General features: G+C 64.8%; 57 protein-coding genes, 1 tRNA gene and 1 pseudogene (1 of these 59 running past the window's edge). 32 read left to right on the top strand and 27 right to left on the bottom strand.

Features of this window, described 5'->3' with window-relative positions:
• Positions 1-23: 23 nt before the first annotated feature.
• The 3 genes and pseudogenes from JHC57_RS04585 to JHC57_RS04595 form a co-directional block, all read left to right on the top strand.
• Positions 24-720, top strand: a pseudogene (locus JHC57_RS04585) (aconitase family protein); the annotation flags it as partial.
• Between the two features lie 456 nt (positions 721-1,176).
• Positions 1,177-1,767: a hypothetical protein gene (locus tag JHC57_RS04590; RefSeq protein ID WP_294028884.1), complete on the top strand. Its 591-nt coding sequence runs from the start codon at positions 1,177-1,179 to the stop codon at positions 1,765-1,767.
• A gap of 73 nt (positions 1,768-1,840) precedes the next feature.
• On the top strand, positions 1,841-2,116 hold the full coding sequence (locus tag JHC57_RS04595; protein ID WP_294028830.1) for a hypothetical protein: 276 nt from the start codon (positions 1,841-1,843) through the stop codon (positions 2,114-2,116).
• A 250-nt stretch (positions 2,117-2,366) separates the two neighbouring features.
• Here JHC57_RS04595 and JHC57_RS04600 read toward each other — a convergent pair whose 3' ends face one another.
• The 5 genes from JHC57_RS04600 to JHC57_RS04620 form a co-directional block, all read right to left on the bottom strand.
• On the bottom strand, positions 2,367-2,864 hold the full coding sequence (locus JHC57_RS04600) for a GFA family protein (protein ID WP_294028831.1): 498 nt from the start codon (positions 2,862-2,864) through the stop codon (positions 2,367-2,369).
• 58 nt (positions 2,865-2,922) lie between these two features.
• Positions 2,923-2,998, bottom strand: a tRNA-Val gene (locus tag JHC57_RS04605).
• Positions 2,999-3,070: 72 nt separating this feature from the next.
• Entirely contained in the window at positions 3,071-4,042 is a 972-nt protein-coding gene (locus JHC57_RS04610; protein WP_294028832.1) for a magnesium and cobalt transport protein CorA, read from the bottom strand.
• 74 nt (positions 4,043-4,116) lie between these two features.
• Complete coding sequence (locus JHC57_RS04615) at positions 4,117-4,626, bottom strand: hypothetical protein (protein ID WP_294028833.1); 510 nt, start codon at positions 4,624-4,626, stop codon at positions 4,117-4,119.
• 38 nt (positions 4,627-4,664) lie between these two features.
• Entirely contained in the window at positions 4,665-5,711 is a 1,047-nt protein-coding gene (locus tag JHC57_RS04620; RefSeq protein WP_294028834.1) for a MarR family transcriptional regulator, read from the bottom strand.
• Between the two features lie 103 nt (positions 5,712-5,814).
• On the opposite strand from JHC57_RS04620, the gene JHC57_RS04625 reads away from it, so the two are divergent.
• The gene (locus JHC57_RS04625; protein ID WP_294028835.1) at positions 5,815-6,687 is read left to right on the top strand and encodes an IS1595 family transposase; all 873 of its coding nucleotides are present in this window, start codon (positions 5,815-5,817) and stop codon (positions 6,685-6,687) included.
• A 272-nt stretch (positions 6,688-6,959) separates the two neighbouring features.
• Here JHC57_RS04625 and JHC57_RS04630 read toward each other — a convergent pair whose 3' ends face one another.
• Positions 6,960-7,748 carry a hypothetical protein gene (locus JHC57_RS04630; RefSeq protein WP_294028836.1) on the bottom strand — a complete coding sequence of 263 codons (789 nt, stop codon included), beginning with the start codon at positions 7,746-7,748 and terminating at the stop codon, positions 6,960-6,962.
• Positions 7,749-8,123: 375 nt separating this feature from the next.
• Between JHC57_RS04630 and JHC57_RS04635 the strand changes: the two genes are divergently transcribed.
• Genes JHC57_RS04635 through JHC57_RS04660 form a run of 6 tightly spaced genes read left to right on the top strand, consistent with a single transcriptional unit; the run spans position 8,124 to position 11,875 of the window.
• Positions 8,124-8,705 carry a thermonuclease family protein gene (locus JHC57_RS04635; protein WP_294028837.1) on the top strand — a complete coding sequence of 194 codons (582 nt, stop codon included), beginning with the start codon at positions 8,124-8,126 and terminating at the stop codon, positions 8,703-8,705.
• Between the two features lie 51 nt (positions 8,706-8,756).
• Positions 8,757-9,137 carry a fluoride efflux transporter CrcB gene (crcB, locus tag JHC57_RS04640; protein WP_294028838.1) on the top strand — a complete coding sequence of 127 codons (381 nt, stop codon included), beginning with the start codon at positions 8,757-8,759 and terminating at the stop codon, positions 9,135-9,137.
• The gene (locus JHC57_RS04645) at positions 9,134-10,336 is read left to right on the top strand and encodes an RluA family pseudouridine synthase (protein WP_294028839.1); all 1,203 of its coding nucleotides are present in this window, start codon (positions 9,134-9,136) and stop codon (positions 10,334-10,336) included. The genes crcB and JHC57_RS04645 overlap by 4 nt, the downstream gene beginning before the upstream one ends.
• A complete protein-coding gene (locus JHC57_RS04650) occupies positions 10,336-10,956 on the top strand; it encodes an FMN-binding negative transcriptional regulator (protein ID WP_294028840.1) in 621 nt (206 codons plus the stop codon). Before JHC57_RS04645 ends, JHC57_RS04650 begins: the two co-directional genes overlap by 1 nt.
• A complete protein-coding gene (locus JHC57_RS04655) occupies positions 10,953-11,189 on the top strand; it encodes a hypothetical protein (RefSeq protein ID WP_294028841.1) in 237 nt (78 codons plus the stop codon). Before JHC57_RS04650 ends, JHC57_RS04655 begins: the two co-directional genes overlap by 4 nt.
• Positions 11,165-11,875 (top strand): ATP12 family protein, encoded by a 711-nt coding sequence (locus JHC57_RS04660; protein ID WP_366928526.1) that lies wholly within the window; start codon positions 11,165-11,167, stop codon positions 11,873-11,875. Before JHC57_RS04655 ends, JHC57_RS04660 begins: the two co-directional genes overlap by 25 nt.
• On the opposite strand, the gene JHC57_RS04665 is transcribed toward JHC57_RS04660, so the two are convergent.
• The 4 genes from JHC57_RS04665 to JHC57_RS04680 form a co-directional block, all read right to left on the bottom strand.
• A complete protein-coding gene (locus JHC57_RS04665) occupies positions 11,872-12,675 on the bottom strand; it encodes a crotonase/enoyl-CoA hydratase family protein (protein WP_294028842.1) in 804 nt (267 codons plus the stop codon). The genes JHC57_RS04660 and JHC57_RS04665 overlap by 4 nt on opposite strands.
• On the bottom strand, positions 12,672-13,289 hold the full coding sequence (locus tag JHC57_RS04670; protein ID WP_294028843.1) for a 2-hydroxychromene-2-carboxylate isomerase: 618 nt from the start codon (positions 13,287-13,289) through the stop codon (positions 12,672-12,674). Before JHC57_RS04670 ends, JHC57_RS04665 begins: the two co-directional genes overlap by 4 nt.
• A gap of 4 nt (positions 13,290-13,293) precedes the next feature.
• Positions 13,294-14,826, bottom strand: coding sequence for an acyl-CoA synthetase (locus tag JHC57_RS04675; RefSeq protein WP_294028844.1), 1,533 nt, complete (start codon positions 14,824-14,826; stop codon positions 13,294-13,296).
• 145 nt (positions 14,827-14,971) lie between these two features.
• A complete protein-coding gene (locus tag JHC57_RS04680) occupies positions 14,972-15,685 on the bottom strand; it encodes a response regulator transcription factor (protein ID WP_294028845.1) in 714 nt (237 codons plus the stop codon).
• 87 nt (positions 15,686-15,772) lie between these two features.
• Here JHC57_RS04680 and JHC57_RS04685 point away from each other — a divergent pair, with 87 nt between their 5' ends.
• Positions 15,773-17,305, top strand: a complete 1,533-nt coding sequence (locus JHC57_RS04685; RefSeq protein ID WP_294028846.1) for a class I adenylate-forming enzyme family protein — start codon at positions 15,773-15,775, stop codon at positions 17,303-17,305.
• A 38-nt stretch (positions 17,306-17,343) separates the two neighbouring features.
• Here the strand turns inward: JHC57_RS04685 and JHC57_RS04690 are convergent, their stop codons facing one another.
• Positions 17,344-17,895 carry a hypothetical protein gene (locus JHC57_RS04690; RefSeq protein ID WP_294028847.1) on the bottom strand — a complete coding sequence of 184 codons (552 nt, stop codon included), beginning with the start codon at positions 17,893-17,895 and terminating at the stop codon, positions 17,344-17,346.
• A 190-nt stretch (positions 17,896-18,085) separates the two neighbouring features.
• Here JHC57_RS04690 and JHC57_RS04695 point away from each other — a divergent pair, with 190 nt between their 5' ends.
• Complete coding sequence (locus tag JHC57_RS04695) at positions 18,086-19,222, top strand: beta-ketoacyl-ACP synthase III (RefSeq protein WP_294028848.1); 1,137 nt, start codon at positions 18,086-18,088, stop codon at positions 19,220-19,222.
• A 71-nt stretch (positions 19,223-19,293) separates the two neighbouring features.
• On the opposite strand, the gene JHC57_RS04700 is transcribed toward JHC57_RS04695, so the two are convergent.
• The 5 genes from JHC57_RS04700 to hisB are packed head-to-tail and all read right to left on the bottom strand — an operon-like array spanning position 19,294 to position 23,114.
• On the bottom strand, positions 19,294-20,376 hold the full coding sequence (locus tag JHC57_RS04700; protein WP_294028849.1) for an ionic transporter y4hA: 1,083 nt from the start codon (positions 20,374-20,376) through the stop codon (positions 19,294-19,296).
• Positions 20,377-20,426: 50 nt separating this feature from the next.
• Complete coding sequence (gene hisF, locus JHC57_RS04705) at positions 20,427-21,191, bottom strand: imidazole glycerol phosphate synthase subunit HisF (protein ID WP_294028850.1); 765 nt, start codon at positions 21,189-21,191, stop codon at positions 20,427-20,429.
• Positions 21,188-21,922, bottom strand: a complete 735-nt coding sequence (hisA, locus tag JHC57_RS04710) for a 1-(5-phosphoribosyl)-5-[(5-phosphoribosylamino)methylideneamino]imidazole-4-carboxamide isomerase (protein WP_294028851.1) — start codon at positions 21,920-21,922, stop codon at positions 21,188-21,190. Before hisA ends, hisF begins: the two co-directional genes overlap by 4 nt.
• On the bottom strand, positions 21,910-22,518 hold the full coding sequence (gene hisH, locus JHC57_RS04715; RefSeq protein WP_294028852.1) for an imidazole glycerol phosphate synthase subunit HisH: 609 nt from the start codon (positions 22,516-22,518) through the stop codon (positions 21,910-21,912). The genes hisA and hisH overlap by 13 nt, the downstream gene beginning before the upstream one ends.
• 8 nt (positions 22,519-22,526) lie before the next feature.
• Positions 22,527-23,114, bottom strand: a complete 588-nt coding sequence (gene hisB, locus JHC57_RS04720; RefSeq protein ID WP_294028853.1) for an imidazoleglycerol-phosphate dehydratase HisB — start codon at positions 23,112-23,114, stop codon at positions 22,527-22,529.
• Positions 23,115-23,200: 86 nt separating this feature from the next.
• Here hisB and JHC57_RS04725 point away from each other — a divergent pair, with 86 nt between their 5' ends.
• From JHC57_RS04725 to JHC57_RS04745, 5 genes are read left to right on the top strand one after another with little or no spacing between them, the layout of a single operon-like run.
• Positions 23,201-23,683 carry a ClpXP protease specificity-enhancing factor SspB gene (locus JHC57_RS04725; protein ID WP_294028886.1) on the top strand — a complete coding sequence of 161 codons (483 nt, stop codon included), beginning with the start codon at positions 23,201-23,203 and terminating at the stop codon, positions 23,681-23,683.
• 2 nt (positions 23,684-23,685) lie between these two features.
• A complete protein-coding gene (locus tag JHC57_RS04730; protein ID WP_294028854.1) occupies positions 23,686-24,000 on the top strand; it encodes a hypothetical protein in 315 nt (104 codons plus the stop codon).
• The gene (gene fumC / locus JHC57_RS04735) at positions 23,997-25,421 is read left to right on the top strand and encodes a class II fumarate hydratase (protein ID WP_294028855.1); all 1,425 of its coding nucleotides are present in this window, start codon (positions 23,997-23,999) and stop codon (positions 25,419-25,421) included. The genes JHC57_RS04730 and fumC overlap by 4 nt, the downstream gene beginning before the upstream one ends.
• A gap of 21 nt (positions 25,422-25,442) precedes the next feature.
• A complete protein-coding gene (locus tag JHC57_RS04740) occupies positions 25,443-25,811 on the top strand; it encodes a hypothetical protein (RefSeq protein ID WP_294028856.1) in 369 nt (122 codons plus the stop codon).
• Positions 25,812-25,867: 56 nt separating this feature from the next.
• Entirely contained in the window at positions 25,868-26,260 is a 393-nt protein-coding gene (locus JHC57_RS04745; RefSeq protein WP_294028857.1) for a hypothetical protein, read from the top strand.
• Positions 26,261-26,274: 14 nt separating this feature from the next.
• Here JHC57_RS04745 and JHC57_RS04750 read toward each other — a convergent pair whose 3' ends face one another.
• Positions 26,275-26,841 (bottom strand): DUF2585 domain-containing protein, encoded by a 567-nt coding sequence (locus tag JHC57_RS04750; RefSeq protein ID WP_294028858.1) that lies wholly within the window; start codon positions 26,839-26,841, stop codon positions 26,275-26,277.
• Positions 26,842-26,890: 49 nt separating this feature from the next.
• On the opposite strand from JHC57_RS04750, the gene gmk reads away from it, so the two are divergent.
• On the top strand, positions 26,891-27,553 hold the full coding sequence (gene gmk / locus JHC57_RS04755; RefSeq protein ID WP_294028859.1) for a guanylate kinase: 663 nt from the start codon (positions 26,891-26,893) through the stop codon (positions 27,551-27,553).
• On the opposite strand, the gene JHC57_RS04760 is transcribed toward gmk, so the two are convergent.
• Genes JHC57_RS04760 through JHC57_RS04775 form a run of 4 tightly spaced genes read right to left on the bottom strand, consistent with a single transcriptional unit; the run spans position 27,550 to position 31,147 of the window.
• A complete protein-coding gene (locus JHC57_RS04760) occupies positions 27,550-27,987 on the bottom strand; it encodes a thioesterase family protein (protein ID WP_294028860.1) in 438 nt (145 codons plus the stop codon). The genes gmk and JHC57_RS04760 overlap by 4 nt on opposite strands.
• A 1-nt stretch (position 27,988) precedes the next feature.
• Positions 27,989-28,771, bottom strand: coding sequence for an SDR family NAD(P)-dependent oxidoreductase (locus JHC57_RS04765; protein ID WP_294028861.1), 783 nt, complete (start codon positions 28,769-28,771; stop codon positions 27,989-27,991).
• Positions 28,772-28,793: 22 nt separating this feature from the next.
• A complete protein-coding gene (locus tag JHC57_RS04770; protein WP_294028862.1) occupies positions 28,794-29,963 on the bottom strand; it encodes an acetyl-CoA C-acetyltransferase in 1,170 nt (389 codons plus the stop codon).
• 29 nt (positions 29,964-29,992) lie between these two features.
• On the bottom strand, positions 29,993-31,147 hold the full coding sequence (locus JHC57_RS04775) for an acyl-CoA dehydrogenase family protein (RefSeq protein ID WP_294028863.1): 1,155 nt from the start codon (positions 31,145-31,147) through the stop codon (positions 29,993-29,995).
• Between the two features lie 129 nt (positions 31,148-31,276).
• Between JHC57_RS04775 and JHC57_RS04780 the strand changes: the two genes are divergently transcribed.
• The 12 genes from JHC57_RS04780 (at position 31,277) to JHC57_RS04835 (ending at position 46,526) form a co-directional block, all read left to right on the top strand.
• Positions 31,277-32,233, top strand: coding sequence for an SMP-30/gluconolactonase/LRE family protein (locus tag JHC57_RS04780; RefSeq protein ID WP_294028864.1), 957 nt, complete (start codon positions 31,277-31,279; stop codon positions 32,231-32,233).
• Positions 32,234-32,319: 86 nt separating this feature from the next.
• A complete protein-coding gene (locus tag JHC57_RS04785) occupies positions 32,320-34,500 on the top strand; it encodes a M3 family metallopeptidase (RefSeq protein ID WP_294028865.1) in 2,181 nt (726 codons plus the stop codon).
• A 152-nt stretch (positions 34,501-34,652) separates the two neighbouring features.
• Complete coding sequence (locus JHC57_RS04790) at positions 34,653-35,558, top strand: SPFH domain-containing protein (RefSeq protein WP_294028866.1); 906 nt, start codon at positions 34,653-34,655, stop codon at positions 35,556-35,558.
• Positions 35,559-35,567: 9 nt separating this feature from the next.
• The gene (locus JHC57_RS04795) at positions 35,568-35,771 is read left to right on the top strand and encodes a toxin-antitoxin system HicB family antitoxin (protein WP_294028867.1); all 204 of its coding nucleotides are present in this window, start codon (positions 35,568-35,570) and stop codon (positions 35,769-35,771) included.
• Position 35,772: 1 nt separating this feature from the next.
• On the top strand, positions 35,773-36,015 hold the full coding sequence (locus JHC57_RS04800; protein ID WP_294028868.1) for a hypothetical protein: 243 nt from the start codon (positions 35,773-35,775) through the stop codon (positions 36,013-36,015).
• Positions 36,016-36,101: 86 nt separating this feature from the next.
• Positions 36,102-36,773, top strand: coding sequence for a ribulose-phosphate 3-epimerase (gene rpe, locus JHC57_RS04805; RefSeq protein WP_294028869.1), 672 nt, complete (start codon positions 36,102-36,104; stop codon positions 36,771-36,773).
• Positions 36,774-36,776: 3 nt separating this feature from the next.
• On the top strand, positions 36,777-38,555 hold the full coding sequence (locus JHC57_RS04810) for a heparinase II/III family protein (RefSeq protein WP_294028870.1): 1,779 nt from the start codon (positions 36,777-36,779) through the stop codon (positions 38,553-38,555).
• 199 nt (positions 38,556-38,754) lie between these two features.
• Positions 38,755-41,622, top strand: a complete 2,868-nt coding sequence (locus JHC57_RS04815) for a TonB-dependent receptor (protein ID WP_294028871.1) — start codon at positions 38,755-38,757, stop codon at positions 41,620-41,622.
• Positions 41,622-43,067: a metallophosphoesterase family protein gene (locus JHC57_RS04820; RefSeq protein ID WP_294028872.1), complete on the top strand. Its 1,446-nt coding sequence runs from the start codon at positions 41,622-41,624 to the stop codon at positions 43,065-43,067. Before JHC57_RS04815 ends, JHC57_RS04820 begins: the two co-directional genes overlap by 1 nt.
• A 20-nt stretch (positions 43,068-43,087) precedes the next feature.
• Positions 43,088-44,104 (top strand): phytase, encoded by a 1,017-nt coding sequence (locus JHC57_RS04825; RefSeq protein WP_294028873.1) that lies wholly within the window; start codon positions 43,088-43,090, stop codon positions 44,102-44,104.
• Positions 44,105-44,185: 81 nt separating this feature from the next.
• A complete protein-coding gene (purH, locus tag JHC57_RS04830; RefSeq protein ID WP_294028874.1) occupies positions 44,186-45,778 on the top strand; it encodes a bifunctional phosphoribosylaminoimidazolecarboxamide formyltransferase/IMP cyclohydrolase in 1,593 nt (530 codons plus the stop codon).
• A 94-nt stretch (positions 45,779-45,872) separates the two neighbouring features.
• Positions 45,873-46,526 carry a YqaA family protein gene (locus JHC57_RS04835; RefSeq protein ID WP_294028887.1) on the top strand — a complete coding sequence of 218 codons (654 nt, stop codon included), beginning with the start codon at positions 45,873-45,875 and terminating at the stop codon, positions 46,524-46,526.
• 142 nt (positions 46,527-46,668) lie between these two features.
• Here JHC57_RS04835 and JHC57_RS04840 read toward each other — a convergent pair whose 3' ends face one another.
• The 3 genes from JHC57_RS04840 to JHC57_RS04850 form a co-directional block, all read right to left on the bottom strand.
• Positions 46,669-47,214: a VOC family protein gene (locus tag JHC57_RS04840; protein WP_294028875.1), complete on the bottom strand. Its 546-nt coding sequence runs from the start codon at positions 47,212-47,214 to the stop codon at positions 46,669-46,671.
• Entirely contained in the window at positions 47,211-48,299 is a 1,089-nt protein-coding gene (gene hppD, locus JHC57_RS04845) for a 4-hydroxyphenylpyruvate dioxygenase (RefSeq protein ID WP_294028876.1), read from the bottom strand. Before hppD ends, JHC57_RS04840 begins: the two co-directional genes overlap by 4 nt.
• 111 nt (positions 48,300-48,410) lie before the next feature.
• On the bottom strand, positions 48,411-50,291 hold the full coding sequence (locus JHC57_RS04850; protein WP_294028877.1) for an ABC-F family ATP-binding cassette domain-containing protein: 1,881 nt from the start codon (positions 50,289-50,291) through the stop codon (positions 48,411-48,413).
• 80 nt (positions 50,292-50,371) lie between these two features.
• On the opposite strand from JHC57_RS04850, the gene JHC57_RS04855 reads away from it, so the two are divergent.
• Positions 50,372-50,794 carry a VOC family protein gene (locus JHC57_RS04855; RefSeq protein WP_294028878.1) on the top strand — a complete coding sequence of 141 codons (423 nt, stop codon included), beginning with the start codon at positions 50,372-50,374 and terminating at the stop codon, positions 50,792-50,794.
• A 3-nt stretch (positions 50,795-50,797) separates the two neighbouring features.
• On the opposite strand, the gene JHC57_RS04860 is transcribed toward JHC57_RS04855, so the two are convergent.
• Genes JHC57_RS04860 through JHC57_RS04870 form a run of 3 tightly spaced genes read right to left on the bottom strand, consistent with a single transcriptional unit; the run spans position 50,798 to position 54,954 of the window.
• Positions 50,798-52,348: a DHA2 family efflux MFS transporter permease subunit gene (locus JHC57_RS04860; protein ID WP_294028879.1), complete on the bottom strand. Its 1,551-nt coding sequence runs from the start codon at positions 52,346-52,348 to the stop codon at positions 50,798-50,800.
• Between the two features lie 3 nt (positions 52,349-52,351).
• A complete protein-coding gene (locus JHC57_RS04865) occupies positions 52,352-53,503 on the bottom strand; it encodes an HlyD family efflux transporter periplasmic adaptor subunit (protein WP_294028880.1) in 1,152 nt (383 codons plus the stop codon).
• Complete coding sequence (locus JHC57_RS04870) at positions 53,500-54,954, bottom strand: efflux transporter outer membrane subunit (protein ID WP_294028881.1); 1,455 nt, start codon at positions 54,952-54,954, stop codon at positions 53,500-53,502. The genes JHC57_RS04865 and JHC57_RS04870 overlap by 4 nt, the downstream gene beginning before the upstream one ends.
• A 25-nt stretch (positions 54,955-54,979) precedes the next feature.
• On the opposite strand from JHC57_RS04870, the gene JHC57_RS04875 reads away from it, so the two are divergent.
• Positions 54,980-55,037, top strand: the beginning of a protein-coding gene (locus JHC57_RS04875) for a TetR/AcrR family transcriptional regulator (RefSeq protein ID WP_294028882.1). The gene runs 587 nt beyond the window's last position; the window shows 58 of its 645 coding nt (coding positions 1-58); the start codon lies at positions 54,980-54,982; its stop codon lies beyond the right edge, outside the window.

Genomic DNA, 55,037 nt, shown 5'->3' on the forward strand with positions numbered 1-55,037 from the left:
CCGACCGCGCGACGCTCGCCAATATGGCGCCCGAATATGGCGCGACCTGCGGCTTTTTCGGCGTCGACGACAAGACGCTCGATTACATGCGCCTGACCGGCCGCTCCGAAGAGAATATCGCGCTGGTCGAGGCCTATGCGAAGGCGCAGGGGCTGTGGATCGTCGACGGCGCCGCCGACCCGGTGTTCACCGACACGCTCGAACTCGACCTCGGCAGCGTCGTCCCGTCGCTCGCGGGGCCGAAGCGTCCGCAGGACCGCGTCTCGCTTCCCGAAGTCGACGATGTGTTCAACGCCGACATGGCGAACACCTATAAAAAGGCGCAGACGCGCGTGCCGGTCGAGGGCAAGGATTTCGACATCGGCGACGGCGACGTCACCATCGCCGCGATCACGAGCTGCACCAACACCTCGAACCCCGGCGTGCTCGTTGCCGCGGGGCTGGTCGCGAAGAAGGCCGATGCGCTGGGGCTCAAGCCCAAGCCGTGGGTCAAGACCTCGCTCGCCCCGGGATCACAGGTCGTCACCGACTATCTCGAAAAGGCCGGGTTGCAGAAGCATCTCGACAATATCGGCTTCAACCTCGGGCTATGGCTGCACCACCTGCATCGGCAATTCGGGCCCGCTCGCCGAGCCGATCTCGAAGGCGATCAACGAGAACGGGCTCGTCGCCGCCGCCGTCATCTCGGGCAACCGCAACTTCGAGGGCCGCGTGTCGCCCGACGTGCGCGCGAACTTCCTCGCCTCGCCGCCGCTCGTCGTCGCCTATGCGCTGAAGGGCACGGTGATCGAGGATTTCACCACCACCCCGATCGGGCAGGACCAGTCGGGCAATGATGTGTATCTGAAGGACATCTGGCCGACCAATCAGGAAGTGACCGAGACGGTTCAGGGCGCGGTCGACCGCGACATGTTCGAGGCGCGCTACGCCCATGTCTACAAGGGCGACGAGCATTGGCAGAAGATTTCGGTCGAGGGGTCGGACACCTATCAGTGGCGCGCCGGCTCGACCTATGTCGCGAACCCGCCCTATTTCGAGGGCATGACGATGACCCCGGCGCCGGTCGCCGACATTTTGGGCGCCAAGCCGCTCGCGATCCTCGGCGACAGCATCACGACCGACCACATCAGCCCCGCCGGCAGCATCAAGGCGGACTCGCCGGCCGGAAAATGGCTGATGGAACATCAGGTTAGCAAGGCCGACTTCAACAGCTACGGCGCCCGCCGCGGCCACCACGACGTGATGATGCGCGGCACCTTCGCCAACATCCGCATCAAGAACGAAATGGTCCCCGGCATCGAGGGCGGCATGTCGCGCTATGGCGCCGAAGTCATGCCGATCTACGACGCCGCGATGCGCCACAAGGCTGACGGCACGCCGCTCGTCGTCATCGCCGGCAAGGAATATGGCACCGGCTCGTCGCGCGACTGGGCGGCGAAGGGCACTAATTTGCTCGGCGTCCGCGCCGTGATCGTCGAGAGCTTCGAGCGTATTCACCGCTCGAACCTCGTCGGCATGGGCGTGCTGCCGCTGCAATTCCTCGAAGGACAGAGCCGCGAGACGCTGGGGCTGACCGGCGACGACCAGTTCACGATCACCGGCGTCGCGGACCTCAAGCCGCGCCAGACGGTCACGGTGAACGTCACCCGCGCCGACGGTTCGACCTTCAGCTTCGACACGCTCTGCCGCATCGATACGGCGAACGAGGTCGAATATTATATGAACGGCGGCATCCTGCACTATGTGCTACGCAAGCTTGCGGCCTGACGTCGCCGCCCGCTGATGCTATGAGCGCCCGCCCCCTCGCCGGGGCGGGCGTTTTCGTTTGGAGAAGGGCCGAATGGACGCGGAAACCATCGTCATCGAGGTGATCGGCTGGGCCGCCGCCGCGATCATTCTTGCCGCCTATATCCTGCTGTCGCTCGGCAAACTCGAAGGTCGCAGCTACACCTACCAGTGGATGAACGTCATCGGTGCAGGCGGTTTTATCGTCAATTCGGGATATAATGGCGCGATCCCGTCGGCCGCGCTCAACGTCGTCTGGGCGGCAATGGGGATTTTCACGCTATGGGCCGTCCGGCGCGCGCGACAAGCGGCGCGCGCCACAGTCTCCTAGGGCTTGGCCACGGCGTTCCAGACAGCAACCTTCGCGCGCATATCGCCCAGCATCTTGTTGAGCGCCTGACGATCGCAAACGATGCGACGCGTCACCACCGCACGATCGGGCGTGTCGCAATGATGGTATCGCCCTGCTTCGGTGCAGCGCTGACCACACGGTCTCCAGCAGGGCGGAAGAAAAACGCGAGCAGGGGTTTCATCGCGTGACCTTTGATATCGGTTCTCCCTTAGTCCCGCCGCGGGCGGGATCAAGCGACCCAGACGCCCGCATCCTTGTGCCATTCCTCGATCGATTTTTCGGGATAGAGATCGAAGATTGCATCATCGAATCCGATATCGGGTTCGACCCAACCCGCCTTATATTTCAGCATCAGATGAACCCGCGACGATGGCACCGGCAAATCCGAATCGATCGCGCTCGCGAAAGGATGGACGAGGTCGGGCCAGCTGGGATCGTAGAGCCATAACACCGATCCGCACTTGCGGCAAAAGCGGCGCTCACCGCTCGACAGCTCACAATTCACATGCTCATCGTCCTCGATCCGCGCGCGATAAAGGCCGAGATGCTCCTCGCCATCGACCGTCAGGCTCTTTGCGTCGGCGCCAAGGTTGATTGCATAGCCTCCGCCGCCCTGTTGCTTGCGGCAGATCGAACAATAGCAGAGCTGGTACGGGACCGGCGTATGGCTCGCTACCGAAAAGCGAACTGCGCCGCACCGGCAGGAACCCTCGAGTTTGATCGGCATGGGTCGTCCTTTCGCGCCATGAATGACGGCTGGAACGCGCGATCGAACGGAAAGTTCGTGGTGGGCGCTGACGGGCTCGAACCGCCGACCCTCTCGGTGTAAACGAGATGCTCTACCAACTGAGCTAAGCGCCCCCAAATGTCGCCATAAGCGGGAGTGCGGCCCCTGCCATAAGCCGAGGTCGCTGGCAAGTGATCCCTCGGGGCTCAGAGCCAGCCAATCCGCTTGAAACGCAAATAGAGCATCAAGCAGATGCCGCCCATCGCGCCGACAATCAGCGGATAGCCGAAGGTCCAGCGAAGTTCGGGCATATGGTCGAAATTCATCCCGTAAATGCCGGCGATCGCGGTCGGCACCGCAAGGATTGCCGCCCAGGCGGCAAGCTGACGCGTGATCACACCCTGGCGCTGTTGTTCGAGCATGCCATTGGTCTCGATCACCGAAGCCGCGATATCGCGCAGCCCGGCAAGGCGATATTCGGCGCGCTGCACATGGTCCCATATGTCGCGATAGAAGGGACGTACGGCAACGTCGATGTTGGGCAGATCCTCGTCAGTCGCGAGACGCCCCGCGACTTCCTTCATCATTCCGACCAGACGCTGGAAGCGGATGATCTCGTGCCGCTGCTTGTAGAGATGGCGGATTTCGGCAGCATCGAGCGGCGTGTCCATAACGCTGTCCTCGACCCCCAGCATCCGATCCTCGATCGCGTCGATAACCGGAAAATAGCCGTCGACGATGAAATCGAGCACCGCATAGAGAACATAGTCAGGGCCGTGTGCAAGCTTCGCGGGCAGACTTTCGAGCCGCGCGCGAACATCGGTATGCGTGCGCGCCGACCCGTGCCGGACGCTGACGAAGAAATGCGGGCCGATGAAAAAGGCCGTCTCGCCCGGCTCGATTGTATCGCCGTCGAGATTCGCCGTGCGAGTGACCAGAAACAACTGATCACCATAGGTTTCGACCTTGGGCAACTGGTTCGCCTTCAGCGCGTCCTCGACCGCGAGCGGGTGGAGGCCGAAGCGTTTTGCGATGCCGGCCAGTTCGCCCGGCGTGGGCTCGTAGAGGCCGAGCCAGAAGAAATCGCCGGGATCGCAATCTTCGGGGATCGCCTCGTCCGGACCGAGATCGCGAACGAGTTTGCCATCATGATAAACGCGGGCGGCCATGATCGGCATTTTGCGGAAACTCCCATACGTGCAGCGCCTACATAGTGTGCGCCGCACGGAAGGGAAATCACCTGTCAAGCGGGCTAGATGCCCCGGCTGTCATAAGCCCACTGCAGCAGCGCCTGCCGCTGCTTCGGGCGGCAAAAGGGATCGCCCGGTTCGCAATGCTTTCGAACTTGCGCCGCGTGGCGCCGGAACGCGCGCCATCGTGCGATCTGGCGCCGATCCTCGTCGGGCATCCGCCGCCCCGAATAATAGCGGCAATACCATTGGAACCAGCCGCGCGGATCGTCGGGATGAATCCATCCTTTTTCGACCCATATCCGCAGCGGCACGCTCGCCCTGATACCGAAATAATTGAGCGAGCAATCAGCGCGCTCGGGCGCAAGCTTCGCATTCTCAAACCAGCTTGCCGGGAATTCGGCGATGCAGTCTGTCATATATTTACCGCAGAACACGCCCAGCTTCAGCATCTCGGCGGGCGTAAGCCCGGGTTCGAAATCGGCATCGAAAGCACGCCCCATCGGCGCCGTGCGTCGATAACGATAGCCCTTCTGCATCCGGTCGTTCACGACCACGACTTCGCTCTTCATCGAGCGAGGCTAGCGCGCCTCTTCCCGCCCGGCCATGGCTATTCGTCGAGCGCCTCGAAATAGCGGGCAAGCGAATCCGAGGTCCCCTCGGCGAGTGCGATGAAGATACGGCGCCCGTCGTGCGGATCGTCTTCGCGCAGGAAAAGCCCGGCGTCGGTCATCGTCTTGATCCAGCGCAGCGCAGTCGTCGCCGGGACCGCAGCGGCGATGCACAGGCTCGACACCGATACGGGCTGACGCTCTAGCCGTGCCGCATACAGGTCGAGCAGCATGTCCCAAGCCGGGTCGGCGAACAGGTCGGCGGGGAAATACTGCTCGCGCATCCTTCGCTGGCGCAGCATCCGCCGTACCTGCTTGGCGCGCTGCCGGTCGAGCAGCCGCTCTTCCGGTACGAAGCTGCGCGGCATGGCGGTGTAATCGCGCGACGGAGCGCGGACGTGACCCGGATGATCGGTTGAATCCTCATTCCACGGTGCGAAGCCCGTCGGCGTGCCTGGAAGCCCGCCCCTTTGCCCCGCAAGATCGCCAAGAAGGCGCGAGATGCGCGCGACTTCTTCCTGCAGCCGGTCGATCCGCTCCATCGCGTCGTCGCGCGCGATATCGTGGACCACCCCATACCGGTTACGCCGCGCTGCCGCGAGAGCGACGAGCTTGTCGGCCGGATCGGCATCGACGAGCAATTGGACTTGAAGCGATGCGGGGAGAACGGCCGCAACCCGGTCGAGCGCCAACAGCGACGTTTCGCAAATCAGGTTGCAGCCCCTCTCGTTCAGCGCCGCGCATATTTGGGCCAGCGTTTCGTCTTTCACCGCATCCGCTGCGGACAACCAGACTATGTCGAGCGTGGCCGCCTGCCGGATATGAGCCGCTGCGCCCGATGCGGGGAGTATGCTCGCCAAGCGTATGTCAGGGAGGAAGACCAAGTCTGGCAAATCCGCCTCCTGCCCGACCAGCAGAAGTGACGATGCGAGACTTTCGGGAATATATCCACCGATCGTTTCGGGAGGCCCTGCATCTCCTGCGCCGAAACCGCCGCGCAGCAATGTCGGCGCATCGATTCCGATCTCTATCCCATCGTTCCTCATGATTGCCATCCCCGTTTCTATCGCTCCGCCATGGCGTAACTATGTCGTCATTTCGGGTATTTATCCCCTTGCGACAAGTAAGCGATTCTGCTATACAAAATGCATGAGCAAGACCCCGACCCTTCGCCAGTTTCAGGACCGCTTTCCGACTGAGGAAAGCTGCCTAGATCACTTGATGCGCGTCCGTTGGGGCGAGCGCCACGACTGCGAAAAATGCGGCAAGAACGCAAAGTTCTACCGCGTCGCCAAGCGTCGCAGCTACGCCTGCGAATGGTGCGGTCATCAGGTCTATCCGACTGCCGGCACGCCGTTCGATCGCACGCGCACCAGCCTGCGTGACTGGTTCTTCGTGATGTTTCTCTTCTGCTCGTCGCGCCACGGCGTTGCGGCCAAGGAAGTCGAGCGTCAGATCGGCGTGACCTACAAGACCGCCTGGCGCATGTGCCATGAGATTCGCAAATATATGGCACTGGTCGATGGCGACGGTCCGCTTGGTGGCTTCACGAAGCACGTGGAGGTCGACGAGACTTGGGTTGGCGGTCAAGTCGACCAGTCAGAGGGTCGCATGTCGAACAAGACGATCGTTGTCGGTCTCGCGGAACGCGGCGGCAAGGTGATGACAAAGGTCGTGCCTGACCAGCGTCGCGCAACGCTGCTCCCGATCATCAAAGAGAACGTCAAGCGTCACAGCATCGTCCATACCGACGAAGCGGGTGCCTATCTGACGGTCGGCGGTGAAGGGTTCTACCATATGACGGTGAACCACGGTGCAGGGCAGTATGTCTGCCCGAAAGGCTCGTCGGTGAACCTGATCGAAGGTTTCTGGTCGATGCTAAAGCGTGGCATCAACGGAACGCATATTCACGTCAGCCGTCAGCATCTTTCGAAGTATCTTGGTGAGTTCGAGTTTCGCTGGAACATGCGGAAGACTCCGCATCTGATGCTGGATCGCCTGATGCTTTCTTTCGTGCGCTGACGGGGGCTTCGCCGTGCGCCATGGCGCCTAGCAGAGCGTCGAAGCGGTCGTTGGGGTTAGTTGCTTGCTCGGTCATGAAGGGGTTGTATCCTATTTGCAGGAAACTGTCATAGGAGGCGATATGCATGTCACCATGGATGACTTAGATCATCGACTGCGGAAGCTAGAGAGACTGGTCGAAAAGATTGCCGAGAAGGTAGGCGTCGAATCCGATCCGCCGCGTCCTTATCGCTCCAGGCCGCGGATACGCATTCACCGGTCGAACTAGGAAATTAGCGTGCCATCCATCCGTTAGGACCCAAATCTCGATGGGGAGGACTGGATGGCGACGGCTCCTTCGGCAAGCGCCAATTTTGTTCGACAGCCTGTTTGTCGACCCGTAGCGTCCAGTACTTGTTGGCAAGAATATCATGCGAAACGTGCTGCTCTGCGTCGGTGTGATCAAGGGCATCCGATGCGTCGACCGCAGCATTGTTATTCAGACGATAATCCCGCCAATAGTCGGCTGGAATTTTGGTCCAAACTTCGCTGCAGGTCAGCGGCGCTTTCATGTGCGCGGGGCTGATACCTTGCCGACCCCAAATTTGAACTCGACCGTCTAGCGCCGCTTGGCGAAGTTGAGTGCGGGATTTCGCAAAATGTGTGGCAGCATCGTCGCCAATAACCTGCGCGATGTGTGCTAGGGCCTGCCAAGCGGCATAATCGGGACAGCGATCTGCTTTCACATAACGCGCTAGACCGGGTGGAGTGGCTGATAACGGGTTTATTTGAGAACCACTGTCCAGCCTCGCGAACGCCCGGCTCAACCCTTCGTTGAGTTTATCAATATCATATTTGTAGGGACGTTCAGGCTTTGCGGGTTCGGCCATGATGCCGTTGTTTATCGTCACAGGGCCGTGGATTGGACCGCTAAATGCTGGAGAGTTGGAGCCGCTAGTCGAGGCCGAACCGTCCGTACTGTTATCGGGAGCATCGTCGCGATCCCAAAAAACATAAGCCACAAAAATCACGCATATCGCGAACAAAAGCCACGGCGCATAGATCGGGGGATCTGCTATCATCTTAGCAACCCATCCTGCGTCTTCTGGCAGGTCCTTCGCCGTGGTAAGAGTTGAGTATAGTCCCCACGGTCCAGAGATAAGAATCCCAGTCCCGCCTCCGATGAATTTATTGCGCCGGTTCCCCATCCGCCTCGCATACCAGTAGTTGTGTGAGATGTCATGCTACTTGTCCGAAAGGGATAAACACCTCATTTCGGCGGCATTCACCTTTTGTTCATTCCTGTTTGCTGCCAATCCGGACCCAAGCGCACTACCAGCATGAGATCGGCGTTATGTCGGCCCGAACAGAATGGTCCATTTTGGACATGATTTGTTCTCACCGTCAATATTTTATTGAGGCTTGCGAATCCGGCAGCGCCGCGACAGTCGGGGATCATGGTTCGCGGCTTGCCCTCTCTTGCCCGTTTGCGATGGCGGCGGCGATTTCGTACGCTTGCCGCGCTGGTGCTGCTTGCGATATTCGCCTTTGCCGCATGGATATGGTTGCCCGCGCGGGTCACGACGGTGCCACTTGTCCACATCATCGACGGCGATAGCCTGACGGTGCGGCACGATGATGCGGCGCTGGCGATCCGGCTGACCGGTATCGATGCCGTCGAATATCGGCAGGATTGCGCGCGTGCCGATGCGAGCCGCTGGCCGTGCGGCAGCGAAGCCCGCACCATGCTGGAAAAGCTGGCGGGCGGCGGGCCGCTCCATTGCGAGGTCGCGGCGAAAGATCGCTATGATCGCACCCTCGCCGCGTGCCGTACCCGCCCGTTCCCCGACGGGGTCGACCTGGGCGCAGAGATGGTCCGCTTGGGCGGGGCGATCGCAACCACCGACGCCTATATGGTCGAAGAGACGGAAGCACAGGCGAAGCGGCGCGGCATCTGGCAAGGGGACTTCGTCCGTCCCGCCGAATGGCGCGCGACGCACGAACGGACAAGCGCGGCGCTGGCGCCGCCCGACGGGTAGCGAAAAACGCGCCCGCTATGCCTAGCCGCCGTTTCGGGCTAGGGCGAGCGCATGAATAGCCTGTTTCCTGTCATGATCGGCGGCGCCGTTGGCGCCGGAGCCCGCCATCTGGTGGGGCAGGCGATGCTCGCGCGGCTCGGTCCCGGCTTTCCTTGGTGGACACTATCGATCAATATCGCCGGCAGCCTCTTGATGGGTCTGCTCGTCGGCGCTCTCGCGCGCAGCAGCGACGGAGGCGAAACCACACGTCTTTTCATTGGCGTCGGGGTCCTCGGCGGCTTTACCACTTTCTCTTCTTTCAGCATGGAATTCTGGATGCTCTTCGAACGCGGTCAAAATGCTCAGGCGGTCGTCTATGCACTTGCGTCGGCGACCGGCGCGATTGTCGCCTGCGGCCTCGGCCTGTTCATCATGCGGCAGGTGCCGGCATGAGCGAGCTCAAGGCAAAGCTCGACGGCGCAACGATCTCCGAGGAAGACGACGGCATCCGGCTCGATCGCTGGTTCAAGCGCCATCGCGAAGGCACGCCGCATGCGTTGCTCGCGCGCTGGGCCCGATCAGGCCAGCTGACGCTCGACGGCAAAAAGGCAGATGTCTCGGACCGCATTGCGACCGGGCAGAAACTCGTCATGCCAACCCCGCCTGTCGAGGCCGAAGCGCGACCAGCGCGCAAGGGGCGCCCGCTGACCGACGCCGACATCGAACTCGCGACGGGGATGATGATCCACCGCGACGCAAGCGCGATCGTGCTGAACAAGCTGCCCGGGCTCGCCACCCAAGGAGGCACCAAGACCGAGCAGCATGTCGACGGGCTGCTCGACGCGCTGAAATTCGACGGGCCGGTGCGGCCCAAGCTCGTTCACCGGCTCGACAAGGACACGTCGGGCGCGTTGCTGATCGCGCGCACCCCACGCGCCGCCGCCTATTTCGCCAAGAGCTTTTCGAATCGCAGCGCGAAGAAAACCTATTGGGCGATCATCGTCGGGGTGCCCGACATCGCGCAGGGCGAGATCGACCTGCCGCTCGCCAAGCAGCCGGGGTCGGGCGGCGAGAAGATGCACGTCGACGACATGGGGCTCGCCGCGAAAACCCGCTATCGCGTTATCGAGCGCGCGGGGAACAGCGCGGCGTGGGTCGAACTGCAGCCGCTTACGGGCCGCACGCACCAGCTGCGCGTCCATATGGCGGCGATCGGACATCCGATCGTCGGCGACGGCAAATATGGCGGCAAGGGCGCCTTCCTGACCGGCACGATCAGCCGCAAGATGCATCTGCACAGCCGCCGCCTGCGCATCGACCATCCCGACGGCGAGGCAATCGATATCAGCGCCGAGGTGCCCGAACATTTCGCGGCGAGCCTCGACGCCCTGGGCTTCGACCTGCTGCTGGGCGAGGTCGGAATCGACGACGTCGCCAAGGGTCCACCGCCGAAAGCCGCCGCAAAGGCCGCCGCCAAGGCGCACAGCAAACAGATCCGCAAGGCGCGGCGCGGCGAACGGCGCGGACGCACCGCGACGAGTAAGCCGACAGATCATGTCGGCAAGCCGAAGCCCAAGGCAAAGGCCGGCAAACCCGCGAGCCGTAAGCCCGGCGCGAAAAAACCGCCGCCGCGTCCGGCGCGGCCGCGCTGATGCACCCGAACGCCGCCTTCCGGCCCGCGCAAGATGACCTTGCCGAACTGCTGGTGCGCGAGATCGGCTTTGCGGCGATCTTCGCGGGCACGCCCGACGGGCCGCGCGTCGCGCACACGCCAGTGGTGCTGAGCGAGGACCGCACCGCGCTGCAATTCCACCTCGCGCGCGGCAATGCACTGACGCGTCACCTCGACCGGACAACGGCGCTTGCAGTCGTACAGGGGCCCGACGCCTATGTCAGCGCAAGCTGGTATGCCCAGGCCGACCAGGTTCCCACATGGAATTATGTCGCGATCGAGATGGAGGGCGTCGCACAGAGGCTGGACAACAGCGCGCTCGTCACACTGCTCGATACCCTGTCTGCCCGGCATGAAGCCCGCGCTGGAGCGAACCCGCCATGGACGCGCGCCAAGATGAAGCCGGCCCTGTTTGGCAAGATGACGGGCGCCATCGTCGGTTTCGAAATGCGGATCGCGGCATGGCGCCCGACGATCAAGCTCTCGCAAAACAAGTCGATCGACGAGCGCGAGCGTGTAATCGCGGGGGTCGAGGCGACCGGCCACGGCGCGCTCGCGCAGTTGATGCGCCACCTTGGCGGCGATAGGGGAGGCGCATGACCCGTTCCGACGACACGCTTGCAAAAAGGCGTTTTTTCGCGCTCAGCCTGATGCGCCTGATGGGCGCCGCCTTCGTCGCGATCGGTTTCATCCTGATTGGCGGCGGCTTCTCGCTGGCAGGGCAGCCGACCGACCGCTGGGTCGGCGTCGCCATCGTACTTGTCGGCGCGTTCGATTTCGCGGTGATGCCATTGATCCTCGCGCGCCGTTGGCGTTCGCCCAAAAACCCGTGAAGCGCTTCTGGAAAGAGGTCACCGTCGTCGCCGAGGACGGCGGCTGGGGCATCGCGCTCGACGGGCGGCCGGTGCGCACCCCCCAGCGTGCATCGCTCGCGGTCGCAAGCCCGGCGCTTGCCGAGGCGATCGCCGGTGAATGGCGCGGTGTCGGCGAAACGATCGACCCCGCCGCGATGCCGATGACGGGCCTCGCGAACGCCGCGATCGACCTCGCCGCGCCCGACGTCGCCGCCTTCGCGGTGCCGATCGCTGCCTATGCGGAAAGCGACCTCTTCTGTTACCGCGACGCGCGCGACGCGGCACTCCAGACCGAGCAGGCGGCCGCCTGGAACCCGCTTCTCGCATGGGCCGAGGAACGATACGGCATCGAATTCGCGCTGACGCAAGGCGTCCTTCCGGTCGATCAGCCCGCAGCGACGATCACGGCGCTGCACGACGCGGTGTTCGCGCAGGACGCGTGGGGGATCACGGCATTGACCCCGCCGGTCACGATCGGCGGCTCGCTGGTCGCGGGCCTCGCCCTGCTGGAAAACGCATTCGACGCCGACACCTTGTGGAAGGCCGTCAGCCTCGACGATCTCTATCAGGAACGCCGCTGGGGCGTCGACGGCGAAGCGCAGAAGGCACGCGCCGCGAACAAGCGCGACTGGGACAGGGCGGCGCGGTTTCTGACTCTGCTTTAATCGACGAAATTCGGCTTCCGCTTCTGCATCCCCGCCGTCACCGCCTCCATCTGGTTCGGCGTGCGGATAATCTTCACCTGCTCGTCGCTTTCGGCCTGCAATATTTCGGCATCGCTCGCATGGCCGAGCATATTGCAGAGCCGCTTGGCGCCGCGAATCGCGTGCGGATTCTTGTCGGCGATCACTTCGGCCAGTTCCATCGCCTTCGCCAGCGGATCGTCCGACACATGCGTCGCAAAGCCGAGCAGCTTCGCTTCCGATCCGTTGAATTCGCGGTTGGTGTAGATCAACTCACGTAGCACATCGTCTGCAACCTGCGTGCGCCACAGCGCCATGCCCGCGACGTCGGGGACCAGACCCCAGCGCATTTCCATGATCGCGATGCGCGTATCGGGATGAACGATGCGGATGTCGGCGGCGGCCATGATCTGGCTGCCCGCGCCGAACGCGACGCCGTGCACCGCGGCGATCACGGGTACCGGAATTTCGCGCCAGCCCCACGCAGCATATTGGGCATTGTTCGCGATGCCGCGCGTGCGGTCGGACAGGCTTCCCCCGGCGCTGCTGGTGCCCGGGTCGCGATCGTTGCTGAGGCTGGAGAGGTCGAGCCCGGCGCAGAAGGCGCGGCCTTCGCCCGACAGCACGACGACGCGGAGGCCCGCGGTCGCCTTGAGCCGGTCGACCGCTTCGGCCAGCGCTTCCCACATCGCGGGATCGAGCGCGTTCATCTTGTCGGCGCGGATCAGCCGGACATCGGCGATGCCGCCATCGAGCATGGTGATCGAAATGCGGTCCTTCATGGGAGAGTCCTTTTGAGTGCGGCTTCGACGAGCGGAAGCTGGTCGTTGCCGAAATACATGTCGTCGCCATCGACGAAGATCGTCGGCGAACCATAACCGCCGCGCGCGACGACTTCATCGGTATTCGCGCGCAACCGCGCCTTCATCGCGTCGCTCCCGGCCGCTGCGGCGATCGCAGTGCCGTCCAGTCCCTCGGCATTTGCAACGGCGACGAGCACATCAGGGTCGTCGAGATTTTCCTGCCGATCGAAATAGCTGGCAAAGGCACCCCGCGCGAAACGGACGAGCGCGGCTTGATCTTCCTCGATCACACAGCAGAAGCGCATCGCCGCGATGCTTTTCGCCGGGTGCCACTCGGACGGGAAATTCATCGGCACGGCCGCGAGCCGCGCCCAGTCCTTCAGCACCTTCCAGCTATGCGTCAGCCGCCGGTTGTCCGCCCGCGCGCGCGCCGCATAGACGGCCGGATTCACCGCATTGAATACCCCGCCGACGAGGATCGGCCGATAGATCGCCGTCGTTGCCGTCCGGTCGAGAACGCTCGGCAGATTGTGAAATGCAAGACAGGTCCACGGGCTCGACAGATCGAAGAAAAATTCGACGCGCGCGGTCATCGGGTCAGGCCTCCGCCTTGACCTTCTCCCAATATTGATCGCGCAGCAGGCGCTTGTAGAGCTTGCCGGTGTCGTGACGCGGCAGCGCTTCGAGAAAATCGATGCGGCGCGGGATTTTCACCCCCGACAATTTCTCGCGCGCATAGGCCATCAGTTCCTCGCGGAAGGCCTCGGTCGCATCGGCCATGTCGGCAGGCTGGATCACTGCGATCACCTCCTCGCCCATCTCGTCGTGCGGGCCGCCGACGACCGCTACGTCGGCGACCTTGGGGTGGGTAACGAGGTGATTTTCGATTTCCTGCGGATAGATGTTCACGCCGCCCGAGATGATCATGAAACTCTTGCGGTCGGTGAGATAGAGGAAGCCGTCCTCGTCGACCTTGCCCACGTCGCCCAGCGTCGACCAGCCCTTCGAGTTGCGGCTGGACGCTGTCTTCTCATTATCCCCATGATATTCGAAGACATTCTCGCTCTCGAAGAAAACGGCGCCTTCCTCGTTCGGGCCGAGCTCGGTTTCGCTGTCCTCGCCCATGATGTGCACAGTGCCGAGGATCGGGCGACCGACGCTACCCTTGTGCGTCAGCCAGTCGGGGCTGGAGATGAAGGTCATGCCATTGCCTTCCGACCCCGCATAATATTCGAAAAGGACCGGCCCCCACCAGTTGATCATCGCCTGCTTGACCGGCACCGGGCACGGCGCCGCCGCGTGGATCGCAACCTTCAACGACGAAGTGTCGTAGCGCGCGCGAACCTCGTCGGGCAATTTGAGCATCCGCACGAAATGGGTCGGAACCCACTGACTGCTGTTCACCCGATATTTTTCGATGTGCGACAGCGCGGCTTCAGGGTCGAATTTCTTCATCAGGACGACGGTGCCGCCAAGGCGGTGGATCGTCATCGACCAGCGCAGCGGCGCGGCATGATAGAGTGGTGCCGGGGACAGATAGATGCTGTCGGCGTTGATCTGGAACACCGCCGAGGCGAGCATGACGAGACTGTTCGCCGCGTCGATCGCCGGATCTTCGGGGAGAGGTACGCGCACGCCCTTGGGCCGACCGGTGGTCCCGGATGAATAGAGCATGTCGACCCCGGCGCGCTCGTCGGCAACGGGCGTCGCGGGCATCGCGGCGACGGCATCCTCCCAGCTTTCATAGCCCGGGATATTTCCGCCCATGGCGAAACGCTTGATACGGGTGGTCAGCTCCTGCGCGGCGCCGGCGAGGCTCGCCGAGACGATCAGTATCCGTGCGCCCGAATTTTCGAGGATATAATCGGTTTCGTCCTGCGTCAGCCGCGACGAAATGCAGACGTAACGCAGCCCCGCGCGCTGCGCGCCCCAGGTCAGGCCGTAATAATGCGGCGTGTTGTCGAGCATGAACGCGACGACATCCTCATGCCCGAGCCCGTGCGACCGGAAGAGCTGAGCGGCGCGATTCGATGCCGCGTCGAGTTCGCCATAGCTGATCGGCTCCCCCGTCTCGGCGACGATGATCGCGGGCTTGTCGGGATTGCTACGCGCATGGACTGAGGGGTGCATCGGGCATCATCTCCGGGAATCGTTGCTTTCTTTATGTCGAAGATGAGTAGCAACCTGAAACTTTTGGTCAAGCAAGCTGGCACTCGTGACGGCCGCTCGATCAAGAAGGGGCAAATTGCAGCGCAAAATCGGAAGAAGCCGGGTTTCAGTCGGGGCGCGAGCGTAACTGATACCCCTCCCCTTTCACTGTATGCAGCATCGGCCAGTCGAAGCCGCGATCGACCTTGGCGCGCAGCCGCGACATATGCACCTCGACCCGGTTGGTGCCGGGGTCGAAATCGATGCGCCACACCGCGCGAAGCAGTGCATCGCGCGACAGCGGGCGGTCGGGAACGCGGGCGAGATTCGCGAGCAGGTCAAACTCGCGGAGCGGCAGGCGGATCAGCCGGCCGGCCCGCTCGACGCGCCGGTCAATCAGGTCGATGCGCAGTTCGCCCTCGCCCAGTTGGCCTGCGCCGATGCGGCTGCGGCGGAGCAGGCCCGAGATCCGCGCGAGCAGTTCGGGAAGATTGTTCGTCCATCCGACCGCATCGTCGGCGCCCGCGGACAGTGCCCTCACCCGATCATCGAGTGCGTCGCGGTCGGATACGACCAGCAGCGGCCGCCGTCCGGCGATCGATCTTGCCAGCCGGACGAATTCGAACGGTTCCTGCCAGTCGAGAAACGGATTGACTAGAAGCAGGTCGAAACAGCTATCGACCCATGCGCGCAGCCCGTCGACATGCTGCGGCAGCAGTCGCGCGGCAAGACCGGCCGAACCGATCGCAGCCATCAGCGCATGGGCCCGATCCGGCTGCGGATGATAGACGGCAACGAGCAACTTCCTGTCGCCCCCCTCTTCCATACCCGATGATGCCATTCCCGACCCCGCCGTTGTCGCGACTTAGTATCGCCCCGCCGCCCCACCCGGCATTGCACCGCTTTTCCGCTGTGCTAACCCTTGGACATGACCAGTATCGAAATGCTTGACGGCGACTTCGCCACCCTGCCCGACCTCGTCCGTGCCCACGCCGCGGAACGTCCCGATGCCGTAGCGGCTGCCGATCCGTTTCGGCGGCTGAACTGGTCCGAACTGGATCAATTGACCGACCGAATCGCCGCGCGGCTGCAGGAGGATGGATTCGGCAAAGGCGATCGCAGCGCGATCGCCGGCCTCAACAGCGTCGAGCAGATGGCCGTTATCCTCGGCACACTACGCGCGGGCGGGGTCGCGGGGCTCGTCACCAACAGCGCGACGGGCGAACAAATGGCGGCGATGATCGCCGACACCGGTGCGCGCCACCTGTTCCTAGACAGCGCGGCAAAAGCGAGCCTCGATGGCCATGTCATCACCGCGAGCGACCTGATCGCGATGGACGGCAGCGACGCCGGCACGCCGCTCGACGCCTGGCTGTCGCTCGCGGGGGCGAAACCGGCGCCGGTCGACATCCTGCCGGAGGACGGCTTCAACATCATCTATTCGTCGGGCACGACCGGTACGCCCAAGGGCATCGTCCACAGCCATGCAATGCGCTGGCAGCATATCATCCGCGGCGCGCCCGCCTATGGCCCCGCAGCGATCACGATCCTGTCGACCCCGCTCTATTCGAACACGACGATGGCGAGTTTCATGCCCACCGTCGGGTCAGGCGGACAGGTCGTCTTGATGAAGAAATTCGACGCGCACGGTTTCCTCGAACTCGCGGCGCGCGAGCGTGCGACGAACACGATGCTGGTGCCGGTGCAATACCGCCGGATCATGGCGCTCGAGGATTTCGGCGACTTCGACCTCTCGAACTTCGTGGTCAAATATTGCACTTCGGCGCCCTTCCCCGCCGCGCTGAAAGCCGATGTGCTGCAACGTTGGCCGGGCGGGCTGGTCGAGATCTATGGCATGACCGAGGGCGGCGCGGCGTTCATTCTCGAGGCGCACCAGTTCCCCGACAAGCTCCACACCGTCGGCAAGCCCGCCCCCGGCCATATCGCGAAAGTGATCGACGAGGAGGGCAACGAACTGCCGCAAGGCGAAGTCGGCGAAGTCGTCGGCCGTTCACCCGCGATGATGACGGGATACAACAACCGCCCCGAGGCGACCAAGGCGATGCACTGGTACGATGCGGAGGGAAATCTCTTCTATCGCCACGGCGATATCGGCCGCATCGACGAGGATGGCTTCCTGACACTGATGGACCGCGCGAAGGATATGATCATCTCGGGCGGCTTCAACATCTTCCCCAGCGACCTGGAGGCGATATTAATCGCTGACGAGCGCGTCGTCGAGGCGGCGGTGGTCGGCATGCCGAGCGAGGAATGGGGCGAGACGCCAGTCGCCTTCGCAGTGCTGAAGCCCGGTGCGGATGCGGAGAGCGTGCGCGCCGATTGCAATGCGAAGGTCGGCAAGACCCAGCGGCTGAGCGCCATCAGGCAAGTGGACGAGTTGCCGCGCAGTCCGATCGGCAAGGTGCTGAAACGCGAACTGCGGGATACCTACGCCGCGTAGCCGGCGAACGGACGGATTCCTGCGGTCAGACGCCCAGGTCAATTTGCCGGTTTGGTCTCGTCGATCTTGTCGACCCATTCGGGGAAGAAGCTAGGCTCTCGCGCCGACCAGCCGGGGGCAGTGGCGGCCGCCTCGCTGATCGATTGGAGTAGCACCTTGCGCTTGTCGGGATGCAGGTGCGGCAGGGACGCCGCGGCGCAGAAGGCGCCCGGCAGCCACGGTCGCGCATGCGCGCCGAGCAGCCGTTCATAAAGGAAGCGATAGGGCGCAAAACCGGGCAAACGATCCTGTCCGAGGTCGAACGCCGACACCGCGATCAGCGGCGCCATGAAATGTTCGAGCGCGTCGAGCCCGCTGTCGTCTGGAATATGGGCACGGATTTCGACGAGCCGCTGATAGACACGCGCCTGCACGCGGATCGCGGTTTCCTCGACCATATCGCGCGACCAGCGCGCGATCGCATCGTCGCGTTCGAGCCCGATGTCCAGCGAGCGGCGGATATAGCGCTGCGTCGCTGCGGGAAAGCCCGCAAATTCCTTGATCTCGGAAAGGGACAGATCGCCTGCGGCCGGTCCTGAACGCGTCGCCATGGTCATGCTCCCGCACGGCGCCCGGGGAGCCATCCCCCCGGAGGCCTGCATCAGACAATCTGCCACGACAATCGTTAGTGGCAGGTTAACCATCGTGTCGGCGATCGTTCAGCCACGTGCGGGGCGTTGCGCGATGATGCGACGAAGCCTAATCAACGTGTCTGAAATCATAAGACACGCGAGCTCCACCATGCCCTACGCACCGCAGCCGGTCATTTCCGCAACCGGCCTCTTCACCCCCGCCGAACGTATCTCCAACGACGAACTTGTCGCGAGTTTTAACAAGTATGTTGCGCTGCACAATAGAGAAAATGCCGAGGCCATCGCCGCGGGCGAAATTGCCGAACTGACTGAATCGAGCGTCGAATTCATCGAAAAAGCGAGCGGCATCGGGTCACGCTTCGTCGTCGACAAGGCGGGGATACTCGATCCCCGCCACATGGCGCCGCGCATCGCCGAGCGGAGCAACGATGAGTTGTCGATCCTCGCCGAAATCGGCGTCGCGGCGGCCAATGATGCGCTCTCACGCGCGGGCCGCGACGCGGCCGACGTCGATGCCGTGCTGTGCGCGGCGTCGAACATGCAGCGCCCCTATCCTGCGATGGCGGTCGAGATTCAGGACGCGCTCGGCATCGAAGGTTTCGGGTTCGATATGAATGTCGCCTGCTCGTCGGCGACCTTCGGCATCCAGACCGCTGCCGATTATATCCGCGCGGGCCATGCGAAGAGCGTGCTCGTGGTGAACCCTGAAATCTGTTCAGGTCATTTGAACTGGCGCGATCGCGATAGTCATTTCATCTTCGGCGACGTCGCGACCGCCATCCTCGTCGAGGACAAGAGCATCGCGCCCGCGGGGCATTGGGACATCCTCGGCACCAAGCTGAAAACCCGGTTCAGCAACAACATCCGCAACAATTTCGGCTTTTTGAATCGCGGTCACGGCGGGATCGACCAGTCGGGACCGAAGAGCGACAAGCTTTTCGTCCAGGAAGGCCGCAAGGTGTTCAAGGAGGTCGTGCCGATGGTCGCGAGCATGATCGTCGAGCAAATGGAAATACTGGGGCTCGAAGGGGCCGACATGCGGCGGCTGTGGCTGCACCAGGCGAACACCAACATGAACCGGTTGATCGCGCAAAGGGTGCTGGGCCATGAAGCAAACGAGAACGAGAGTCCAACGGTACTCGACACCTATGGCAACACGTCGAGCGCGGGGTCGATCATCGCCTTCCACCTAAATCATGAGGATATGGCCGCGGGCGATACCGGGCTGATCTGTTCTTTCGGCGCGGGCTATTCGGCGGGAACGGTGTTCGTTCGCAAGACTTGACCGTCGCCCCTGCGAAGGCGGCGTCCTCCGGAGAGCTCCAGACGCCCCCTTCGCGGGAACGACGAGCCCATTTACGGCACGAAAGTCGTGAACAGGTAGATCGCGAACAGCATCAGGTGGATCACGCCCTGCAACACGGTCGTGCGGCCATTCGCCAGCGTCTGCGACGCGACGATCAGCGACAGGAACAGCAGCACTGCCGACTTTGCATCGAGCCCGAGGCTGATCGGCATGTCGGTCATGATCGAAAGGATCGCCACTGCGGGAATGGTCAAGCCAATGGTCGCGAGCGCCGATCCGAGCGCGAGGTTGAGGCTCGTCTGGAGGCGGTCGGCTTTCGCCGCGCGCACCGCCGCGAGCCCTTCCGGTGCAAGAATGAGCGCGGCGATCAGCACGCCGAGAACCGCAGGCGGTGCGCCCCAGTCGGCGAGCAGCGCGCCCATGATCGGCGACAGGTTCTTTGCGAGCAGCACGACGGCGAACAGGCTCGCGAGCAATAGCGCGCCCGAAATCGCCGTACGCCGGACGCTCGGCGGCGCGGCGTGTGTGTCGGGTTCATCATGCGCTTCGCCTTCGGGTAGAAAATAATCGCGATGGCGAACCGTCTGGACGAGCGCGAAGGTCGCATAAAGGATGAGCGACACGGCCGCAACGAAGCCGAGCTGCGTCGCGGAATAGAAGGGCCCTGGCACGCTCGACGTGAAATTGGGCAACACGAGCGTCACGACGGTGAGCACGGTCAGCGTCGCGAGCGCCGCGCCGATACCGGTACGCTGGAAGCGCTGTTCGTGATGGCGGATCGCGCCGCTGAGCAAGCAAAGGCCCATCAGCAGGTTGAGGATCACCATCACCGCCGCGAACACCGTATCGCGCGCGAGCGTCAGCGCCTTTTCGGGTTCGGCCTGCATCAGCGTCAGGATCAGTCCGACCTCGATCACCGTCACCGCGAGCGCGAGGATCAGCGTGCCGAAGGGCTCGCCGACGCGGTGTGCGATAACCTCGGCATGGTGAACCGCCGCGACGACTGCGCCCGCGAGGATGAATGCGACGATCCAGGGGTTGAGCGGCATCGCGAAGCTCGCGAGTGCGGCAAGAAAGCCGAGGATCGGAAATAGGTCGTTGGTGCGGTCGGCGAGGCGGAGTTTCGAGGTCATGGTGGCTCTATTGCAGCCACTTTCCAACCTGACTACCCCTTGGGGCGTAATTAATGTGCGCGGACGGGCAATCCGGCGGCCGCAAGCCGCGCATGGGCTTCGGCGATCGTCGCTTCGCCGAAATGGAAAATGCTGGCGGCGAGCACCGCACTTGCGCCGCCTTCAACGACGCCGGCGACGAGGTGGTCCAGATTGCCGACGCCGCCCGAAGCGATGACGGGCACGCTGACCGCATCAGCGATCGCGCGGATCAGCGCGAGATCGTAGCCGTCCTTGGTGCCGTCGCGATCCATCGAGGTGACGAGCAGTTCGCCCGCGCCAAGCTCGGCAAGGCGGATGGCATGTTCGAGCGCATCGATCCCGGTGGGCTTGCGCCCCCCGTGGGTGAAGATTTCCCAGCACCCGTCCTCGACCCGGCGCGCGTCGATGCTGCCGACCGCGCACTGGCTGCCGAAGCGGTTGGCGATGTCGGCGACGAGTTCGGGCCGCGCGACCGCCGCGCTGTTCACCGCGACCTTGTCGGCGCCGGCGAGCAGCAGCGCGCGCGCATCCGCAGCGCTGCGCACCCCGCCGCCGACGGTGAGCGGCATGAAACATACCTCGGCGGTGCGGGCGACCATATCGAGCAGCGTGCCGCGCCCCTGATGGCTAGCCGAAATGTCGAGGAAGCAAAGCTCGTCGGCCCCCGCAGCGTCATAGGCGCGCGCGGCCTCGACGGGATCACCCGCGTCGCGCAGATCGACGAAATTGACGCCCTTGACGACGCGCCCGTCGGCGACGTCGAGACAGGGGATGACGCGGACGCGGACGGTCACGCCGCCCCCGCCGCGATCGCTTCCGCCAGATCGAGCCGGCCGTCGTACAGCGCGCGCCCGGTAATCACGCCCTCGATCCCGTTCGCGACATGCGGACGCAGCGCATGGATATCGCCGATATCGGCAACCCCGCCGCTCGCGATCACCGGAATGGCGACCGCCTGCGCCAGCGCAACCGTCGCCTCGACATTACAGCCCTTGAGCAGGCCGTCGCGGCCGACGTCGGTGAACAGCAGCGCGGCGACGCCGGCATCCTCGAAACGGCGGGCGAGATCCTCGACGCGGACGTCGGAGACATCGGCCCAGCCCTCGGTCGCGACCATGCCGCCCTTCGCATCGACGCCGACGACGATGCGACCCGGAAGGTCGCGCGCGGAGGACTTCACGAATTCGGGGTCTTTCAGTGCCGCGGTGCCGATGATCACGCGTTCGACCCCGAGCGCGAGCCAGCGATCGAGGCCCGCACGGTCGCGGATGCCGCCACCGACCTGCACCTTGCCCGGAAAGGCAGCGATAATGCTCTCGACCGCCGCACCGTTGACGCTCGCGCCCGCAAAAGCGCCATCAAGGTCGACGACGTGCAGGTGCGATGCGCCGGCCTCGGCAAACAGCCGAGCCTGCGCCGCCGGATCGTCGCCATAGACGGTCGCGCGCGCCATATCGCCCTCGGCGAGCCGCACCACCTGCCCGCCCTTGAGGTCGATTGCGGGAAAGATGGTCAGGGTCGCCACTTCAGGAACCTTTCGAGGGTCGCAAGACCATAGGCCTGGCTTTTTTCGGGGTGGAACTGGACGCCGACGACATTGTCCTTCGCGACCGCAGCGGTGAATGTCGTTCCGTGACTGCTCGTGGCGGCAACATGAGCCGCATCGGCGAAATGATAGCCGTGGAGATAATAGGCCTCGCCCGCCGCGATTACCGGATGCGCGAAGGCCGGAACGACGTCGTTCCAGCCCATGTGCGGGATGCGCAGGCCGGGCGCCGGGTCGAACGCGCGCACCGTACCGCCGATCCAGCCGAGGCCCTTGTGCGCCCCATGCTCCTCGCCCGCATCGGCGAGCAACTGCATGCCGACGCAGACCCCGAGGAAGGGCGCACCCTCGCCGCGCACGCGGCGATCCATGGCGCCCACCAGCCCGTCGATCGCAGAAAGCCCGTTCATGCAGGCTGCGAAGGCTCCGACGCCGGGCAGCACGATCCGGTCGGCCTGAGCGACGACACCGGGATCGGCGGTGACGGTGACATTGTCCGCACCCGCCGCTGCGAGCGCATTATGCACCGAGCGAAGATTGCCCGCGCCATAGTCGATCAGGGCAATGACGCTCATCGGCTGTCCTAGAGAACGCCCTTGGTCGAGGGGATCGCATCGCCCTTGCGCGGATCGATCTCGACCGCCTGCCGCAAGGCGCGAGCGAGCGCCTTGTACATGCTCTCGGCGATGTGATGATTGTTCTCACCGTAGAGCATCTCGATGTGCAGCGTGATGCCCGCGGTCTGCGCGAAACTGTGGAACCAGTGCGGGAACATCTCGGTGTCCATCTCGCCGAGCCGCGGCTGCGAGAAGCAGGATTTGTAGACGCAGTGCGGGCGCCCCGAAATGTCGAGCACGCAGCGCGTCAGCGTCTCGTCCATCGGCGCATGCGCCTCGCCGTAGCGGGCGATGCCGCGCTTGTCCCCGAGCGCCTTCGCCACCGCCTCGCCGAGCGCGAGCGCCGAATCCTCGACCGTGTGGTGCTGGTCGATGTGGAGGTCGCCCTTCACCTGCATCGAAATGTCGATCAGCGAGTGGCGCGACAGCTGCTCGACCATATGGTCGAGAAAACCGATGCCGGTTGAGACAGAATAATCGCCCGTCCCGTCGAGATTGACGGTGATGGCGATATCCGTTTCCTTGGTCGTGCGCTGGACGGTGGCGGTTCGCATGGCGCACGCCTTAGTGCCTCAGTTTCGCGTTGCAAGGCGATTCTCCCCCCTTGACCGGCGTGCGGTGCGCGTTCATCCCGTCGCGCATGAATGATGACGTTCGCGACAGCCTGATTCCCTATGACGAAATCGTGCAGGATGCGCTGCGCGCCGTAGTCGGCCGCGTGCTGAGCCAGATCGAGGGTTACGACAGCCTGCCCGGCGAACATCATTTCTATATCACCTTCAAGACACAGGCCCCCGGGGTCGATATTCCGGCGCATCTGATCGCCAAATTCCCTGACGAAATGACGATCGTGCTGCAGAACCGTTTCTGGGATCTCAGCGTCGAGGGCGATCATTTCAGCGTCGGCCTGTCATTCAACCAGACGCCGTCGATGCTGACGATCCCCTATGCCGCGATCACCGCCTTCGTCGATCCGTCGGTCGATTTCGGGCTGCAATTCCAGGTCAGCGACGACGAGGCCGCGCAGCCCGAACCGCATGACGAGGCCGACAACGACCGCCCCGAGGTAACGAGCGAGGACGGGTCGAACGTCGTGACGGTGGATTTCGGCAAGAAGCGCTAAAAGTGCCGGGCCCCGCCTGGCCTCCCAGCCGCTTCTGGCAATTCTGGGCTATCGCGGGGATGCTCGTCTTGACCGGTGCCTTCTGGTGGGGGGTCGAGGGCTATGCCTTGTTCCAGGGCAATTATGCGCGCGGACAGATTGGCGACGGGCTACTGCGCTTTAGTTTGCTGGTATTGACCCCCGCGCTGGTGTTGGTGTGGCTCATCGCCGGATGGCTGCGGCGGCGCGTCGGCGAAACGGGATATTGGCAGTTGCTCGGCCTCGTCGCGATAATCTGGGCCGGTGCGATTTTGGTGACAAGGATGCTGATGGCATGAGCACGCGAATTGAAAGCGACTCTATCGGCAATATCGAGGTGGCAGCTGACGCCTATTGGGGTGCGCAGACCGAGCGTAGCCGCCATAATTTCGCTTTCCCCGCCCACGAGCGTATGCCGATGCCGATCGTCCATGCGCTCGCGCGGATCAAGGGCGCCGCGGCGCGGGTCAATCGGGCGCACGGTCTCGACGCCGGGCTCGCTGACGCGATCGCCGCGGCCGCAGAAGCCGTCGTCGCGGGCGATTACGACGACCAGTTCCCGCTCGCGATCTGGCAGACGGGTAGCGGCACGCAATCGAACATGAACGCGAACGAGGTGATCGCGGGTATCGCGAACGAGAAGCTCGCGGGCACGCGCGGCGGCAAATCGCCCGTCCATCCCAACGACCATGTCAACATGAGCCAGTCGTCGAACGACAGCTTCCCGACCGCGCTGCACGTAGCGGTCGCGGTCGAGACGACGGCGCGGTTGATCCCTGCGCTGGGCGACCTGACCGACGCAATCGGTGCGAAGGCCGAAGCGTGGGGTGATATCGTCAAGATCGGGCGCACCCATCTGCAGGACGCGACGCCGCTGACGCTCGGCCAGGAATTTTCGGGCTATGTCGCGCAGCTGATTGCGTGCCGCGCGCGGATCGAGGGCGCGCTGGCGCACAATATCTGCAAGCTCGCGCAGGGCGGCACCGCGGTCGGCACCGGGCTCAACGCACCCGCGGGCTTCGACGTCGTCATGGCTGCGGAGCTGTCGAAAGCCACCGGCATCGCCTTCGAGCCCGCGCGGAGCAAGTTCGAGGCGCTCGCATCGAACGACGGGCTCGTCTTCTTCTCGGGCGCGCTGAACACGCTCGCCGTCGCGTTGACCAAGATCGCCAACGATATCCGCCTGCTCGGCTCGGGCCCGCGCGCGGGGCTCGGCGAACTCGACCTGCCCGCGAACGAGCCGGGCAGTTCGATCATGCCGGGCAAGGTCAATCCGACGCAGTGCGAGATGCTGACGATGGTGGCGGCGCAGGTGATCGGCAACCATCAGGCCGTCACCGTCGGCGGATTGCAGGGCCATCTTGAACTCAATGTCTTCAGGCCGCTGATCGGTTCGAATGTGCTGCGTTCGATCGAGCTGCTCGCCGTCGGCATGGCTGGCTTTACCGAACATTGCGTCGTCGGGATCGAACCCAACCGCGCCCGCATCGACGAGCTGATGAACCGTTCGCTGATGCTCGTCACTGCGCTCGCTCCCGAGATAGGCTATGACAAGGCCGCGAAGATCGCAAAGCACGCGCACGAGACCGGCAGCACATTGAAGGAAGCCGCGCTCGATCTCGGCTATGTCGATGCCGCGACCTTCGACCGAATCGTCGATCCGCGCGCGATGCTGGGGCCCGAGGGCCGAACGGAACCCGCGGGACCTTCCGGGAATTGATGAGGGGAAGGAGAGATGAAGATGATCGGTCGCATCGTAGGCGGCGTTCTCGGTAGCGCCATCGGACGCCAGAAAGGCAATCATCCCGTCGCGGGCGCGGTCATCGGCGCGGGCACATTGTTCGCGGCGCGGCGTCTGTTCCCGCAGCGTTACGCTGTCCTCGCGGCGACGGTCGCGGCGGGCTATCTCACCAAAAAATGGGCCGAACGGTCGGAAGCGCGCAAGGCGGCACGGGAAGCGCACGCACTCGACCCCGCGCTAGCGAACGCGGGCGTCGTCGACACCTATGCCGGGACTGCCAATATTCTCCCCGACGGCCAGACAATGGGCGATGCACTGCCGCCCGCGATCCCGATCGAAGGAAACGGGCGAAGCAGCGCGCTGCACTGACCCGGCTTTCGCCGGATTAACCTCCTCCTCACCATGATCCGCTATCGAGGCGGGCCATGACCTTCAATCCGCCGGGATTTCGAACCTTCATCATGCTCGTCTTCGGCTTCGGGCTGAAGTCGCTCAGCAACATACTGGAACGCGCCAGCGACCTCGCCGGCGACCCGGGCACGCGACTCTTCAACCATGTATCGGCGCTGGTTGTGCTGGTCGCCGCCGGCGCCTGTTTCGTCTGGGCGCTGAAACTGATGTTCTTCGACAGGCCGCGCACGCCAAATGAGCCGCAGGTCGGACCCGAAGCGGCGCCGCAGCATGTCGACATCCATCCTGCCGAGGCAAGCTTCGATCCCGATGCCGCGCTCGCCCGCTATATGAGCAACCGGACAGGCACCGACCTCGGGGACGTGTCTCCGACCAAGCCCGGAAGCTTCGGCCGCAAGGGTCTGTAACGGGCCCGACGGCGTTATGGCCTCGCCTGCCACTCCCTGATCGCCTCGACCGGCGAGACCAGCATCAGCACGTTGAGCGTGAGATTGTCGCGGATCGTCCAGAGCGTGAACAGCTCGAAGACGATCGCAAGAGCGACCGTCACCCACCAGCGCATCCGGCTCGCGGCGACGAAGCCAAGCACCATGAACAGCGTGTCGCTCACCGAATTGAGCACCGAATCGCCCGAATAGCCGAACGCCATCGTTACCTCGCGATAGCGATCGATGATCATCGGCGAGTTTTCGAGGATTTCCCATGCGCCCTCGACGCCGATCGCGATCGCGAGCGGCACCCAGAGTGGCCGGTCGGGCATGATCCAGCGCAGCACGCCATAGAAGATGAAGCCGTGGATGACATGGCTGAAGCTGTACCAGTCCGAAATCTGCTGGCTGTTCTGATTCGACTCGACGGTGCCATGCCACAGGCTGATCGTCCCGCACGGGCAGATCGGCGGGCGCCCCATGACGAGCAATATGACAGCAAGAAGCGCGACGAGCCCTGCCGCGACAAGCCAGCCCGTCCTTGAAATCCTCCCGACCATCGTCACCCTTCTCGCTTGACCGGCGTGTCCGCTCGCGCAATTAGCGCCCATGGCTGAAAGCGTCCACCTGAACCGCCGCGGCGTGTTGTTCGTCCTCTCCTCGCCTTCGGGCGCCGGCAAGACCACCATCTCGCGCATGATGCTCGAGGCCGACAAGGATATCGCGCTCTCGATCTCCGCGACGACGCGTCCGCCGCGGCCTGGTGAAATCGATGGCGTCCATTATCATTTCGTCGACACCGAAAACTTCAAGAAGATGGCCGCCGACGGCGAATTTCTCGAATGGGCGCATGTCTTCGGCCATCGCTACGGCACGCCCCGCGCACCGGTCGAGGACCTGCTCGCCGCGGGCAAGGACGTCCTCTTCGACATCGATTGGCAGGGGGCGCAGCAGCTCTATCAGGAAGCGGGCCCCGACGTCGTGCGCGTCTTCGTCCTGCCGCCGACGATGGAGGAACTGGAGCGTCGCCTGCGCAGCCGCAACACTGACAGCGACGAGGTGATCGCCGCGCGAATGGAGCGCGCCGCGAACGAGATCAGCCACTGGGACGGTTACGACTATGTGCTGATCAACGACAATGTCGAAGGCTGCTTCGACGAGGTGCGCGCGATCCTGCGCGCCGAGCGGCTGAAGCGCCGCCGCCAGATCGGCCTGATCGGCTTCGCGCGCGATTTGATCCGCGCCGTTCCCGACGCCGACAAGAAGCTTTAGGCAGGCTTCGCCAGACTGGCTTCCAACTCTGCGACCATCTCGGCCCGTAGCGGTTTCGCCTGCCCGTCGGTGCGGCACACGACGACCGTATCACAGGTCGCGATCGCCCGGCCGTTCTGGAACATCGCCTGCACGATCGTCCAGCTCGAAGTGCCGAGGCGGCCGATGCCTGTCGCGATCTGCACGGGGTCGGGAAAATTGCCCTCGGCGAGATAGTTGATCTCGACCGCCGCGACCATTGTCCGTTCGTTTGCGGGGCGTTCGTCGAGCGGACGCACCTGCCGGTTCAAAAGTACGCGGCCGCTCTCGAACAGCGCGGCAAAGGCCACATTGTTGAGATGGCCATTGATGTCCATGTCCTGGAAGCGCGTCTGCAAGTCGATACAGACGGGGTAGCTGGCGGCGTCGAGCCGCCAGCTTTCCGGTTTCGGCATGTCAGCGCGGCGCCATGCGGATGCCGCCGTCGAGACGCACGTCCTCGCCGTTGAAATAGCCATTCTCGATCATCGCGAGCGCGAGTGCGGCATATTCGGGCGGGTTGCCCAGGCGCTTCGGGTTGAGCACCGAGGCGCCCAATGCATCGCGTACATTCTGCGGCGCGCCCGCGAGCAGCGGGGTATCGAAGATGCCGGGCAGGATCGTGTTGACGCGGATATTTTCGCTCGCAAGGTCGCGCGCGATGGGAAGGGTCATCCCGACGACGCCGCCCTTCGACGCCGAATAGGCCGCCTGACCGATCTGACCGTCCTCGGCCGCGACGCTTGCGGTGTTGACGATCGCGCCACGTTCGCCGTCTTCCATCGGGTCGAGGCTCAGCATGCCCGCCGCCGACTTGGCGATGCAGCGAAAGGTACCGACGAGGTTGATCTGGATGATCCAGTTGAAGGCATCGAGCGGGAAATGTTTGATGCTGCCATCTTCCTTCGAGCGGCTAGCGGTCTTGATCGCGTTGCCGGTGCCCGCGCAATTGACGAGGATACGCTCCTGCCCGATCGCTTCGCGTGACTTGGCGAAGGCGGCATCAACCGACGCGTCGTCGGTGACGTTGCATTCGCAGAAGACGCCGCCGATCTCGGCCGCGAGCGTTTTGCCCTTTTCTTCCTGCAGGTCGAAGATCGCAACCTTGACACCCTTGGCGGCAAGCGCACGCGCGGTGGCGGCGCCAAGGCCCGAAGCGCCGCCGGTGACGACGGCGGATACGGTAGAATCGAGTTTCATTTTTCTCTCCTGATTGGAATTCTTACAATCGCTCGATGATCGTGACGTTGGCTTGGCCGCCGCCTTCGCACATCGTCTGCAGGCCATATTTGCCGCCGGTCGCGTCGAGCACGCCGAGCAGCGTCGCCATCAGCTTGGCACCCGAGGCGCCGAGAGGATGGCCGAGCGCGATCGCGCCGCCATGCTGGTTGAGCCGCGCATGATCGGCACCGAGATATTGCAGCCAAGCGAGCGGCACCGGCGCGAATGCCTCGTTGACCTCATAGGCGTCGATGTCGCCGATCTTCATGCCTGCCTTTTTGAGCGCGCGTTCGGTCGCGAACAGCGGCTCTTCGAGCATGATCACCGGGTCGCCCGCAGTCACCGAGATATGGTGGATTCGCGCACGCGGGGTCAGGCCGTGATCCTTGAGCGCCTGTTCGGACACGACGAGCGCGGCCGAGGCGCCATCACAGATCTGGCTCGACGTCGCCGCGGTGATCGAGCCACCTTCCTGCAGGATCTTGACCCCGGCGATGCCTTCGAGCGTCGCGTCGAAGCGGATGCCCTCATCGACGAGGTGCGTCTGGCGGCCTTCGGGCGTGTCAATCTCGACCCCGACGATCTCGCGCTTGAAATGGCCGGCCTCGGTCGCCGCCTTGCCGCGGCGATGGCTTTCGAGCGCATAGGCGTCGAGGTCATCCTTGGTCAGCCCGTATTTCTTGACGATCATCTCGGCGCCCATGAACTGGCTGAACATGATGCCGGGATATTTTTCCTCGAGCCGCTCGGACTTATAATGGCCGAGCCCTTCCTTCATGAAGAGCGTCGCGACGCTGCCCATCGGGACGCGCGTCATGCTCTCGATGCCGCTCGCGAGCACGATATCCTGCGTTCCCGACATCACCGCCTGCGCGGCGAACTGGATCGCCTGCTGCGACGAGCCGCACTGGCGATCGATCGTCACCGCGGGGATCGAGTCGGGGAGCTTCGAGGCGAGTACCGCGTTGCGGCCGACGTCCATCGTCTGCTGACCGCCTTGGCTGACGCAGCCGGTGATGACATCGTCGATCGCCCTGGTGTCGAAGTCGTTGCGGTCGGCGATCGCGTCGAACACGGCGGCGCCAAGGTCGACGGGGTGGACGCCCGCGAGCCGGCCGCCGCGCTTGCCGCCGGCAGTGCGGACGGAGTCGACGATATAGGCAGTAGCCATGGGAGAATTCCTTTCCTGCGCTTGTCGGGTCAGAGCTTGCGCCCGATCAGTTCCTTCATGATCTCGTTCGTGCCGCCGAAGATGCGCGTCACGCGCGCTGCGCGCCACGCGCGGGCGATCGGATATTCGTTCATGTAGCCCGAGCCGCCGAAGAGCTGGAGGCACTTGTCCATCACTTCCCACTGCAGGTCGGTGTGCCACAGCTTCGCCGCCGCACCCTCTTCGGGGGTCAGTTCCTTCTTCATGTGGCGCGCGAGCGCCCAGTCGAGATGCGCCCAGCCGACCTGCAGCTTCGCCTTGAGGTCGGCGAGCACGAAGCGGCTGTTCTGGAAGTCGAGGATCGGCTTGCCGAACGCCTTGCGCTCGCGCGTATAATCGACCGTGTCGTCGAAGGCGCGCTGCGCCGAGGCCTGCGCGCTGACCGCGATCGACAGGCGCTCCTGCGGCAGCTCGCTCATCAAATAGATGAAGCCCTGGCCCTCTTCGCCGAGGCAGTTGGTGATCGGCACGCGCACGTCGTTGAAAAACAGCTCCGACGTATCGGCCTCATCCTGCCCGATCTTGTCGAGGTTGCGGCCGCGCTCGAAACCCTCGCGGTCGGCCTCGACGAGGACGATCGACACGCCCTTCCATGCCGGCTGCACCTCGGTGTCGGTCTTGACGCAGACGAGGATCAGGTCGGCGTTCTGGCCGTTGGTGATGAAAGTCTTCGACCCGTTGATGACGTAATGATTGCCATCCTTCTTCGCGGTCGTGCGCATCCCCTGAAGGTCGGAGCCGGTGCCCGGTTCGGTCATCGCGATCGCGGTGATCGTCTCGCCCGACACCATCCTCGGCAGCCAATGCTTCTTCTGCTCCTCGCTGCCATATTTGACGATGTAGCTGGTGACGATGTCCGATTGGAGCGAGAAGCCCGTCGTCGCCCGGCCGTAATAGGCGCTTTCCTCATCGACGATCGCATTATAGCCGAAGTCGAGCCCGAGCCCGCCATATTCCTCCGGAACCGTCGGGCAGAGCATGCCGATCTCGCCCGCCTTCGGCCAGATCGACTTGGGGACGATCTTGTCCTCGGCCCATTGCGCAGCGTTCGGCGCGACTTCCTTTTCGAGGAACTGGCGCACCGTCGCGCGAAACGCCTCATGGTCCTCGTTATAGGCGAAACGCGACAGGTTATCGAGCGACATTGATCTTCCTTTCCCTGAGGACGGCCGGGCGCAAACGGGGAGTCGGCCGCATCCTTCCAAGCCAAGAGACCTTACGTTTACGTCCACGTCAAGTGCAAATGCCGCTACGGCACGAGACTCTTTGGCAGCATGCCCTTTGCCATCATCCTGTCCTGCACCCGCCGAATAGGTTTGCAGCCGCTGGGCAGCTTCAGCACGCCACGCTATGGCAAGACCATGGTCGAACTGCTTCTCGACGCCGGCGCTCTGCTCGGCGAATCGCCGCGCTGGAACGGCGCCGACGCCCGCCTCTATTGGGTCGATATCGACGCACACCGCATTCACCGTACTGACCCCGCAACCGGCCGGGACGAGGTCATGCAACTCGACGGCCCGGTGGGCTGCGTCGCGCCGCGCGCGGCGGGCGGTCTGATTGCCGCGCTCAAATCGGGCTGCGCGCTGATCGACGAATGGGGCGCCGCGCCGCAAGCCTTTGGCGAACAGGTGCTCGCGGACCTGCCCGGGCAACGGTTCAACGACGGCTGCGTTGACGCCGCCGGTCGGCTCTGGGTCGGGAGCCTGACCGCTGACAAGGCGAAGCGCGACGCGACCCTGTATCGCGTCGACCCCGACGCGACGCTGACGCCGATGATCGCCGGGCTGATGACGAGCAACGGCGCCGCTTTCAGCCCTGATGGCCGGACTTTCTATCACGCCGACACGCCGACGCACCGGATCGACGCCTATGATGTCGATCCGGCGACCGGCACGCTCGGGGACAAGCGGGTCTTTCATCAATTTTCCGAAGGTCATGGGCGCCCCGATGGCGCCGCGATCGATGCCGAGGGTTGCTACTGGTCGGCGCTGTGGGACGGGTGGCGCATCGTGCGCCTCTCGCCGCAAGGCGAACTCATTCAGACGGTCGAAATGCCGGTCCAGCGCCCGACGATGATCGTTTTCGGGGGTGAGGATCTCAAAACCGCATTCGTCACCAGCGCGGGCAAGAATCTGAACGATGAGGAACGCGAGGCCCAGCCGCATGCCGGCGGCGTCTTTTCCTTCCGCGTCGATGTCCCCGGCCTGACGCAGACGGATTTTGGCGGCTAGGCGGGTTGCGCCCCACTGTCATATAAGGTTAAGGCGGCCCCGGACATGGTTTCGTCCGAAACCTTATCTTCCGGGGAGATTTATCGATGTCGCGCCCAGCGCAGCCTTTTGCCCGCCATTTGTCGATCCTGCTTGCATCCACCGCGATGATGGTGGGTTATAGCCAGATGACTGCAACCGCCGCCGAAACGACCGCCGCCATCGCCCCCGCGGGTGCCAACCCGATGCTCGCGCCCTGGACCGGACCCTTTGAAGGGGTGCCGCCGTGGGACAAGATGGACCCCGAGCTGTTCCCCGACGCCTTCACCAAGGGCATGGCGGAAACCAGGGCGCAGGTGCAGGAGGTGATCGACAATCCCGACACGCCGACATTCGAGAACACGCATGTCCCGATGATGCTCGCGGGCGACACGATGGAACGCCTGTTCGCGCTGTGGGGCGTACAGACGTCGAACAAGTCGAACGACCGCGTCGAGGATATCGACGCCGAGTGGAGCCCCAAGCTCACCACCTTCTACACAGAGTTGTTCCTCGACCCGAAACTCTTCGCGCGTTACAAAGCCGTGTACGACAAGCGGAACAGCAGCGGACTTAACGCGCAGCAGGTCCGCATCGTCGAGCGCAGCTATGACGAGATGGTGCGCGATGGCGCCAACCTGTCGCCCGCCGACAAGACGAAGCTGGTCGAGATGAACTCGAAGCTTGAAGGGCTTTTCTCGGCTTTCTCGTCGAAGCTGCTCGGCGACGAAAAGCTCTATACTTTCGTCACGGACAAGACCGAGCTCGCGGGCCTCGAACCCGGCTTCGTCGCCTCGCTCGCGGCGGCGGCGGAATCGCAGGGCAAACCCGGTCAGTGGGCGATCAAGAACACCCGCTCCTCGGCGCAGCCGGTGCTGCAGGGCGCAACGAACCGCGCGCTTCGCGAACGCGTCTACAAGGCCTTCATCAGCCGCGGCGACAATGGCGACGCCAACGATACCAACGCAACGATCGCCGAAATCCTGAAGCTGCGCCAGCAGCGCGCCGAACTGCTCGGCTTTGCGACCCACGCGAATTATCGCATGGCCGACACGATGGCGAAGACTCCCGAAAACGCTATGGGTCTGATGATGAAGGTCTGGCCCGCCGCAGTCGCGCGCGTGAAGGAAGAGGTCGCCGACATGCAGGCGATCGCCGATCAGGAAGCCAGAGCCGGCAATGGTCCGAAGATCACCATCGAACCGTGGGACTATCGCTTCTATTCGGAGAAGGTCCGCAAGGCGAAATACGACCTCGATGAAAGCGAGGTGAAGCCGTATCTCCAGCTCGACAAGCTGACGCAGGCGATGTTCTGGTCGGCGGGCCAGCTCTACGATCTCGGGTTCCGCGAAAATACCGGCACCGTCCCCGTCTTCGATCCCAAGGTCAAAACCTTCGAGGTCTATAACCTCAAGACGAACGAGAATGTCGGGCTGATCTATCTCGACAATTTCGCACGCGACGGCAAACGCTCGGGCGCGTGGATGACCACCTATCGCAGTCAGCAGACGCTCGGCGGCGAACGCAACGTCCTCGCGTCGAACAACAATAATTTCACCGAAGGCGCGAAGGGCGAGCCGACGCTTATCAGCCTCGACGATGCGACGACCTTGTTCCACGAGTTCGGCCACGGCATCCATTATCTGTTGCAGCACATCTATTATCCGGCGCTCGCCGGGGTGCCGCGTGATTTCGTCGAGTTCCCGAGCCAGGTGAACGAGAACTGGCTGATGACACCCGAGGTGCTGTCGAAATATGCGACGCACTACAGGACGGGCGAACCGATCCCGCAGGCGCTGGTCGACAAGATCCTCGCCTCGAACAAGTTCAACCAGGGCTTCGAGACGGTCGAGTATCTTTCGAGCGCGATCGTCGACATGAAGCTGCACAACCGCAAGATCCCGGTAACCGACGTCGACAAGTTCGAACGCGAGACCCTCGCCGAAATGGGCATGCCGAAGGAAATCGTCATGCGCCATCGCCTGCCGCAGTTCGGCCATCTGTTCAGCAGCGACGCCTATTCGGCGGGTTATTACAGCTATCTGTGGTCGGAGACGATGGACGCCGACACCTGGGCAGCCTTTACCGAAGCCGGCGGCCCGTGGGATCGCAGCGTCGCCGACAAGTTCCGCACCATCCTGCTGATGACCGGCAACGAGACCGACCGCGCCGAGGCCTATCGCGCCTTCCGCGGCCGCGATCCCGACGTGAAGGCGCTGCTGGAGAAGCGCGGCTTTCCGACCGAGTAAGCGAACAGGACCGGGGAGGCAAAGGGGGCGATTTCGCCCCCTTTGTTTTGGGCGTGGAAGTTGGCGAAGGTGCCGCGCAACGAGGGGTTGACCAACGACAGATTCGATATAAATATGATATCATAATCATATCGAATGATTCGGAGGGAAACATGGTCGAAGCAGGGACAAGGGCGCTCAATCGCAGCCGCGAGACGCGCGCCAATACGCAGAGCGGCTATCTGATGCTGCTGATCTGGCTGGTGCTGCTGGGGCTGGCGATCTGGGCCGCGACGACCAATATCGGCGGCGAGGGGATCGACTGGAACTGGAAATGGGCGTTCGTCGTCGCGAGCGGCGTGATCGGCACGATCATCCTCTGCGGCTTTTACATGATCAACCCGAACGAGGCGGCGGCGGTCCAGCTGTTCGGCGCCTATCGGGGCACCGACCGCGAGGAGGGGCTGCGCTGGGTCCTGCCCTGGCTCAGCCGCAAGAAGATCGCCGTCCGCGCGAACAACGTGATTTCGGACAAGATCAAGGTCAACGACCTGCGCGGCAACCCCATTGAGATGGCGGCGCAGGTCGTGTGGCGCGTCACCGACACCGCGCAGGCGCTGTTCGACGTCGACGATTACAAGGAATTCGTGATGGCGCAGATCGAGGCCGCGGTGCGCTCGATCGGCTCGCGCTATCCCTATGACGATATCGAGCATCAGGAAGTGACGCTGCGCGGCAACCATGACGAGGTCGGCGAGGAACTGCGCAAGGCCCTGATCGAGCGGCTGGAAGTGGCGGGGATCACCGTCGACGAATGCGGTCTCACCCACCTTGCCTATGCCCCCGAGATCGCCGGCGCGATGCTGCGCCGCCAGCAGGCCGAAGCGGTGATCGCGGCGCGCAAGAAGCTGGTCGAGGGCGCGGTGACGATGGTCGAGATGGCGCTCCAGCACCTGTCCGAGAAAAATGTCGTCGACCTAGACGACGAGCGCAAGGCGGCGATGGTGTCGAACCTGATGGTCGTCCTGTGCGGCGAACGCGACACGCAGCCCGTCGTCAACACCGGCTCGCTCTACTGAGGCCGTCCGGTGGCTGCACAGTCCCGAAAGGCCTTTGCCCTCCGTCTCGATCCCGCGCTCTACGCGGCGATCGAGCGGCTGGCGGCGGCCGAACTGCGCAGCGCCAATGCCGAGATCGAGATTTTGCTGCGCGAGGCGCTCGGCCGGCGCGGCGTCAGCGTCAGACAGTCGGAAGCGCCGAAACGCGGCCGGCCGCCCAGGGAGGAGAGCTGAGATGATCCACCTGTTTCCGGACAAGCGCCCCTGGTTCCGGCCGAAAAGTCACGGCTACGGAACCGGGCTGCCGATCGCGTGGCAGGGATGGGTGCTGATGGCGCTGCATGTCGCGCTGATCGCGGGCATCGCGGTTCTGCTGCGCGATCGCCCGGTGACGATGGCGATTGCCGTGCTCCTTGCCGGGCTCGCCCCGATGCCGATCTATCGCGCCCGGACCGAAGGCGGCTGGCGCTGGCGATAGGCCCCGGCGACTTTTCCCGGGGATAGCTGTCGATAGCGTCCCCGCCCCGCTTGCCCCCGACTCGCTAGATGGTTAAGGCCGATGTCATGACCGGCCCGACCACCCCCGTCCGCATCGCCCCGTCGATCCTGAGCGCCGATTTCGCGCGGCTTGGCGAAGAGGTGCGCGCGATCGAGACTGCGGGCGCCGACTGGGTCCATATCGACGTCATGGACGGCCATTATGTCCCCAACCTGACGATCGGCCCGATGGTGGTGAAGGCGCTGCGTCCGCATTCGGCCCTGCCCTTCGACGTCCACCTGATGATCAGCCCCGTCGATCATTTCCTCGACGCCTTCGCCGCGGCCGGCGCCGACATCATCACCGTGCATCCCGAGGCCGGGCCGCACATCCATCGCACCGTCCAGCACATCAAGTCGCTCGGCAAGCAGGCGGGGGTGTCGCTCAATCCCGCGACGCCCGCGAAGATGCTCGACTATCTGATCGACGACATCGACCTCGTCCTGATCATGAGCGTCAATCCGGGCTTCGGCGGCCAGAGCTTCATTTCGAGCCAGCTTCGCAAGATCGAGGCGGTCCGGAAGATGATCGAGAAATCGGGCCGCGACATCCGGCTCGAGGTCGACGGCGGCATCGACGCGGGCACTGCCCCGCTCGCGATCGCGGCGGGCGCCGACGTGCTCGTTGCGGGCACCGCGACCTTCAAGGGCGGGCCCGACGCCTATGCCGACAATATCCGGCGGCTGCGCGGAGCCTGATCGATGCAGGGGAGATCGCCCAACGCCATCCCCGCCGACACACCGCCCGACGCCGGTGACGATACCGCGCCGCTGGACGATACGATCGAGCCCGGCAAACGGCTGATCCGTCTTCCCGCCGACAAGGGCCTCTCGCTCGGGGACCGTGTCGCCAACGCGATCACGCGGCTGACCTGGCGCACCCCGCTTCACGCTTTCCGCCTGAAGGGGCGCTTTCCGCTGAAGCTGCTCGGGGTGCCGACCGATCCGGTGCCCGGCGACGCGCGCGCGGGCACCGCGATCCGCGCCGGCCATTTCCTGCACCGCGGATTGAAGCTGCCGCTCGGCGAACTCGACTTCGCGGCGCTCAACGTGGCGCCGACCTTCGCCGACTATCTGCACAGCTTCGCCTGGCTGCGCGACCTTGCTGCGACCGGATCGCGCGCCGACGGCGCGCCGATCGCCGAAGCCGTGGTGCGCCACTGGCTCGGCACCCATGGCGAGACGGTCAGCGAACCCGCGTGGAAGGCCGACAATACGGCATGGCGCATCCTCTTCTGGGCCGCGCACGCGCCGCTGATCCTGTCGTCGAGCGATCTCGTCTATCGTTCGGCGGTGCTCAACCATCTCGCGCGCGCGGCGCGCCACCTCGACCGCGTCGCCGACAAGACGCGGCCCGGCACCGGCCAGATGGTCGCGTGGGTCGGCATCGTCGCGGCGTCGCTGCTGATGCCCGGCGGCGAACCGCGACAGGTGTTCGGCGAGGCGGGGCTGCGCAAGGTGCTCGAGACGAGCTTCTACGCCGACGGCGGCAATATCTCGCGCTCGCCGCAGGCGCAGCTCGACGCGATCATGGCGCTGTCGATGCTCGCGAAAATATACGACATGCGCCGCATCGAGGTGCCGCCCTTCATCCGGGAAGTGCTCGCGCGCGCGGTCCCCGCGCTGCTCGGCCTCGTCCACAGCGACGGCGGCATGGGCAGCTGGCAGGGCAGCGGCGCCACCTCGGCCGCCCATGTGCAGGCGATCGTCGAGGCGAGCGGCGTGCGTACCCGGCCGCTCAAGCAGGCGCGCGACTGGGGTTATCAGCGGCTGGTCGCGAACAAGGTCGTGCTGCTCGCCGACGCGGCGCCTCCCCCCATTGCCCGCGTGACCGAAGCGGGCTGCGCCTCGACGCTCGCCTTCGAACTCAGCGACGGCGACGAGCGCATCGTCGTCAATTGCGGCGGCGCGGCGCTGACCGGCGCGACGATCCCCGCCGACCTGGCCCGCGGGCTGCGCACCACAGCGGCGCATTCGACGCTGACGCTCGGCGACAGCAATTCGACCGCGATCCTCGCCAACGGCTCGCTCGGCAAGGGCGTGACCGAGGTCGAGCTCGACCGGCGCGAGACGCCGCAGGGCAGCCGCGTCGAGATGAGCCACGACGGCTATGCGCGGCGCCACGGCCTGATCCACCGGCGCCTGCTGATCCTCTCGCCCAACGGCCGCGAATTGCGCGGCGAGGACATGCTGCTCCCCGCGCCGCGGACGCGGCGCAAGGCCGACAAGGGCTTCACGCTGCGCTTCCACCTCGGCCCGCATATCTCGGCGAGCCTGACCGCCGACAAACTGGGCGCATTGCTGCGCGTGGGCGGCGGCCCGCTGTGGCAGTTCCGCACCTCCGAGGGCGCGCTCGATATCGAGCAAAGCCTGTGGGTCGACGGCGAGGGCCGCCCGCACCCGACCGAACAGCTCGTCGTCACCGGAACCGCGCCCGCGGGCGGCGCCAGCATCGGCTGGATCTTCAAGCATATCGGCTGAGCGGCGGCCGACCGGTCGTCAAAAAAATTGCCGGCACGAAGCGGCGCAATCCCATGCGGTTGCCCGACACCGCTTTCCGTCTGTTTCAATACTGTGACACCTCCGTAACACAGCGGTCACAGACCCCTGTCAGTGGCGCCCTCGACTCGCCGGGAGCCAAGAGGACCCGGCGAACTTCTCGCACTCCTCGGGGGATTTCATGCACCAGCTTCGTACCGTCCGTTCGCGCATCCTGATCGGCACCTGCCTTTCGCTGGCAGCCGCGCTTCCGACCGCCGCCCATGCCGGCGACCTGACCGGTACGGTCACCGACGCCACCGACACGCGCGCGCTGCAAGGCGCGCAGCTCCGCATCGTCGAACTCAATCGCGTTGCGGAAGCCGATCGCGACGGCAGCTTCCGCTTCAGCAACCTCCCGGCCGGCACCTATACGATCGAAGCACGTTATGTCGGCGCGGAATCGCGCACGATGACCGTCGAAATCCCCCAGTCGGGCAACGCGACGGTAAAGATCGTCCTCGGGACGGACGGCTCGATCCTCGTGCTCGGGCAGTCGGCCAACCAGGCGAGCGCGCTGTCGCGCCAGAAGGCGGCGGACGGCGTCGAAAGCGTCCTGACGCGCGACGCGGTCGGCCAGTTTCCCGACCAGAATGTCGCCGAATCGCTGCGCCGTCTTCCCGGCGTCAATATCCTCAACGATCAGGGCGAGGGCCGCTTCGTCTCGGTCCGCGGCCTCGATCCCGAACTTAACGCGACCTCGGTGAACGGCGTGCGCCTGCCCGCCCCCGAAAGCGACGTCCGATCGGTCGCGCTCGACGTGATCTCGAGCGACAGCATCGAATCGATCGAGGTCAAGAAGTCGCTGACCCCCGACATGGACGCCGACACGATCGGCGCCTCGATCGAGATCAACACCACCAGCGCCTTCGAGCGCCGCAAGAATCTGCTGACCGCGAAGATCGAAGGCAGCTACAATGATTATTCCGGAAAGCTGACCCCGAAAGGCAGCATCGATTTCGCACAGCGCCTGTCGGACGATGTCGGCATTTCAGGGGGCATCTCATACTATCAGCGCAAGTTCGAGACCGACAATATCGAGGCCGACGGCTGGGATGCGAACGACGACGGCCAGATCACGACCGAAGAGGTCAATTATCGCGATTATGACGTCGAACGGAAGCGCCTGTCGGCGAACCTGAACCTCGACTTCCGCGTCGGATCGTCGACCAAGCTCTACGCGCGCGGCATCTACAGCCAGTTCGACGATCAGGAATATCGTCGCGAGACGAGCTTCAAGCTTGAGGATGCGGGCGACGTCACGGGCACCGGCGCCAATCTCGTCTATAGCGACACGCATCCCGATCCCGATGAAGAGGGAGAAATCTCGGTCCAGCGCTCGCTCAAGGACCGTTTCGAGCGTCAGCGCATCCGCAGCATCGTGCTGGGCGGCGAAACCGCCAGCGATGGCTGGCTGGCCAAATATTCGGCCAGCTATGCCAAGTCGACCGAGCGTGAGAACGGTTCGATCGACCCCGCCAATTTCGAACGGAAGTTCGAGAATGAAGGCCTGGAACTCGGCCTCGACTTCGCCGATCCGCGCAAACCGCTCTATACCGTCGGCGGCGACGCCGACGCCGTCGCCGACTTCTCCGACCCGGACGAGTATGAACTCGACAGCGTGCAAGTCACGGGACTGTCGGATTCGCGCGACGAGGAATGGAGCGCCAAACTCGACCTTGGCCGCGAATTTGCGATGAGCAATGGCACGTTCACGGTTCAGGCCGGCGCGAAAGGTCGCTGGCGCGACAAGAGCTATAACCTCGAAACCCAATATTGGGAAATGGACGGGCTGACGATGGCCGATCTGGTCGGCGACCAGACCTATCGCATCACCGACATCTCGCCGGTTCTCGACAAGCGCGGCGTGCGTCAGTTCTTCAACGCCAATCGCGATGCTTTCGAGCTGAACGAATTCGACTCGCTGTTCGATTCGAACGTCGAGGATTATTCGGTGAGCGAGGACGTCATCGCCGGCTACCTGCTCGGCCGCTGGGACAGCGACACGCTCCGCGTCATCGGCGGCGTCCGTTACGAGCACACGAAGAACGACATTCTCGCGAACACCGTGACGGTCGTCACCGAAGGCGGCGAATTGTCGAATGGCGAGACCGCCGAAGACGACACGGTCGACAGCATCGTGCCCAACCGGTTCAAGCGCAGCTATGGCGACGTCCTGCCGAGCCTGACGATCCGCTGGGAACCGCAGCAGAACCTCGTGCTGCGCGCGGCGGGATACAAGAGCCTGGTGCGCCCCAAGCTGTCGAAGCTCGCGCCGAGATTCACCATCGAGCAGAATGAGGACGGCGAACGCGAGGGCGAATTCGGCAATCCCGAGCTCAAACCCTACGAAGCCTGGAACTTCGACGCCGGGGTCGAATATTATCTGCCTAACAACGGCGCGCTGTCGGCAGGCGTCTTTTACAAGGACGTGAAGAATTTCATCGTCGACACCAATATCGAAGACCCGGGCGAGTATATGGGCATCGCCTTCGACGAGGCGACGAAGCCGATCAACGGCGACAGCGCCAAGGTCTGGGGCGTCGAGCTCAGCTACACGCAGGCGCTGCGCTTCCTGCCGTCGCCGCTCGACGGGTTGCTGGTGAACGCCAACTATACCTACACCGATGCGACCGGCTATGTGCCGATCGACGGCGACGTCACCGACCTGCGCAAGATCACGCTGCCCGCCGCCGCCAAGCACACGTTCAATGCCGCGCTGGGGTATGAAAAAGGGCCGGTGTCGCTTCGCCTTGCCGGCACCTATCGCTCGAAATATCTCGACGAGCTGGGCGACGATGCACCCGAGGACCGGATCGTCGACAATCATTTCCAGCTCGACCTCTCGGCCAAGGTCGACGTGACCAAGCAGGTGCAGGTCTTCTATGAATGGGTGAACATCAACAACGCGAAATATTACGCCTACAACAATGTCGGCGCCCGCCAGAATCTGCTGCAGTTCGAGCAGTACAAGTGGACGATGAAGTTCGGCGCCCGGGTGAAGTTCTGATGCGGCACACGATCGCCCTGCTGCCGCTGGCGGCGGGGCTGGCGCTCTGCGGCGGGTTCGCGCCCGCTGCCGCAGAACCCGCGAGTTTCCCCATCGTGACGCGGACGGAGGATGGCGCGCCCATCCCCCGCTCCGCGGGCCTTCCCTATGCGCCCGGCAATCTTCCCGACCGCATCGTTCTTTCGCCCGGGGCCGACCCGGCGCGCGAGATGGCGGTCGCCTATCGTACCGACACCGCGCAGGCCGAGTCCCAGGCCCAGCTCGCGGTGTCGGTCGATGGGCCCACGCTCGAGGAAAAGGCCGTGCTGATCACCGGCAAGGCGATGCCGGTGGACAGCAGCTATGGCCCCGCCCTCTATCATCAGGTCCGCTTTACCGGGCTGACGCCCGACAGTGTTTACGCCTATCGCGTCAGGGGCGCGGCGGGCTGGAGCGAATGGCTGCAGTTCCGCACCGCCGCCGCCGAGGCGAAGCCTTTCCGCTTCCTCTATCTCGGCGACATCCAGAACGGCATCCTGACCTATGCCAGCCGTGTGATCCGGCAGGCGTTCCATGCCAATGGCGACATCCGCCTCGTCGTTCACGCCGGCGATCTCGTCGGCCAGCGCGACGACCTCGACCATGACGACGAATGGGGCGAGTGGAACCAGGCGGGCGGCTACAATTACGCGATCGTCCCGCAGGTGCCCGCGACGGGCAATCACGAATATGTCGATGTGTCCGAGGCCGACGGGAGCGAAAGCCGCCGGCTCGGCCCCTATTGGCCCGCGCAGTTCGCGCTGCCCGCGAACGGCGCCGAGCCGGTCAAGGCGACGACCTATTACACCGACTATCAGGGTGTACGCTTCATCGTCCTCGACGGCACCGCCGCGATCGACCTCGGCTCGATGAAGGCGCAGACCGACTGGCTGGATGCCACGCTCGCCTCGTCGAAGGCGAACTGGAATGTCGTGCTGTTCCACCAGCCGGTTTTCACCTGCGCGCGCCCGGACGATACCAAGGAAATCAAGGCGGCGTGGAAGCCGGTATTCGAGAAGCGCAGGGTCGACCTGGTGCTGCAGGGGCACGATCATTGCTATAGCCGTTTGACCTCGGAAGCCGGGCGCGAGGCGAGCGCCAAGGCGCGCGCCGACGGCAGCGTCCAGGGGCCCGTCTATCTCGTTTCGGTGACGGGGTCGAAGATGTACCGGCTCAACGATCGCGCGGGCAGCCAGCCCGACAGGGTCGCCGAGGCGACCGAGCTGTACCAGATCGTCGACGTCGAACCGAAGCGCCTCCGCTTCCGCACCTATACGGCGTCGGGCAAGCTCTACGACGGCTTCGACCTCGACCGCACGGCAAGCGGCAACAGGCTGAGCGAAATCGACGAGCCGATGCTTGCCGCGCGAATGTGCGCGGGCGAAACCGGCCCCGACGGCGGCCGCTGCGTCGCGTCGGGCAAATAAGAGTATAAGGGGTTGATGTGATGAACCGGATTTCGAAATTGCTCACCGTTTCCGCGCTTGCCGGGGCCCTCGCGGGCTGCGCCGCGAGCGAACCCGTATTCACCGGCCTGCCCCCGGTTCAGGTCACCGCGAGCGGCGAAACCGACCCGGTCGGCACCGGCAAGGCCGATGCCGCCGACGATCCGGCGATCTGGATCGATCCCGCCAACCCGAACCGCGCGCTGATCGTCGCGACCGACAAGAAGGCGGGCCTCCACGTCTATGACCTTTCGGGCAAGGACATCGCCTTCACACAGGCCGGCCTCGTCAACAATGTCGACGTCGCGGGCAACATCATCGTCGCGAGCGACCGCAACGACGGGGTGAACGCACATCTCGCGGTCTTCCGCCTCGACGCCGACAAGCCCGCGATCGCTTCGCTCGGCCGCGCGGCCGCGGGGACGGGCGAAGCCTATGGCCTCTGCCTGAAGAAAAGCGCGCCCGGCCAGCCGATCACCGCCGCGCTGATCGTCAAGGACGGCACCGTGCGCGTGGGTACACTGACGGTCGATGGCGCGCCGGGCTTCACGACGCAGTGGGAATACAAGATCCCGACCCAATCCGAAGGCTGCGTCTTCGACGGCGACACGCTGTATGTCGGCGAGGAAGACGCCGGTATCTGGCAGCTCGTGCCGAACGGCCAGACCGCCACCGCGCGCCTCGTCGCGCCGGTCGACAACCAGCGCCTCGTCGCCGATGTCGAAGGCCTTGCGACGATCGACCACAAGGGCCAGCGCTACCTGCTCGCGTCGAGCCAGGGCGACAATGCCTATGCCGTCTTCCGTCTGCCCGGCGTCGACTATATCGGCCGCTTCGCCGTCGCCGCAGGCACATATGGCGCGACGAGCGAGACCGACGGGATCGAGGCGGTCGCGGGCAATTTCGGATCCGCATACCCCGACGGCATCTTCCTCGCGCAGGATGGCGACAACGCCCCCAAGGCGCAGAATTTCAAGCTGGTGCGCTGGGACCAGATCGCGGCGGCGCTCGGGCTCTAAAAAGGGGGCGAAGGGTTGCGATAAGGGCCACGCGCGCCTAGGGGGGCCGCGTCATCCCATCGCCAGCCGAGGCCCTCTCCAATGACCGACCTGATTCCCGTCCGCCGCGCCCTTCTGTCCGTCAGCGACAAGGCGGGGCTCGCCGATCTGGCCGCCGCGCTCGTCCGCCACGGCGTCGAACTCGTCTCGACCGGCGGCACCGCGAAGGCATTGCGCGAAGCGGGTCACACCGTCCTCGACGTCTCCGACCTCACCGGCTTTCCCGAGATGATGGACGGCCGCGTCAAGACGCTGCACCCCACAGTGCATGGCGGCATCCTCGCGGTGCGCGACGACGCCGCGCACGTCGCGTCGATGGAGGAACATGGCATCGGCGCGATCGATCTGGTGGTCGTCAACCTCTACCCCTTCCTCCAGACGGTGATGAGCGGCGCCGATCGCGATACGATCATCGAGAATATCGATATCGGCGGCCCCGCGATGGTGCGCTCGTCGGCGAAGAATCACGCCTTCGTCGGCATCGTGACCGAGCCCGAGGATTATGCCGCGGTGATCGAAGAGATGGACGCCAATGGCGGTGCGACCACGCTGACCCTGCGCAAGCGCCTCGCCGCGACCGCCTTCGCGCATACCGCGACCTATGACAGCATGATCGCGCAATGGTTCGCCTTCGCCGATCAGGGCAAATTCTTCCCCGACACGCTGCCGCTGACCGCGAAGCTCGCGAACGAACTGCGCTACGGCGAGAATCCGCACCAGAAGGCGGCGCTCTACCTCCCCGCCGGCCCCGCAGCGCGCGGCATCGCGCAGGCAAGCCAAGTGCAGGGCAAGGAACTCAGCTACAACAATATCAACGACGCCGACGCCGCGCTGGAACTCGTCGCCGAATTCCGCGAGGCCGACCCCACCTGCGTCATCGTCAAGCACGCGAACCCGTGCGGCGTCGCCACAGCCGCGACGATCGCCGAGGCCTATGACGCGGCGCTGAAATGCGACGATGTGTCGGCGTTCGGCGGCATCATCGCGGTCAACCGGCCGCTCGACGGCGCGACCGCCGAGCTGATCAGCGGCATTTTCACCGAAGTCGTATGCGCGCCCGACGCCGATGCCGATGCGCGCGCGGTGTTCGCGAAGAAGAAGAATCTGCGCCTCCTGCTCACCGGCGAGTTGCCCGATCCCGCACGCGGCGGGCTGATGCTCAAGACGATCGCGGGCGGCTGGCTCGTGCAGAGCCGCGACAATGGCCGCATCGGCGTTTCGGACCTGAAGGTCGTCACCGACCGCGCGCCGACCGGGGAAGAGCTGACCGATGCGCTGTTCGCCTGGACCGTCGCCAAGCATGTGAAGTCGAACGCGATCGTCTATGCCAAGGGCGGCTCGACCGCGGGCATCGGCGCGGGGCAGATGAACCGCCGCGACAGCGCGCGCATCGCCGCGGTGAAGGCGCGCGAAGCCGCCGAATCGCATGGCTGGGCCGAAGCGCGCACCGTCGGCAGCGCGGTCGCAAGCGACGCCTTCTTTCCCTTCGCCGACGGCCTGCTCGCGGCGGTCGAGGCGGGCGCGACCTGCGTGATCCAGCCCGGCGGCTCGATCCGCGACGACGAGGTGATCGCGGCGGCGAACGAAGCGGGCCTCGCGATGGTCTTCACCGGAATGCGGCATTTCCGCCACTGATCGGCTCGACTTCGGTCGAACCGGACGGCATAGAGTCGCGACGCACTTCGCGCACCGAAGGACCAGCATGACCGCCACACCGCGCAACAAGTCCATGATCCAGAAGCTCTACAACTGGACCATGGAGAAATCCGCGCATCCGCACGCCGAGTTCTGGCTGGCGCTGGTGTCTTTCGTCGAAGCGAGCTTCTTCCCGATCCCGCCGCACCCGCTGCTCGGCCTGATGTGCCTCGCCAATCCGAAGAAAGCGGTGCGCTATGCGATCATCTGCACGCTCGCGTCGGTCGCCGGAGGGATGCTCGGCTACGGGATCGGCTTCTTCCTTTACGAGAGCGTGGGGCTGTGGCTGCTCGGGGTGCTCGGGCTGACCGACGCTTTCCCGCCGGCCGCCTGCTACCTCCGCGAATTCGGCGCCGAGATCATCCTGATCAAGGGCGCGACGCCGATCCCTTTCAAGCTGCTGACGATCACCGCCGGCTTCATCCACATGAATTTCTGGACCTTCCTGTGGGCGAGCCTCGCCAGCCGGGCCTTTTCCTTCATGCTCGTGGGAATCCTGTTCCGGCTCTTCGGAGCGCCGATCAAGGCGTTCATCGACAAATATCTGATCTGGGTCACCGGCGCGTTCCTCGTCGCCGTGGTCGCGGGTTTCCTCGCGATCGGCGCGCTGTCGGGCGACGGCAAGACCAGGGAAGCCGACAAGTGCAGCGGCGCGACGCTGGAAAGCATCGGACTGGATCGGAAGTAGGTCGACGAGGGGGCCGGACAACGCCCCTTGTTTCTCGTCACCCCGGACTTGATCCGGGGTCCACGACTTCAAGCGCTACGATGGATCCCGGATCAAGTCCGGGATGACGATAGAAGGGGCCGCCGCTTTCCGGCGAGAAGGTCTACTCGTTCGCGGCCTGATGCAGCCAATCCGCGTGGCGCGGCGCCTTCTTCGTCCGGCTCCATTCCTCGAGCATCAGCGGCGCGACGCGTTTCAGTTCGGCATATTGCTCATCGGTGCCGATGTCGCACGCGAGTTCGACGCGGTGGCCGTTGGGGTCGAAGAAATAGATCGACTTGAAGATGCCGTGGTGCGTCGGCCCGAGCACGTCGACGCCGTTCGCGGTCAGATGCTCCTTCGCGGCGACCAGTTCGTCATGGCTGCCGACCCTGAACGCCAGATGCTGGACCCACTTGGGCGTATTCTCGTCGCGGCCCATGTCGGGCTGGTTGGGCAGCTCGAAGAAAGCGAGGATATTGCCGTTCCCCGCGTCGAGGAAGACGTGCATGTAAGGGTCGTACTCGCCGGTCGAGGGCACATGATCCTCGGCAAAAGCGGTCGTGTAGGTCATGCCGAGCATGCGCTCGTACCATTCGACCGTTTCCTTCGCATCGCGGCAGCGATAGGCGGCGTGGTGGACGCCGCCCAATTTGATCGGGCTCGTCATTCGGCGGGTTCCTCGACGTTCAGGGCTCCGCGGCGAATCTGGTCCATTTCCATCGATTTGAACAGCGCGGTGAAATTGCCTTCGCCGAAGCCCTCATCCTTCTTGCGCTGGATGAATTCGAAAAAGACCGGGCCGATCACGGTCTGGCCGAAAATCTGGAGCAGCAGGCGCGGGTCGCCTTCGGTGGTCGAACCATCGAGCAGGATGCCGCGCGACTGGAGGCCCTCGACCGATTCGCCATGGCCCGGAAGCCGCTCTTCGAGCATCTCGTAATAGGTCGCCGGCGGCGACGGCGCGAAAGGATTGCCAAGCGCCTTCAATTTGTCCCACGCGGTGTAGAGATCGTCGCAGCTGAAGGCGATATGCTGGATGCCTTCGCCATTATAGGCGCGCAGATATTCCTCGATCTGCCCCTTGCCGCCCGCGCCCTCCTCGTTGAGCGGGATGCGGATCTTGCCGTCGGGGGCGGTCATCGCCTTCGACGTCAGGCCGGTATATTCGCCCTTGATGTCGAAATAGCGGATCTCGCGGAAGCCCGCGATACGCTCGTAGAAAGCCGCCCAGTGCGCCATCCGGCCGCCGTAGACATTGTGCGTCAGGTGATCGATGAGCTGCATCCCCGCGCCGACCGGATGGCGATCGACGCCCGCTTCATAGACGAAATCGATGTCGTAGATGCTGAGGTCGTCGCCGTAGCGGTCGATCAGATAGATGATCGAGCCGCCGATGCCGCGGATGGCGGGGAGACGGAGTTCCATCGGCCCCGGCGTCACCTCGACCGGTTCGGCGCCGCGTTCGACCGCTTCGCTGTAGGCTTTCGCCGCGTCGCGCACGCGCCAGCCCATGCCGCACGCCGACGGGCCGTGCTCGGCGGCGAAATAGGCGGCGGGTGATCTGGGTTCGTAGTTCGCGATCAGATTGATCCCGCCCTGGCGCCACAGCTGGACATCCTTCGAGCGATGCCGCGCGATCAGCGTAAAGCCCATGGCTTCGAAAACGGGTTCGAGAATGCCCTTTTCGGGCGCCGAGAATTCGACGAATTCGAAACCGTCGAGACCCAGCGGATTGTCGAACAGATCGGCCATGGTGCATTCCCTATATAGTTTCAATTGAAACTAGTATGATGGATCGCGGGGCGCGAGTCAATGCGCGAACACTCCCGTCATCCCGGGCTTGATCCGGGGTGACGAGGAAAATTAAGCGGCCGCTTCCTCGATCGCCTCGAGCGCTTCCATCCACGCAGCCTCGACACCTTCCAGCTCGGCCGCCAGCTTGCCGCGACGCTGCGACAATTCACCCATGGTCAGCTTGGCGAGTGCGGGCTCGGCGCTCGCGGGGTCGAACATCGCGCGATCGATCGCGCTGACCTGCTGCGCGAGCTTCGCGGCGCGCGCCTCATGATCCTTCGCCGACTTGCGCAGCACCGCCTGCGCTTCGCGCGCCTTCGCAGCCTCCTGCCGCGCGAGCTTGGCGTCCCTGGGCTTTGTCGGGGCGCCCTTCGTATCGTCATTCGCGGCCTTGCCGAGAATGAAGGCGACATAATCGTCCATGCTGCCGTCGAAATCGCGCGCGGTGCCATTGTCGACAAGGACGAGGCGGTCGGCGGTGAGTTCGAGCATGTGGCGGTCGTGGCTGACGATCAGCACCGCGCCGTCGAAGCCGTTCAGGGCCTGTACCAGCGCCTCGCGCGCGTCGACGTCGAGGTGGTTGGTCGGTTCGTCGAGGATGAGGAGGTGCGGCGCGTCGCGCGTGATCAGCGCGAGCGCGAGGCGCGCGCGTTCGCCGCCCGACAGCTTGCCGACCTCGGTCGTCGCCTTGTTGCCGGTGAAGCCGAAGCGCCCGAGTTGCGCGCGCACCGCGCCCGGCGTCTTGCCCGCCATCACGCGCGTCATGTGGCCGAGCGGCGTGTCGCTGCCGTCGAGTTCCTCGACCTGATATTGGGTGAAATAGCCGACGCGCATCTTGCCCGACGCCGCCATCGCGCCGTCCATCGGCGCGAGCTGCGCCGCGAGCAGGCGCGCGAGCGTCGTCTTGCCGTTGCCGTTGCGACCGAGCAGCGCGATGCGGTCGTCGGGATCGATGCGCAGGTTGAGCCGGGTCAGGATCGGCTCGCCCGGCGCATAGCCGACGCTCGCGAGGTCGAGCGTGATCAGCGGCGGTTTCAGCTCGTCGGGGCTCGGAAAGTCGAAGACGAGGCTCGGGTCTTCCGACACCGCGGCGATCGGCTGCATGCGCGCGAGCTGCTTCGCGCGCGACTGCGCCTGTTTCGCGGTCGAGGCGCGCGCGCTGTTGCGCGCGACATAATCCTGCAGCTTCGCGCGCTGCGCGTCCTGCGCCGCCTTCGCCGCCGCAAGCTGCGCGATGCGTTCGGCGCGCTGGCGCTCGAAATCATTATAGCCGCCGGGGTAGAGCGTGACCTTGCCGCCTTCGAGATGGAGGATGTGATCGACGACATTGTTGAGGAGGTCGCGTTCGTGGCTGATCACGACGAGCTGGCCCGGATAGGCGCGCAGGAAGCTTTCGAGCCACATCGTCGCTTCGAGGTCGAGATGGTTCGACGGTTCGTCGAGCAGCAGCAGGTCGGGATTCGAGAAGAGCAGCGCCGCGAGCGCGACGCGCATCTTCCACCCGCCCGAAAAGCTGTCGAGCGGACGCCCCTGCATCTCCTCGTCGAAGCCCAATCCGATCAGGATACGCGCGGCGCGCGCGGGCGCGGCATAGGCATCGATCGCGATCAGCCGCTCGTGAATGTCGCCGAGCTTGTGCGGATCCTGCTCGACCTCCGACGCCGCGAGCAGTTCGGCGCGTTCGGTGTCGGCGGCGAGCACCGTTTCGAACGGCGTTGCGGTTCCGCTCGGCGCTTCCTGCGCGATATAGCCGACGCGCGTCTTGCGCGGCATTTCGATACCGCCCTCGTCGGCCTCGAGCTGGCCGATCATCACCTTCATCAGCGTCGACTTGCCCGCGCCGTTGCGGCCGATCAGCCCGGTGCGGCTTCTGCCCGGCAGACTCGCGGTCGCGCGGTCGAGGATGGTGCGCCCGCCGAGGCGCACGGTGAGGCTATTGATCGTCAGCATGGGCGCGCGCCTAGCATGTTCGGCGCCGTCGCCCAAGTCCCGGGCTGGCATAAGCGGCGAGGGTGCGGCAAAAGCGGGACATGACCGGACTCGCCCCCTTCCACATCGCCTTTCCCGTCGACGACCTCGATGCCGCGCGCCATTTCTACGGCACGGTCCTCGGCTGCGCAGAAGGTCGGAGCAGTGCCGACTGGGTCGACTTCAATCTCTACGGCCACCAGATCGTCGCGCACCGCACCGATACGCCGCGCGCGTCCGCGGCGCATAATCCGGTCGACGGGCATGACGTGCCCGTGCCGCATTTCGGCGTCGTGCTGCCGCCCGCCGAATGGCAGGCGCTCGCCGACCGGCTGAAGGCGGCGGGGACGCGCTTCGTGATCGAACCGCACACGCGCTTTCCCGGTCAGCCGGGCGAGCAGTCGACGATGTTCTTCCTCGATCCCGCGGGCAATGCGCTCGAGTTCAAGGCCTTTGCCGATCCGGGCCAACTCTTCGCCCGATAGGGCCTAGTGCCCGCCGCCCATCGAAATCTGCTTCGGCCGCGGCGCGAACCACACCGAGATCGCGGCAATCACGAAGACGACGCCCGATGCGAGAAACAGGTGAAGCACGCCGAGCGTCGAGGCCTGCACCTCGACCAGCCGCTCGATCGCGGCGCGCGCCTGCTCGAGCGTCAGCCCGGCGTTTTGCAGCGAGGTCATCGTGCCCTCGGGATTGTTGAGCGCCGACACCAGTTCGGAACGCGAGGTCCGGCTCGCGTCGTCCCACGCGGTCGTCGCGATCGCGGTGCCGATCGCACCGCAGAGCGTGCGCAGGAAGCTCATCAACCCGGCCGCCGACGTCTGGTGCTGCGCGGGTACCGAACTCAGCGCGAGCGCGGTGAGCCCGACGAAGAAGAAGGGCATGCCGATCCCCTGCAGGATGTGCGGCAACGCGAGCGTCCAGTAACCGACGTCGGCGTTCCAGCTCGCGCGCAGGATCGACATGAATGCCATCCAGAGAATGCCGGCGCAGATGGTGATCCGCACGTCGATCTTCGTGATCAGTCCCGCGGCGACGGGTGACAGGAGCACCGCGAACACGCCGAGCCAGGCGACGATGAAGCCCGTCTCGGTCGCGGTATAACCCGCCACCTGCTGCAACCAGAGCGGCGTCAGCACGACCTGTGCGAAAAAGGCGCCGAAGCCCAGCGAGATCGCCATCGTCGCGAAGCTGAAGCCGCGGAAGCGGAAGATACGCAGGTTCACCACCGGATTGGCGTCGGTCAGCTCCCAGATGACGAAGGCGGCGAAGCTGATCGCGGCGACGATCGCGAGGCCGACGATCCACGTCGATCCGAACCAGTCATGCTCGCGCCCGGTGTCGAGCATGATCTGGAACGCCCCGACCGACACGACGAGCAGGATCAGGCCGATGACGTCGATCCGCGCCTTGGCGCGCTTCGTCTCGAAGGGCGTCAGCAGCGTGAAAACGCCGAAGGCGCAGATTGCGACGACGGGCAGGTTGATGAAGAATATCCACGGCCAGGTCCAGTTGTCGCTGATCGTGCCGCCGAGGATCGGGCCGAGGATCGGCGCGGTGGTCGTCGTCATCGCCCAGATGGCGAGGCCCACCCCGGCCTTTTCCTTGGGGAAGATGCGCAGCAGCAATATCTGCGACAGCGGCATCAGCGGGCCGCCCGCGAGCCCCTGCAGCACGCGGAAGAGCACGAGGGCGTCGAGCGTGCGCGAAATGCCGCAGAGGAAGGAGAAGATGCCGAAGCCGATGATCGAGATCATGAACCAGCGCACGGTGCCGAAGCGCATCGCGAGCCAGCCCGTGAGCGGCACGCTGATCGCGTCGGCGACCGCATAGCTGGTAATCACCCACGTTCCCTGCGTCGGCGACACGGCAAGCCCGCCCGCGATGTGCGGCACCGACACGTTCGCGATCGTCGTGTCGAGGACGACGACGAAGTTGGCGAGCGCAAGCGCAAAGGCGGCGACGATCAGCCGCGCGCCGGTCAGCGGTTGCGGCTCTGCCGGGATGGCGGATGCAGGGGCGGCGGCGCTGGCCATCGATCAGTTTCCGCGCGTGTCGATCGTGGCTTCCATCGAGAGCCCGACGCGCAGCGGATGCGACTTCAGCTCCTTCGGGTCGAGCGCGATACGCACCGGCAGACGCTGGACGACCTTCACCCAGTTGCCCGTCGCATTCTGCGCCGGGATCAGCGAGAAGGCCGCGCCGGTGCCGCCGGCGATGCCGACGACCTTGCCGCGATAGACGACGTCGCCGCCATAATAGTCCGAGGTCAGCTCGACCGGCTGGCCGATGCGGATATCGCCGAACTGGCTTTCCTTGAAATTGGCGTCGACATAGGCGGTCGCGATCGGAACGATCACCATGATCGGCGCGCCCGCCGCGATCCGCTGGCCGACCTGCACCTGCCGGTTGGTGACGATGCCGTCGACGGGCGCGCGCAGCACCGTGCGCGCGAGGTCGAGCCGCGCCTTTTCGAGCCGCGCCTCGGCCGCCGCCACGTCGGGAGCGGTGTTGATCGTCGTGCCGCGCACCACGGCTTCGGCGGCGCCCAGGTCGCCGCTCGCCGAGCCGCGCGTCGCTTCGGCCGAAGCAATGCCCGCCGCCGCGAGATCGCGCGCAGCCGAAGCCGACGCGAGCGCCGCGCGGGCGGCGGTCAATTCCTCGCCCGACACCGCGCCGGTGCCGGCGATGCTCTGACGCCGCGCCAGCTCGGCACGCGCACGCTCGACCGTTGCATCGGCGTCGCGCAGCCGGGCCCGCGCCTGCGCGATGTCGGCGCCACGCGCCGCGACGCGCGCGCGGGCAGCGTCGGCGTTGGCGTCGGCCTGTCCGTAACGCTGGCGCGCGAGCCGCAGTGCGGCTTCGGCGTCGGCGACCGCGATCCGCTGGTCGGCGTCATCGAGGATGACGAGGACGTCGCCCTTCTTCACCGCCTGCGTGCCGCTGACGCGCACTTCCTTCACGGGGCCCGCGATCAGCGCCGTGACCTGCGCCGAGTCGGCACCGACATAGGCGTTGTCGGTGTGAACGCGCCCGGCCTGCGTCAGAAAATACCAGAGGCCCCAGAGGACAGCGATGGTCACCACCACGATGGCGAGGATCCGCAGCAGTCTGGCGCGCTTGGCGCCGTTGGTTTCGGGGGCAATTTCGGGAGCGTCGGGTGCGGCTGCAGCCGTTTCGTCGGCCATCATTCGTCTCCTGTTGGATTGGCGGCCTGATATCCGCCGCCAAGTGCGCGGATCAGGGCGATATCGAGGGTGAGCCGGCGCGCCTCGAGTTCGGCAACGGTGCGGCTCAATGCGACCATGCTGTCCTCGGCGGTGAGCTGGATGATCTGGTTCGAAAGGCCGGCGCGGTAACGCAGCTCCGCGAGTTTCGACGCCTCGGCGGCAGCGCTCAGCGCTTCGCGGCGCCCGGCGAGCTGGCGTTCCGCCGCCGCGCGGCTCGCGACGATATCGGCGACGTCGCGCAGCGCGCCGACCAGCGTGCGATCATAGGTCGCAACCGCCACGTCATAGTCGGCGCGGGCTCCGCGATAGCGGCCCTGCAGCCGCCCGCCCTCGAAGACCGGCAGGCTGATCGCGGCGCCGCCATTGCCATATTCGGACCCCGAGCTGAACAGGTTCGACAGACCGAGCGACTGGAGTCCGACGAGCGCCGACAGGCTGATGTTCGGATAGAAATCGGCACGCGCGACATCGATGCGCTTCGCGGCCGCCTCGGACCGCAAGCGCGCCGCTACGATGTCGGGACGGCGGCCGATCAGGTCGATCCCGGCATTCGCCGGCAGGCCCAGCGACGGCCGTACCAGTTGCGGCCGTGCGATCGACCGCCCGCGATCGGGGCCGGCGCCGAGCAGGGCCGCGATCCGGTTGCGCGTCGTCGCGATCGCTTCCTCGAGCGCGACGACGTCCGCCCTTGCCGACGCGGCGCGGCTCTCGGCCTGCCGCTGGCTCGCCTGATTTTCGATCCCCGCACGCGCGCGGTCACCCGACAGGTTCGCGCTCGCGGTGCGAACGCGCACCGCCTCGTTCGCGGTATCGAGTTCCCGATAATAGCCGTCGAGGTCGGCATAGGCGGCGGCGATCCCCGTCGCCAGCATCAGCCGCGCCTGCGCCTCGTCGACGCGGGCCGCCTCGGCCTCGGACGTCGCCGCGGCGAGCGCCGCGCGATTCCGGCCCCACAGGTCGAGATCGAAGCTGAAGGTCGCGGCGATATGCCCCGTGTCCTGGATGCCGTCGGGCACGAATTCGGGCGGAATGCCCATATTCTTGCTTTGCTGGACCCCGCCGGCACTGCCTTCGGCGCCGACGCGCGGCAGCAGCGCGGCGCCCGCCTGCTGTGCCATCGCCTCGGCGGCGCGGACGCGCGCGGCGGCGATCGCGACATCGGGCGAGTCTTCGAGCCCCTCGGATATCAGCGCATCGAGCTGTGCATCGCCGAAACCCCGCCACCAGCCTTCGGCCGGCCACGCGCCGTCGGCGCTGGCGAGGCTCGCGGCCGACTCGAACGTCCCGGCGGTCGCCGGAGCGGGTTTCGGCCCAAGGTCGGGCACGGTCGCGCAGCCGGCCAACAGGCCGAAAACCGCGGTTGCAAGAAATAATGATCGGGCATGGCTTCCAACGATACTAGCTGGTATCATGCGCCAATGAACTTCGGAGGCTGCGTTGTCAATCGAAATGATACCAGATAGTACGGCTGCATCGGACGACGCCGCCGCGATGC

It is taken from the genome of Sphingopyxis sp. (genome assembly GCF_016463645.1).
In the GTDB taxonomy this organism is placed as follows: domain Bacteria; phylum Pseudomonadota; class Alphaproteobacteria; order Sphingomonadales; family Sphingomonadaceae; genus Sphingopyxis.

What these genes read in the sequence shown, in the direction of transcription:
- JHC57_RS04840 (WP_294028875.1), bottom strand. Translation starts at nt 47,214, where the DNA reads ATGACGAGCCCGATCAAATTGGGCGGCGTCCACCACGCCGCCTATCGC.
- rpe (WP_294028869.1), top strand. Translation starts at nt 36,102, where the DNA reads ATGACCGGCCCGACCACCCCCGTCCGCATCGCCCCGTCGATCCTGAGC.
- JHC57_RS04855 (WP_294028878.1), top strand. Translation starts at nt 50,372, where the DNA reads ATGACCGGACTCGCCCCCTTCCACATCGCCTTTCCCGTCGACGACCTC.
- gmk (WP_294028859.1), top strand. Translation starts at nt 26,891, where the DNA reads ATGGCTGAAAGCGTCCACCTGAACCGCCGCGGCGTGTTGTTCGTCCTC.
- JHC57_RS04615 (WP_294028833.1), bottom strand. Translation starts at nt 4,626, where the DNA reads ATGAAGAGCGAAGTCGTGGTCGTGAACGACCGGATGCAGAAGGGCTAT.
- crcB (WP_294028838.1), top strand. Translation starts at nt 8,757, where the DNA reads ATGAATAGCCTGTTTCCTGTCATGATCGGCGGCGCCGTTGGCGCCGGA.
- JHC57_RS04610 (WP_294028832.1), bottom strand. Translation starts at nt 4,042, where the DNA reads ATGCCGATCATGGCCGCCCGCGTTTATCATGATGGCAAACTCGTTCGC.
- JHC57_RS04590 (WP_294028884.1), top strand. Translation starts at nt 1,177, where the DNA reads ATGGAACATCAGGTTAGCAAGGCCGACTTCAACAGCTACGGCGCCCGC.
- JHC57_RS04760 (WP_294028860.1), bottom strand. Translation starts at nt 27,987, where the DNA reads ATGCCGAAACCGGAAAGCTGGCGGCTCGACGCCGCCAGCTACCCCGTC.
- JHC57_RS04790 (WP_294028866.1), top strand. Translation starts at nt 34,653, where the DNA reads ATGGTCGAAGCAGGGACAAGGGCGCTCAATCGCAGCCGCGAGACGCGC.
- JHC57_RS04625 (WP_294028835.1), top strand. Translation starts at nt 5,815, where the DNA reads ATGAGCAAGACCCCGACCCTTCGCCAGTTTCAGGACCGCTTTCCGACT.
- JHC57_RS04725 (WP_294028886.1), top strand. Translation starts at nt 23,201, where the DNA reads ATGAATGATGACGTTCGCGACAGCCTGATTCCCTATGACGAAATCGTG.
- JHC57_RS04865 (WP_294028880.1), bottom strand. Translation starts at nt 53,503, where the DNA reads ATGATGGCCGACGAAACGGCTGCAGCCGCACCCGACGCTCCCGAAATT.
- JHC57_RS04620 (WP_294028834.1), bottom strand. Translation starts at nt 5,711, where the DNA reads ATGAGGAACGATGGGATAGAGATCGGAATCGATGCGCCGACATTGCTG.
- JHC57_RS04680 (WP_294028845.1), bottom strand. Translation starts at nt 15,685, where the DNA reads ATGGCATCATCGGGTATGGAAGAGGGGGGCGACAGGAAGTTGCTCGTT.
- JHC57_RS04800 (WP_294028868.1), top strand. Translation starts at nt 35,773, where the DNA reads ATGATCCACCTGTTTCCGGACAAGCGCCCCTGGTTCCGGCCGAAAAGT.
- JHC57_RS04630 (WP_294028836.1), bottom strand. Translation starts at nt 7,748, where the DNA reads ATGATAGCAGATCCCCCGATCTATGCGCCGTGGCTTTTGTTCGCGATA.
- JHC57_RS04695 (WP_294028848.1), top strand. Translation starts at nt 18,086, where the DNA reads ATGCCCTACGCACCGCAGCCGGTCATTTCCGCAACCGGCCTCTTCACC.
- hisH (WP_294028852.1), bottom strand. Translation starts at nt 22,518, where the DNA reads ATGAGCGTCATTGCCCTGATCGACTATGGCGCGGGCAATCTTCGCTCG.
- JHC57_RS04780 (WP_294028864.1), top strand. Translation starts at nt 31,277, where the DNA reads ATGCCCTTTGCCATCATCCTGTCCTGCACCCGCCGAATAGGTTTGCAG.
- JHC57_RS04670 (WP_294028843.1), bottom strand. Translation starts at nt 13,289, where the DNA reads ATGACCGCGCGCGTCGAATTTTTCTTCGATCTGTCGAGCCCGTGGACC.
- JHC57_RS04770 (WP_294028862.1), bottom strand. Translation starts at nt 29,963, where the DNA reads ATGGCTACTGCCTATATCGTCGACTCCGTCCGCACTGCCGGCGGCAAG.
- hppD (WP_294028876.1), bottom strand. Translation starts at nt 48,299, where the DNA reads ATGGCCGATCTGTTCGACAATCCGCTGGGTCTCGACGGTTTCGAATTC.
- JHC57_RS04835 (WP_294028887.1), top strand. Translation starts at nt 45,873, where the DNA reads ATGATCCAGAAGCTCTACAACTGGACCATGGAGAAATCCGCGCATCCG.
- JHC57_RS04745 (WP_294028857.1), top strand. Translation starts at nt 25,868, where the DNA reads ATGACCTTCAATCCGCCGGGATTTCGAACCTTCATCATGCTCGTCTTC.
- JHC57_RS04665 (WP_294028842.1), bottom strand. Translation starts at nt 12,675, where the DNA reads ATGAAGGACCGCATTTCGATCACCATGCTCGATGGCGGCATCGCCGAT.
- hisB (WP_294028853.1), bottom strand. Translation starts at nt 23,114, where the DNA reads ATGCGAACCGCCACCGTCCAGCGCACGACCAAGGAAACGGATATCGCC.
- purH (WP_294028874.1), top strand. Translation starts at nt 44,186, where the DNA reads ATGACCGACCTGATTCCCGTCCGCCGCGCCCTTCTGTCCGTCAGCGAC.
- JHC57_RS04685 (WP_294028846.1), top strand. Translation starts at nt 15,773, where the DNA reads ATGACCAGTATCGAAATGCTTGACGGCGACTTCGCCACCCTGCCCGAC.
- JHC57_RS04825 (WP_294028873.1), top strand. Translation starts at nt 43,088, where the DNA reads ATGAACCGGATTTCGAAATTGCTCACCGTTTCCGCGCTTGCCGGGGCC.
- JHC57_RS04850 (WP_294028877.1), bottom strand. Translation starts at nt 50,291, where the DNA reads ATGCTGACGATCAATAGCCTCACCGTGCGCCTCGGCGGGCGCACCATC.
- JHC57_RS04645 (WP_294028839.1), top strand. Translation starts at nt 9,134, where the DNA reads ATGAGCGAGCTCAAGGCAAAGCTCGACGGCGCAACGATCTCCGAGGAA.
- JHC57_RS04650 (WP_294028840.1), top strand. Translation starts at nt 10,336, where the DNA reads ATGCACCCGAACGCCGCCTTCCGGCCCGCGCAAGATGACCTTGCCGAA.
- JHC57_RS04775 (WP_294028863.1), bottom strand. Translation starts at nt 31,147, where the DNA reads ATGTCGCTCGATAACCTGTCGCGTTTCGCCTATAACGAGGACCATGAG.
- JHC57_RS04820 (WP_294028872.1), top strand. Translation starts at nt 41,622, where the DNA reads ATGCGGCACACGATCGCCCTGCTGCCGCTGGCGGCGGGGCTGGCGCTC.
- JHC57_RS04860 (WP_294028879.1), bottom strand. Translation starts at nt 52,348, where the DNA reads ATGGCCAGCGCCGCCGCCCCTGCATCCGCCATCCCGGCAGAGCCGCAA.
- JHC57_RS04750 (WP_294028858.1), bottom strand. Translation starts at nt 26,841, where the DNA reads ATGGTCGGGAGGATTTCAAGGACGGGCTGGCTTGTCGCGGCAGGGCTC.
- JHC57_RS04785 (WP_294028865.1), top strand. Translation starts at nt 32,320, where the DNA reads ATGTCGCGCCCAGCGCAGCCTTTTGCCCGCCATTTGTCGATCCTGCTT.
- JHC57_RS04765 (WP_294028861.1), bottom strand. Translation starts at nt 28,771, where the DNA reads ATGAAACTCGATTCTACCGTATCCGCCGTCGTCACCGGCGGCGCTTCG.
- JHC57_RS04655 (WP_294028841.1), top strand. Translation starts at nt 10,953, where the DNA reads ATGACCCGTTCCGACGACACGCTTGCAAAAAGGCGTTTTTTCGCGCTC.
- JHC57_RS04815 (WP_294028871.1), top strand. Translation starts at nt 38,755, where the DNA reads ATGCACCAGCTTCGTACCGTCCGTTCGCGCATCCTGATCGGCACCTGC.
- JHC57_RS04700 (WP_294028849.1), bottom strand. Translation starts at nt 20,376, where the DNA reads ATGACCTCGAAACTCCGCCTCGCCGACCGCACCAACGACCTATTTCCG.
- JHC57_RS04740 (WP_294028856.1), top strand. Translation starts at nt 25,443, where the DNA reads ATGATCGGTCGCATCGTAGGCGGCGTTCTCGGTAGCGCCATCGGACGC.
- JHC57_RS04600 (WP_294028831.1), bottom strand. Translation starts at nt 2,864, where the DNA reads ATGCCGATCAAACTCGAGGGTTCCTGCCGGTGCGGCGCAGTTCGCTTT.
- JHC57_RS04595 (WP_294028830.1), top strand. Translation starts at nt 1,841, where the DNA reads ATGGACGCGGAAACCATCGTCATCGAGGTGATCGGCTGGGCCGCCGCC.
- JHC57_RS04635 (WP_294028837.1), top strand. Translation starts at nt 8,124, where the DNA reads ATGGTTCGCGGCTTGCCCTCTCTTGCCCGTTTGCGATGGCGGCGGCGA.
- JHC57_RS04810 (WP_294028870.1), top strand. Translation starts at nt 36,777, where the DNA reads ATGCAGGGGAGATCGCCCAACGCCATCCCCGCCGACACACCGCCCGAC.
- JHC57_RS04675 (WP_294028844.1), bottom strand. Translation starts at nt 14,826, where the DNA reads ATGCACCCCTCAGTCCATGCGCGTAGCAATCCCGACAAGCCCGCGATC.
- fumC (WP_294028855.1), top strand. Translation starts at nt 23,997, where the DNA reads ATGAGCACGCGAATTGAAAGCGACTCTATCGGCAATATCGAGGTGGCA.
- JHC57_RS04690 (WP_294028847.1), bottom strand. Translation starts at nt 17,895, where the DNA reads ATGGCGACGCGTTCAGGACCGGCCGCAGGCGATCTGTCCCTTTCCGAG.
- JHC57_RS04870 (WP_294028881.1), bottom strand. Translation starts at nt 54,954, where the DNA reads ATGATACCAGCTAGTATCGTTGGAAGCCATGCCCGATCATTATTTCTT.